Below are 57,177 nucleotides of genomic sequence, written 5' to 3'. Positions count from 1 at the left end.
CAAATTGACTAAATGCTTGAAACACAGTCATCATAAGTCGCCCTTGGGGAGTGACCGTATCAAAATTCTCTTTTAAGCTGATCAACTTTACATTATGTTCTTCAAAGTAATTTACAAGATCAATTAAATCTTTTGTGCTGCGCCCCAAACGAGAGAAGCTTTCCACGATAACTGTATCATCTGGACGCAATTTATCTTTCAGCCGATTTAATTGCGGACGGTTAGCTTTGGTTCCCGTCATTTTTTCGGTCAGTATTTCGTTGCAGTTATGTTCATTGAGCAAATCCAACTGACGAGACAATTCTTGTGATCGTGTACTTACCCTTGCATACCCATATATATACCCACTCATAATCCTCTTCCTTCTCTATTTTGATTTTCTCAATTGTATCATAAAGGGTGGGTAAAGATACGTAGATAAAGAGCAAAGTTTTGGCACTAAAAAACCCTTCTTCTAGTCTATAAAAGTTGTTATTTAAAATCGTCCCATAATCGATTGTTTTTGAGACAAAGTAATTTATAAAAAATATGCCTCTAACGTTTTTAGAACGTTAAAGGCATATTAACTTCAGACAGTTATTACTATACCCTAGATTTATGGGTTTTGATAGAATTAATTAGATTTTAATAAACGAAGTCCATTCAGAATAACGACCAACGTACTTCCTTCATGAATAGTGACACTGATTGCTATATCTGTTAGACCTAATAAACTCACTACAACTAAAAAGGCTACGACTGCCATTGAAAAAAGGATGTTTTGCCATATGACACGATTCATTTTAGAAGAAATTCCATGAGCTTTAACCAATTTAGATAAGTCATTCTGCATTAAAACTAAATCAGACACCTCTACTGCTACATCGGTTCCGTCTCCCATGGCAATCCCTACATTTGCATTCACAAGGGCTGGGGCATCATTTACACCATCACCCACCATTGCTGTTACGCCGTATTTCTCTTTTTGCTCGTCTATAATTCGAGATTTATCTTCTGGCATGACATTCGCGATTACTTCATCTATTCCTAATTGTTCAGCAACTGCTTTTCCTGTCATTTCTGAGTCGCCAGTGATTAGAGTGGTGTGTATGCCTTGTTCTTTAAAGTATTTAATAGTTTCTTTTGCATGTTCACTTGGAACGTCCATGAGAGCTATAAGTCCAATGACATTCTCATCTTCTGCTACATATACGACTGTCTTACCTTCTGATGCCCACTCATTATTTAAACGAATATATTCATTTGCAACCTCGTCAAATGAAGTTGGTTTTCCGATCCGATAATTTTTGCCGTTGTAATCTCCTGTCAACCCTTTACCAATCTGATTTTCTACTTCAATAGTCAGTTGATTTTTTTGTTCAAACTTTCTTAGAATGGCATCTGCTAAGGGGTGATTGGATTCTTTTTCAAGAGCTACCACGATATCAATCATATTTTCTTCGTTCACGGAATCAGCAAAATAATAATTGGTTACTTCAGGTTTTCCTTTGGTCAAAGTTCCGGTCTTATCAAATGCAATGGCTTGAGTATCGGCTAATTGAGACAGGTAAGAACTACCTTTTGAAAGGACGCCTTTTTTGGCCAAGTTAGAAGTCGTCGATAAAGTTACCGATACAGTAGCTGCTGCTAAAGCACAGGGGGAAGCTGCCACTAAAAGGATCAATCCTCTATAGATACTTTGTGACCATGTCCAGTCTAGGAGAAAAGGAGCCAATAACATGAATAACGGAATGGCAATTAAAACAACTGTAACGTATTTCGGTTCAAATTTTTGGATTATACTCGCAGCTTTTGTTTGGTTGTCTTGGTTCTGGTTTACTAACTGTAAAATTTTTGAAAATACTGTATCTTTATTTTCTTTAGTGACTTCCATTGTGAAAGTACCTGTTCCATTGATTGTACTTCCGAAAACGTAGTCTCCTTTGGACTTCTCTTTTGGGATACTTTCTCCATTAATAGACGACTCATCAATGGACGTAGAGCCTGACAAAATGACGCCATCAATGGGGACTTGATCGCCATTCAATACTTGAAGTTGATCTCCCACTTTTAATTCACTGACATCAACAATCTTTGTATTCCCATCAGGCAAAATTAACCGAGCAGTCGTTGGATTCATTTCGAGTAATTTCGTGATTTCTCGTTTACTTCTTCCTTCAGCGTAATCTTCCAGGAAATGTGCGCCTGAAAAAATGAGAATCAACAACGTTCCTTCCCAAAAATTCCCTATTGCTGAAGCTCCTATAGCCGCTAATCCCATTAAAATATGAGAATTAGGCGTGAACTTATTATTTGCTTTTGTGTTCTCAATTGTTTCCCCAAGGCCTTCAAGAATAATGACATGATACCCCGCACTGATGGTAGCGATTGAAAATAAAATGTTTTGTAGCAACTGATAATCTTCATTCAAAAATAGAGCGATCACTGCTAATACTAAACCAATAAAGTATAAAACGATTGGCATTTTCCCGTGATCATGGTCATGGTCGTGGTTGTGATTATGTTTTTCTTGAGATTGTTGTTCTTCGATAGTTTCCATTTTTATCACCTTCCTATATAATTCCTTTGATTTCCATTCATTTACTTATTAAATCACACAAATTCCCACTAAAAGAAGAGAAGTATTCATGTAATTTCCATTGTCTCTGACTCCTTTCAGTTGTCCCATATGTAAATCGAAATCTTTACGTTTTACATATGAATAACAAATCATATGTTTACAAAATCATATTAACTCACTGTATGAGCTTTGTCAAGACAAGATGCTTCTTGTTCAAATGGACTACTATTATGAATACAAAAGTCTTAATTTAGTCTATAAACTAAAAACTTGCATCGTTTTACCCATGTGGTATTATATATGAACGGAAAATCATATGAGAGGAATAAGAGCATATGGATACATCAACATCTTCGCCAATCAATAAAGAGAAGATTCAATCAATAAGCAAATTATTCAAAGTGATTAGTGACCCTACACGCTTGTCGATTCTCTTTCTCTTACAGAAAAAAGAACTCAGTGTTGGAAACATTGTGCTTGCATTGGATATGGAACAGTCCGCGATTTCACACCAACTAAAAATATTGAAAGATTCGCGTTTAGTGAAGGCAAGGAGAGAAGGGAAAAGCATGGTTTACAGTCTTGATGATCTTCATGTTTTCAGTATTCTCGAACAAGTCTTAACTCATATCAACGAACTAGAACAATAAAAGCTAATAAGGTATAAAACCAAATGGAGGTTTTTAAAATTTCAAAGTCAGAGAAACAAGAAAATCACTCGCACCAAAATCAACCGAATAAGAATATTAAAATTGCTTTTTTCACCAACTTTATTTTTTTTCCATGATTGAATTTTTCTTTGGGTCTCTTTTCAATAGTGTGTCAATTATGTCCGACGCCGTTCATGATTTAGGAGATTCCATTTCTATTGGATTCGCTTGGTTTTTCCAGGGGTACTCAGAAAAGCAGCAAGATGAACAGTTCACTTTTGGTTATAACCGCTTTTCATTATTAGGGGCGTTGATAACTGGAGTAGTACTGATCGGCGGCTCATTTTTTATGATTTACCGAAGTATCCCACGTTTGATTGATCCGCAACCGGTTAATTACAGTGGCATGTTTTGGCTTTCACTCGTGGCTATTGGATTGAATGGATATGCGGCTTGGATTCTAAGCAAAGGGTCATCTAAAAACGAAGGCATGTTGAACCTGCATATGCTAGAAGATGTATTAGGGTGGATTGGGGTCTTGGTTGTGAGTATCGTAATGAACTTTACCGAGGCTTATCGATTGGATCCAATCTTATCGATTTTGATAGCACTCTATATCCTCTATAAAACTGTACCTGAATTTTTCAGTACAATGAAAATTTTATTGAACGGTTCGCCGGAAAATGTAAACGTAGAGAACCTGGCGAACTCCATTAACAATATTCCTGCTGTAAAGGACCTCTCTCATTTTCACATTTGGTCACTGGACGGAGAAGAAAATGCCCTTATCGTTACGGTTCTTATAGACTCTTCCGATATAAACAAGACTAGGGAAATCAAAGAAGAAATTGCAGAGCTTGCCCATACATCGGGTGTAAAGGATCATATCACAATAGAAATAACTACAAGTAAAGACGAACTGGAAAAAGGGTATGCTTATGGCAGTTAAAGTATTTATATATTGAAAAAAGGACTATTTTAAATCGAGTAGGAGACTAGTCAATTAATGGCTAGTCTCCTACTCGATTTATTAGTGCAAAGCACCCCTTAAATTTAATGCAAAATAAAATTACAATTTACACCCCTCTTTTTGATTGAAATACTTTAGAACTGGCTAGTTATGTCCCAGCCTCTTTTCATTTTAATGTGTATTAACTATCAATTATGTCTTTTTAACGTTCGTTTAAAATACATGATTAATCAGTGTTTTCTTCAAAGACTTTAATTAAAAACGTAATATTCGATCCGGCAAGATTTAGAGCATATTGTGTTAAATAGTCAGGTATATGAATCAAATCCATTCCTTGACCATGAGCAGTGTTTTTATTTCGTATTGTAGCTAGACCTTCAAGCGTTGTCTTTAAAGAATTTAATTGGGTCATATAGTACGAGGGCAAGAGGCCATTATCAAACAATGTCTTAATTAGAGGTGCAGCAGTCTGCTTTTCCATTTTCCAACCTTTAAGTATACAAATTGTTTTCATTGTACTTTCAAAAGATTTAGCAACGGAAGTAATAGCTTCATCATTATTTCCGTTTTTATAATGTTCGTGTGCTTCTAAATACTCGTCTAATGCTCCCTCGAAACGTGGATCATGAAGCAATAACAGCGCAGGTTTAACTGCTTCATGATGCAAAATCATAGAATCAACTTTAATAATTTGATTGTTAATAAACTCTAGACCTATTCCATTTTCTCTAAATCTTCTATTCAATGTTTCTACATAGCAATTTTTAGATGCATCGTTAATTCTAGGATAGTTGTAATAATATGAATTCATCATATCGATGAAAATCAATTCAATCATATCCACTACCCAATCGTCCTCTGTACACTCTACTATGAAATGGAGACATAGAGCGACAGGATCCGCGGGACGAGAGGTACATCCAGGTGCAGAAGTTAATGAATAAATGCCATGTTCTTCGCAGATGGTCGAAACAAATTTTCTGAAATAATCACGAGATTGAGGTGTAGAGCCATTGCTCACTGAATACATTTTTTTAATCAAGTGAAAAACTTGGAGCCTGAATTTTTTAGGGAGATTTTCATATGGATAGATGCTTTGGACTTCAGTTTTTTGTTTTTGAGAAAACAACATCATCGTCACCTCTAACTCTTAAGATTAAGGATTAACAATACTTAAGACTTTTTTTCCTTTAAGATTGCTTAATTGCAATTTAGGTGTTGCCTCAACTGAATCGTATTCTATGCCAGCAAAGGTCTTCAAAATCGCCTCGAAAACAATTTGAGCTCCTGCAGGGGGAACGGCCATGCCGATTTGTTTGCGTACCTGTTCTTTGCTCCCAATAAATACGAAATCATCCGGGAATGTTTGGAGGCGGGCCCGCTCACGGTTTGTCAAAGCGCGTTCTTCTTCCCAGTGATACATATGCGTACCGCCACCACCGCTACCTGTCACGGTATATGCTGGACGGTTTGGATCCAATCGTTTATAAATCGAACTCAGACGTGCACCCTTAACGTTTAAACGTAAGTGTTCTGGAATTCCTAAGTACCAAGCGTTTTCGCCAGGAGGAATGTGTCTGAGCATTTCTACCACTTTACTAGAATGCTTAGTCAGTTCGTTGTTCATTGCATCTTCTGGAATCGGAGGATTCAAGATTGCCTCACTTGCTGTTTTGACATTGTCGAGTGTGTTAAGTGGCGCCGGAACTTTAAATTCGATTCCTTGCTCTGCCAAATCTTTGCGAATCCCAACGATGATGATCCGGTGACGAGCCTGAGGGACGCCATAAAGTTCAAATTTATAGAGGTGAGGCGTCAATACATAGCCGCACTCTTCAAGCTCAGTCAAAATCTGAATGAACGCTTTACCTTCGTTGGCACTTTGAAGACCACCGACGTTCTCTGCGACGAAAAATTTTGGTTGATACTCGTTCAGTACTTTAACTCCATAAGAATAGAGAGGACCGAATGTACCGTTCAATCCATGCTTCTCACCTACTTGGCTGTAGTCATTACATGGGAATCCGAATGCGAAGCAATCGATGTCACCCAGGACAGACTTGTCTCCGATTGGAAGTTGTTCGACGGGTCCGTGATGGACGGAATTATCATCAATATCATCACAGATGTTGAAACGGAATGTTTTACAAGCTTGCTCATCGTAGTCGTTCGACCATTCATGTACGATCCGATATTCCTCGTTTGTCTCTGGATGAATCACGCGTGCATTTTTCGCACCAAGAGAAAGGCCACCTGGACCATTAAATAGTTCACCTTTTTTAAATATCATAATAAAACTCCTCACTGTTAATGCTAATAAAAACGAAAGTATGTTCTTGCTTACTCATAAGCCTATTCTACATCTCTTTTTAACAAATAGCAGCCCTTAAGCTCAAATTACAAAAACTAAAATACAGAAGGCTATCAAAGTAAAATCATTCAATGTCGAATGATTTCACTTTGATAGCCTGTTGTAATCTAAACTTAGCAACAGATACCTAAGAGGGGGAGGAACAATTGAAAGATAAGCGCCTTAGAAACTTAAGAGAGTTATGTGAAATGTACCTCTGTTCGAGTTTCATCACGGAAGAAATCATAAGTGCGTTCAAGGAACATTTGGCACAAAAGGATATCAGAAGGATCCTATCGGAAAAGACAGGACGAGAAGTCAACTCAATTTATCGAGACGAACGTGCCGGAAACGTCTTCAATGCGATCACGTTGATTCGATACTGGAAAGCCTCACTTGAGATGAAAGAAGAGCTGATGAATGGGACGATATCTTCTTTTACAAAAAACAGTGATCCATCAAATATCTCGATTCTCGAAATCCAAGAAATCATTAGAAAGTATGCAGAGACTATCGAATCGGTATCTGAACTCGATGGTGAAATTGAGTTTGATGAGGCAGTCGAAAATCATTTTGATGTCATCTATCGAGTCGTCGAATATTATGACAAAAATCCATTGCCGGGAAACCGAATGGTCAAAAAACAATTATTGATTGAATTGAATGAACGACCAGACATACGAGAACGTAAAAATAAAATGAGAAGCGAAAGGATGAAACGATATGGCTGAACGTAAAGTATGGTTTATCACACGACCGGAGAGAGATCCTCAATTCCACGCGGAGGCCGTCACTGCATTGAAAGAGGCGACAGATAATTTCACAAAGAAATGGGAAGGGAATCGAGAACTGCACAAGCACTATGAATCGGTCCTCGCGGCACATGGATTAAAGCGTAACAACGTAAGCAACGATGGATCAGGTGGACGTACGTGGTGTGCGATGTTAAAGACGTTCTCGTATTGTTACATCGACAAAGAAGGATTTGTAAAACCGACTAAGGTAGGGAAAGCTTTAGTAGACGGGGTCCAACCGTATGAAAATGTGAAGAAACAAATTCTTACGCTTCAAATTCCGAATGCCTATTTCATGGAAAAAGGATTCCGTCCGAAATTCGAAGAGGGATTCCGTATTCGCCCTGCGCGCTTTTTAATCAAACTCGTACAACGTGCAGATCTTGAGTATCGTCTATCTAAAGAAGAAATCACGTATTTTGTTTTAACCGCACAAAAAGACTCACAGGAACAAGAGGTTGTCTCAAAAATCCTATCGTTCCGAAGTGCGTCTCCAGAACAAAAAGAAGCAATGAAGCAAGAGGTCGCGGTTCACTACGATCATCGAGCCCGAAACGATAAGGCCGCTCGCGATTACTATCAGGCTCATTCAGACGTTGCACACACATTCATGTTGCTATGTGAGTATACAGGACTAGTTGAATATGAGAGAGGAACGTCGATTCTGAAAACAAATCTGTCTTTGGTCGAGGCGGCGATGAAGAGTATCGCTTACTATGATACGCGTTACCCGTTTAACACTCGTTACCTCATATCAGTGGAACGGATGGCCCAGAGCAGCGGCCTAGACATTGACAGCTACAAATCAAATGAGTTTGGTGACATCAAACCTGCCAATAACTCGGCTAAAATGGCCAAAAAAATTGAAGTCGCTTTAAGTAAAATCCCTACTCCCACAGAATGGACAGATGAAGAGCTTCTATCTTATCTCGAACCTATCTTCGGGAAACGCGATGCACTAAAAGCTGTGAGTGCGGTTCGAGCCGGACAAGGAACGATGAACCACCTTTCTGAAGATTTTGTAGAGAGATATCTAGGGGACATGACGCACAATGAATTTGAACGAACGACCACTGACATCTTGAAGGCAATCGGTTTCGAGACAATCTATCAGCCTAAAATTCAGGGTAAGCAAACAGAAATCGAAATTCTAATTCGTTCAGGTTCCATTCATGGCATCATCGACACCAAACATTACCCGAATGGATTTGGCTTAACGCAACAGCTCGCGAATTACATGGCATCAGAGTACATTCAAAACTATATGACATATGACGATAGCAAGCTTGAGTTTTATGGATATGTCACCTCTGGAGGCTTCACGGGTGAGAAAAAATTAAAGTCAATCACGTCTCTTGCGGAAAAATTAACAGGTGAAACGATCGAAGGATTAATGATCACGCGTGAGGTGTTGATTGGTTTTCTAGATTATTGTTTGGAGAATCAAATCCCTCGAGAAGAACGGGTCCGTTTATTTATTGAGAATGCTAAAAACAAAGGATTCAATGATTTAAAGCAATTCGTATAAATCAAAATACAAATCCAGTTATATAAGTGAATCGTGCCGCGAAGGGAAGAACAATTGTGTTCTTCCCTTCTATTTTTGGAAAGTCGAGGAGCGACACTTCGTTTCGTGACGCAGACTTCGAACAACCGCCAGGGCGTTAGTCTATCGATTGTTCGACGTGAATGATTGCCTCGAACGGCACATGGATGATCCCGTCCCTTTGATTGGCCAGCTCGACGGTCCGCTCCATGTAGTTTGTCCGGTGCACGAATCCTCTGAATCGTTTCATCTCCCGCTCCTCCACATATTTCACCTCCACCAGATTCCCACTGAAGATTGCATCATTCAGCACGTTTTCATAGACCGATAGGACCTGTTCATCGACATCGGGCATCTCGATCTTTTGAATTTCCTTGTAGTATTTCGTCAGTAGGGCCCTATGTTCGGGCATGAGAAATGGGATCCATTTCAGTTCGCCCCGATCGCGATACATCGTCATCATGATTCTCCTTCCATAAAAAACGAACATTAGTTCTTATTTTATACCCGGTTTATCTCATTTGAACAGCCTTTTTCGTGATTGGTGATCCGTGCGTCCTGTTTCCGTACTCTAGCTCGCTGGTCGTCGGTGCAAGGGACGTCAAAAAAATGACGCGCCCTCCGGTCCGTCTTCCTTCGCTTTTGGCTCAAAGCAAGGCTTTTCGCTCGTTGGCTACGGAAGCCTGGTCCTCCGTTTGCTCTACGCATTTTTTTGAGGCTCTCCCTGCGGTCGCCCTTGCACCGTCTCCCGACGCTCGCTGCGTTCCCGTCAACAGGACGCACAACGGTGTTCGTTCTGAGGACAGCTTATCCGAAAGGGGACAAACCATCATGGAACTATCGTCAATCATCGAGGTCATCCGTATCAAGCAAGAGGTTCGAGAGGAAATGGTCGCCCTCGAGCACGCCGTCATCCAATCACCCGACAATGCTCGGCAAATCGGGGCATCCTTTATCGGGGATGATGACCGTGAGGTGTTCCTCGTCATTATGCTCAACACGAAGAATCGGGTCATCGGCGTCCATCGGGCGCACGTCGGGAGCGTCAATTCGAGCGTCGTTCACCCGAGAGAAATCTTCAAATGCGCGATTTTGAACAATGCCTCGTGCATCATCGCCTGTCACCAACATCCGAGCGGGGACCCGAGCCCGAGCCGGGAGGATATCCTCGTCTCAGAACGGTTGCATGAAGCGGGTGACCTCATCGGCATCCCGGTGCTCGACCATCTCATCCTCGGTGCGGACGAGTCATATGTCAGCATGAAACAGCGGGGCTATATGGGTTGAACGGAATGGAGCGGGGCCGGGGGACCGGCCCTGGTCCGTCCGGTAAGAGCAAGGAGGAAAAACATACGTTTTTCTTTTACAAGATTGGCGACTCGCGTTGCTCTCGCCTGGATCCAGAATTCGAATCCGGGAAAAGGAATGTTTTCGCGTGGCGAAAACAAATGGTTTTGGTGAGAAGTCAAAGGCATAAAGAACTCGCGTTGCTCTGTTTTTTCATGAATGTGTATTTGCGATGTTTGGATTAATGAAAAATGAGTGCTTGTTTGGTGAAAATGGTCATTTTTCCTACGTAAGCCCTGGGCTTGTTTCAAACAAGCCCAGGGCTTATATGAAACAAGCCGAGATGTCGAGTGGTCAGATTCAAGGTATCGTTGAGCTATCAACAGGAGAGGATGATTCAAATGAGTCACACATTGGACCAACAAACGATCAAAGAGATGAAAGAGGTATTGCTTAGAAGACTTCCTGAACGGATGGACATCGATCCTGAGGCATTTGAGTTGGTAAGCATGGATATCCTTTGTGAGGTGAAAGAAGGGGAACGATTGAAACAGATGACGGTCTTCTTTAATACGAACACGCTTCAAGTACATAACTGATTGTTTCGAAATGTATACATGTATACTTGTATATTTGTATACACGCATACATTTTTATTTAGTGAGTCTTTGAACGAAGCGTGAATCGCATAAGTATTGGGAATTGGTCTATAAAAACTGAAAGGGGTGAGGCGTGATGGACGAGCGGCTACTTGATGACTATGCGTTCGAAGGGTTGGATCCGTTCGTCCGGTTCGATGAGGGACGGAACTCGCCTTATTTTCGCGTAGTGATCTATCTGGATGCGGAAGAGCATCCGATCAAGAGCGTATATCTATATGGGACCTGGGAGGTGGCGGATGGAGACGTCAGCTTCGTCGTCTCAGAGCTATCCAAGGGTGTATTCGAATATGAAGTGATGCATGTCCATTGGCTCATCAAGTATCGCTTCGAGGATTGGGGCGTGTCCGAGGACGGGGCCTGGGAGAAGAAATGGTGATCCGTGCTCATGCGTGAGCGTCTAACGCCTTAGGGCGAAGTCGCTCATCGCACCGCTGCCCCCCTGACGGCCCGATAACAAGAGCTGCTTTAAAACGCATCTCTATGTTCCTGGTCCTTTCTAACGGGAGGCACGGAGCGTAAGGGCAACGTCAAAAGCAAAAGCGTGGGCGCGTCTAACGCCACGCAAGGAACACCATTCGGCCGAATGGTGTTTTTTGAAATCTTAGGTTTATAAAAACAAAATTATACCAAAAATAAAATTAAGATAATATAAAATTGTAAATGTATTGAAATGTAATTTTTTTTACATTATTGTGGTAAATGAAGTGAAAAAAAAACAGGAGGTATACTTATGAAGAAAATTGTAGGGGGATTAATGATACCTGTGTTAACGCTCTCATTAACAACGGGGATTGGATCTGTTCAAGCAAGTGAAAATCAATCAAGCGTAGAAAAAGCGACAGAGGTTAAGGGTAATATTAATATTCCAGCAGAAGAAATCGTTTCTCTTAAAGAGTTTTTAGCTACATACAATGTAGACGTGGTGACTCAAGAGAAATTAATAAACAAGCTTGAAAATGGAGAGATTTGGGATTCTCTAAAACCGAACGTTGAGCCAATTGATTTTATTCAGAACAGTGATAAAGCGGGGAATATTGAACAGATTGAGATTTACGCAGATGGTTCTGTTGCGGCAACAACTATTGAGCCGACTACGGTAGAGACTTTTGAAGCAACACCGTCAGTGCCTGGAATGATTCAGCCTATGACTGTAACGCCAGGAACGGTTACAGGGGGATCGGGATATAAAGCATATACAAAAGCCCAAGTTCGTAGAGATACTGGTGTGATTGATGCATATTTTTATGCGGATTTCACTTTAGTACAGGGTGGGATGGATTTCATTCAAAGAGTATACGGTCATAAACTAATTGGAAGAGGTGGAACCACTACTTTTACTGGTCTGAAAATAACTAGAGCAAAAGAGACTCAGGATTATAAATCATCTGCGACATTAGATTTTAAATTTACTCCATATAGAGCAGGAGCAGTATCTTGCTGGTTGAAATTGTATGTAGGTAAAGATGGTTATAGCTCGGCGTATAGTTACTAACTTTTTTAACAACGGAATATAACAGATTAAATAAAAGGTCGAAAATTCGCACTTTTATTTAACGGGACGGGCAATTTTCATTGCTCTCGCACGGATTAAGAATTAGGTTCAGAACCGTGTTAAAATTCAAAAAACATAATTATCCTTTAAAATAAATTAAAGGAAATAATTATCATTAATGTATTGAAATGTAATTAAAATTACATTATTGTGGTAAATGAAGTGAAAATAAAAACAGGAGGTATACTTATGAAGAAAATTGTAGGGGGATTAATGATACCTGTGTTAACGCTCTCATTAACAACGGGGATTGGATCTGTTCAAGCAAGTGAAAATCAATCAAGCGTAGAAAAAGCGACAGAGGTTAAGGGTAATATTAATATTCCAGCAGAAGAAATCGTTTCTCTTAAAGAGTTTTTAGCTACATACAATGTAGACGTGGTGACTCAAGAGAAATTAATAAACAAGCTTGAAAATGGAGAGATTTGGGATTCTCTAAAACCGAACGTTGAGCCAATTGATTTTATTCAGAACAGTGATAAAGCGGGGAATATTGAACAGATTGAGATTTACGCAGATGGTTCTGTTGCGGCAACAACTATTGAGCCGACTACGGTAGAGACTTTTGAAGCAACACCGTCAGTGCCTGGAATGATTCAGCCTATGACTGTAACGCCAGGAACGGTTACAGGGGGATCGGGATATAAAGCATATAAAAAAGCCCAAGTTCGTAAAAACATTGGTGTGGCTGATGCATATTTTTATGCGGATTTCACTTTAGTACAGGGTGGGATGGATTTCATTCAAAGAGTGTATGATTACAAACTAGTTGGTAAAGGTGGAACCACTACTTTTACTGGTCTGAAAATAACTAGAGCAAAAGAGACTCAGGATTATAAAGCATCTGCAAAGTTAGACTTTAATTTTGTAGCCTACGATGGACTTGGATCAGTTTCATGCTGGTTGAAGTTGTTTGTGGGTAAAGATAGCTATAGCTCGGCATATAGTTATTAAATATCAGTTTTATTTGTAAAAAGGCTTAATTTCATTTATGGAATTAAGCCTTTTTGCTTAAAACTAGACTAAATTAGTCAATTTGTTTAAGTAATTTTTCTATTTCATTTACTTTGTTAGATATGTAGTCCAACTGTTGCTTTTCTATAGCGGATCTTTCTTCAGATTTTTTCTCATATCTATTAATAAATCTAAATATGAGAATTAATGCTACGATTGATACTATTATTGGAAGAAAAATTTGAACAAATGAGAAAAATGTTAAGTAGATACTAGTCACTAATATTATCTCCTTCAATATCGTTTTTTTCAAACATTGACTTAAGAACTGTTTCGTTTAAAGTGAAATTCAAATCAGTTAAATGGTAAAATTTCAAAGATTTACCAGATTCTGATATTTCAAGATGGCTACTAACTAGATTTACCTCCTCAAGTTTTTTTAAGTGCAAGTAAAGTAACGGTCTACTAATGCCCATTTTTCTAGCTAACTCACTTACATACTCTCGATTTAAAGTAAGTAAATAAAGAATTTGTAGTCTATAAGGGTTAGCTAGCGCCAATAAAGTACTTAAAATATCCTCGTTTACTTGTAAGTCTTTCATATGTAATTATTTTATTACATATGAAATTTGAATGCAAGTGCAAGTTCAAATATATACCATTTTAAGTACATGGGTTTGTCTCAGAATTTCTTTACTACAGTTAAATAGTAGGTTGAGTACCCCCAAGTGTTAGGTTTTATATAGATATGCCCTTGAATGTATTCCTTATTTTGAATCTTAATTTCCTTCAGTGTTGTTTTCTTTACATTAGAATCAGTGGTGAACCGATAGCTGCTCCCCTCATGGATCCAGGTCTCATCAAGGATGATGCCATTCATAATGTGGCGATACGGCATGGCGGTGCATAACGTGTATCCCTTCAGATAGTGTGCAGCTTCCTGAATGGAGACACACTCCATTAATTCTACCCCGTCTTTAAAAATCAGGATCGGTTTATACGTCTTGTTTATTGCGATTGGTTTTCGTAAATCCATTTCTCTCACTCCTCCTATCAATTACACCTTGCCTATTTATGTATACGGTCAACCACAGGAATAAGAAGCTATTTAACAAATACCGGATTATAATAAAGGTGTGTTGGATAATTTTACAATAATTATAAAGTGGAGTGATAGAAGATGAATAAATTGATCAAGATTGGGAGTGCCGTTCTATTTAGTGGAGCGCTATTGGTGTCGCCATACGGGGAAGCATCAGCCGCTGCGAGCATCAAAGTCCATTACATCGATGTCGGGCAGGGAGACGCCATCTATATCAAGATGCCGAGCGGTGAGGACGTCATCATTGACGGGGGGAACAAAGGAAAGGGCGATGCGATCGTCGCCTACCTCAAAAAGCAAAAAGTCGACGACATCGAGGTACTGATCTCGACACATCCGGATGCGGATCATATCGGTGGATTGGACGAAATCTTGGATGCCTATCGTGTCGAGAACGTCTACGCGCCAAAAGTGAAGCACACGACCCAGGCCTACAAAGACTTCCTTCAAGCCGTCAAACGGGAAGGGAAGACCATCAAAACGGCACAGGCCGGCGTGAAACTACCGATCAAAGGTGTCAGTGCGAAGTTTGTGGGTCCGGTCAAAGCCTACTCGAACAGTGACTTGAACAATTGGAGTGCAGTCCTTCATGTCACGTACAAGAAGAACACCTTCTTGTTCACAGGGGACGCGGAACATGTTTCTGAGAAGGACATGATGGCGAAGAAGCAGACGCTCCGGGCGGATGTCTTGAAAGTGGGCCATCACGGTGCCAAGACGTCGACGAGTAGCACGTTCCTGAACACGGTCAAACCGAAGCATGCTATCATCAGTGTCGGGAAGAACAGCTACGGCCATCCGACTTCCGAAGTGGTGACGAACTTGAAGCGTCAAAAAACGAACACGCTTCGCACAGATAAGAATGGCACGATCATCATTACAGGGAACGGTTCAAGTTATGCCGTAAAGAAATCAAGATGAAGCGACGCAGAGGGATCATCGATCGATTTGAAGGGGACTTGGCTGTCGTCGAATTCGGAGAAGTGATGGAGGATATTCCAAAGTCACGACTTCCAGACACGGTTCAACCTGGTGACGTGCTTTGGTTTTATGAAGATGGGAAAGTTGAAGTGGACGCCAAGGAACGCAAACGATTATCGAGTGATATCGATGAGTTGATGGATGAGCTTTGGGAAGATTAAAAACGAGTATCAATTATTCATGATTGTATTTTTAAAACTTACAAATCAGTATTTTTTAATAAAGACAAATCGGCAAATAATTTTTATCTAAATATAAAGCTCGATTGACATTGAATAAAAACTGATATAAAGTCAACAGCATAATATTCACTAGGAGGATTGTTAAGAATGATGCACGCCGGGAGATTACGCCACCACACTTTGAACAATGGCTAATTGAATATGTTCAAAGGCTCTGTTTTCATAAAACAGAGTAAATGGGAGTAGTCTGCACATTTTTATCAATCTTTGACGAAGAAACCACACACTTACAAACATAGCAGATTTACAACTCTTTTTGTCGTGTCCTTTTATTTTTGATAATGGACGCTTCTTGGTTGTAGCTCATTTACTCTTGATCACAGACACCATTTTGTCTGTGATTTTTTTATGACTTCATTTAGTTAAGTCTAATTAGAAAAGATTGAAATGAAAAAGTATTAAAAATGCATACATTTCACTTGCTTATCGCACAACATAAAAATTGGAGGAACAAATCATGAACGAATTTAAACGGCTTGCAAAAAATAAAGGATTAGATGTGTTAGAGAATAGCATTGTGGTAAATGAATCGGGTGTTGATTTTCAAGTTGCTTATGCAAAAGATACGCTTGGTAGCAAGTGGATACTAAGAATTCCTCGAAGATTAGATTCGATGAGGAGCGCCTTGAAAGAAAAGGGGGCACTAGAAATTATGGAAGAACATGTGAGTTTTCAAGTTCCAAATTGGTCAATTTTTGATGATGAACTAATTGCGTATAAGCAATTAGATGGTGTTCCGGTTGCAACAATTGATGTAGAGCAACAAGATTACATCTGGAGTTTTGACAAAGAGAATACACCACAATCTTACTATCAGTCATTAGGTAAAGTGTTGGCAGAACTACACACATTACCACATCGACACTTCAAAGAAATCGGTATCAAAACTCTATATGCTAGAGATTTAAACAGTTCAATGAAGATACGGATGGAGAAGGTGAGACAGAAGTATCATGTGAATTCAGAGCTATGGGAGCGTTGGCAAGAATGGTTGGCGAATGATTCGCTATGGCCATCGCATGTAGGTGTAAGCCACGGGGATTTACACCCTGGCCACATACTAATAAATAAGAATTTTGAGGTCTCTGGTTTGATAGATTGGACAGAAATTAGTATTGCGGACACATCTGTGGATTTTCTATCACATCTATTACTGTTTGGTAAGGATGGTTTGACAAAGTTACTCGATGCTTACGACAATGCAGGCGGAAGAACATGGTCAAGAATGGATGAGCATATAATTGAGTTGTTAACAACCAGCGCAATAACTGTAGCTGAATTCGCAGAGATATCTGACCTACAAGATATGCGTGAAACAGCTGCTCATATGCTTACACAAAATGTATGAGGTAAAAGCAATGGCAGCGCTCTGAAATTGAAAAGGGTATGAATTTTTAAATCATCATACCCACGAATGTCACCAGAGTCTTTCGATGTTAAACAATGAAATTCTTGAAAGGGACTTTTGTTCTTCATCTAACAACACGTCATGCCAGTGATTTTCAAGCGATTTCAGGACCGGTCTCTCCAAACGATTGGTTTTTTCAAGATGGTGTAAAGGATGTACGGCACTTTCCGGGACGAAGTGACCACTGACCAATGGTTGATTCGGTAATGCGATTGTATAAGCCACAAGCTGATCTTCACTGAAGTTATGATTATTGGCGATGCCGAACTGCTGAAACCCGAGACCCCTACCATGAATATACATGAGCGGCTCATCGACGCGATCCACCTTCAGGTTCGTCTCGAGGGCCGCTTTTGCGTTCAGATAGGGCTCTACTTCCTCGGGGAACACATTTTGTACGGCATGCATCTGTTCATAGAGATTGAGATCAGTATTTTTCCACCCCATGCGGTGATTCATCTGGTTGATATACTCGAGTGGACTCTGTTCCTTTTCTTGCTCCAAAGTATTCACCTTCTTGAGATGAGACTCGATATGGTCGAGGAAAGTGGCGGATGTCTGATGGACCTCCTGCAACAATTTTTCCTTGTCGAGGAGTTTCTTGTCTTTCGTCCAACCGGCCAGATAAGAGAGCGAGAAGTCGTCCGTCGGAAACCCGAGCTGGTGTGAGACGACATAGGCGACCATCTCGGCTTGGAACTCCTTCTCGGGTGCCGTGAGTGGTTTGTTCCGCTCATAGTTCCGCTCTTGGTTGTGTAGCTCCGCGTGGGCGAGCTCGTGGATCAGGACATTGACGTCCTCAATCGATGTGTTCCGCGGGTTCAAGGCGATCGCATGCAGCTCCGGGTAGTAACAACCCTTCGCCGTCCCGATCTCATTGAGCGGTTCCTCCAATAGCGTCACATTCCGGGCATCCGCGAGCGTCATCAAGGCGTCACGGATGTCTTGTTCGTTCTCGATCCCGCCGTCCCGGTGATACCGTTTGAAGATGTCGGAGACCTCGATCCCTTTTTCGCGCGCGTCGGTCTGCGTGTACTCGAACACGTGACCGATCTTGAAGTACATCATCTTGCGTGACGGGATGCGTCCTTGTTTCACGCCGTCCTTGATTGGCTTCGGTGCTTTGCTGAGCGGTACCCATTCATCTTTGTGCAGGGCGTACGTCACTGGGTTCGGGACGAACACCTTGATGCCACGCTCACCTTTTTGGACCTGTGCGCCTTGTTTCTCCCAGAACGGATAAGAGCCGACCGCGACCGCGCCGGGGAACTGGGACTCGATCAAGATCGCGTTCCGCATCGAGTATTGATGGAACTTGCCGAGGAACTGCAGATGTTCACGGATTTTCTCTGGACTCTCGAAGTAGCTGTCGATTTGTTTTCCCATCTGTTCGGTCAAGACCTCGAGCTCGGCCTTCCGTTCTTCGTTCGTCTTCATCTTGGCCATCGTGTCAGACTCCTTCCTTCAACAAGTCGGTGACAGATTCATCACTATCCGCAAAATCGTTCAGTTCACGCTCGAGGTGTGGCGACGTTTTCGGGATGTCGAGTAACAGCCGTGTCCGCTCGAAATTGACTGGAAGCAAGACGATCTCGTCTTGCGAGATGGCGGTCAAAAGTTGGTGCTCGGAAACGGATATCGGTATGTCGTACCGTTTTCCATAGATGAGGACCGTGACGGTATCGGGTTGAAGCGTCAACAGTTGCCCCATCGTGAAGGGACAATCAAGTGGTCGCATAAGGTTCATCCTCTCTCGAAAGTTAATGTGTCCTTCTTCTGTTTTTGATGCTCGATGCGTTCCTGGACGACACGTTCCGCCGTCGCGAGGAACGTCGGCTTGAACTGGTCCGTCGTCATGATGTCCTCGATGCCCTCGGTCTGCATGAGTGCCTGCAGGAGCTCTGTCAGGATCTGTCCGTGGCGGTCAGAGCGGTTCGCGGCGAGTCGTATCCGTTCGAGTTCCGTCGATATCTGCTCGTTCACCAAGTCCTCGATATGGTGGGAAACCTGTGTGCTGATCGAGCGGGTGAGGAACTGCATGTCCCACTTCTCGTCGGCCAGATGTTTATGCTCGTCTGCGATATGGTCGATGACCTGACCGAGATGGCCGAAGCGTTTGTCGTCGGCGAACTCCTCTAAATACGCGACCGTCTCCGGCTTCAAACGGAGACGGATCTGTCTCAACTCTTCCATCGTCCTCCCTCACTTTCCATATTCGATGTCCCGCTCCAGCTGTTCGAAAGCCCGTTGATTCTTCAGGTGTTCGAATTCGTCGTTCATGTGCCGCTCGATCCGGTAGAGTGATTCGTTGAATAGCTTTTGTTGGTTGAACGCACGTCTGACCGGATGTTTTGGGGCTCCTTTTTTCTCCAATATCACCTGTTCTTTTGACAAATCGCGCATCTCGGAGAGGATGGCATTCCCCATCCGCGTGTAGAGGTCCTGTCGTTTCGTCGTCCTATAACGCTCGGCCTTCTCCGTGTCGCCGTAGCTCCGACGATGGAACGACACCTCCTGTTCGAGGCGCTCATTGAATGCTTGAAACTCTGATTTGAAATGAATGTCGATATAGCGGTCGGTCAGACGGTCGAGTGACTCACGGAGCGGCTGCATCCCGTTCATGTTGTAGCGCCACTGTCGTTTGTCTTCCGGCAACCGTTCATAGATGTCCTTGAACTGACGGACGAGCTCCGGATGCAGGACACGGTTCGGGAGCGTTTGAATCTTCCGGTTCCGTTTATGGGCGATCAACTCGTCGCGGATGAATGCGTTCAGTTTCTCCTGTTCTTTCGTCCGGTCGGCGAGGGAATGGATGACCTTCGACTTCATCAGCTCGATCGATTTCGGTTTGCGTTTGCCGCGCTCGCGCATGTGACTCGTCTCGACGATGGCGACATGCACGTGGATATTGTCGGTGTTGTAATGCACGGCACCGGTCCAGTAGGCATGGACCATCTTCTCTTTTTGGAGCATCGCCTCGACCGCGTTCCGCGTCGCCTGGATCAATCGTTTCTCGTCGACGAGGTCGTCGTGGAGCACACCGGTCTCGCGTAGCCAGGCGTTGTCGAACGAGATGACGTCCTGCCAGAGGATGCTCCCGTTCTCTTGCGCGTGCTTGAAGATGTCGCGGACGACGCGACGCTTTTCGTCGTTCAACCGGTCGTCCTCGCGTGTAAACAGACCGCTCGACTTCGTCTCGTCTTCCATATAATCGTGATACGTCTCGAACTGTTCGCTGCTGTCTTTTGCGTCCGGACGATTGATGTAGTCGAGGTACGTCGTGTAGCGGCGCGATTTCTTTTTCGTGCCCGGAACCTTGAACTTCGACTTGATGACGACGCCCGGCGTCTCACGCATCCTGCATCACCTCGTTCAACAAGCGAGTCACTTCGGCGAGCTCGTCCGCACTCCGTTTCAAATGGAGCGTGTTCGCCTCGAGCTGTCGTTCGAGCCGTTCGACCTGCGTCGATTGGATGCCGTTCGCGCACCAAGAGGCGAGCAGTTCTTTCAAATATTGTTGCCGAGAGCGGTTGTTTTCCTTCGCCCACTCATCGATCTGCTTCACGATGACAGGGTCGATGTCGCGGAGTAACAGATCCATCTGCTGACCACCTTTCTAGAGAGTGTATATTGCCAACGTTCGAAAAGTTCGTTCAAAGAGCATAAGGGGAAACTGCTATCACTTGTCGTGATAGCCCAGGCAGAGCCTGGGGTTTCCGTGATATCATCAAAAGTCCGAAAACGGCACGAAATGTGCCAGTAAAACCAGCGATTTGGCACGAAATGTGCCACTTAAATCGACAGTTCTCGGAGCCGTACGCGTAGTTTTTCATGCTTTTCTTCGAGTGCCTGGACCGACTGTTCGAGCTTTTCAAGTTCTAGTGTGAGCTCGTCACGCTTCCGGCCGAGGTCGAAAATCTCGTTCTCTTGTTCGACCTGTTCGTCGAGCGAGAGGTAGGGAAGTTCTTCTTCGAGTTCCTCTTTGTCACGGTCGAGTCGCTCGATTTGTTGCCGTTGTGCTACGACTAACTGCTGTGCTGTTTCCAAATGCCGTTCGGTCTCCGCGAGCTCGTCCTCGACGAATAGTCTCGTGAAAGTTGTCTCATCAGATGAACTGTGGTTCGCCTGTTCGATGGTCCGGCGGTCGGCATAGAGGGACGTCAAAAGACTGTTCTCATGTTCCTCGGATGTGAGTGCATCGATTGATTGTGACTCGTCTACCCCATAGATTCGGACGGCGAGCTGGTCGAAGTCTCTCGGCACGTCCTTCAATTCGAGCACGTATTGGTCGTTCCGTTCGTACAGCACCATGACTTCTTTCTCGGAATCCGGACGTGCCTTATAGACATAGCGGAAGAGATGATCGTTCGTGTTACCTGGTGCTTCATCGAGCGAGAGTCGGATGCGTATTGTCTTGGCCTCCGTATCGTAACTGGACGCGTGGAGCGTCACGGTCTCTCCGTTCGAGAGACGGATTGCCTCGTTGATCGGCGTCTCATTGACCGGTGCCTCCTCGGCGAAGAAGAACGACGAGGTACCGAAAAAGAGGAAGCCGACGACAAAGAATACGCCGAGTACGAGGTAGAACCGGGAGACGTTCTGGGTGAGACGCCGTCGTGTTTGTCGTCGCATCTAGATTCCTCCTTCAGGTGTCAGGTCTTCCATTTCGGTGACGACCAAACGTCCTTCGATGGACTCGAACGTCAGGGCCAACAGTTCTTGCGTCGTCTCTTCATAACCCGTCTCGGTGATCCACAGCTCCTGTTCGAACCGTACGAGGCAATCTTCTCCGGAGAGAGAAGGGAACACCTCGATGTCGCGGACGGTCGTCTCGAACGTGCCGACGTCGCTCCCATCAGCGGCGAAGAGTGTGGCCGCGAGTTCCTCCGACATGACGTCCTTCGACTGTCGTTTCTGGGTCGTGTAACTGTCCTTCGTGATTGTGAAGGCGTACTCGACGAAGCGCGTCGCGCGTGTCGTCAGCTCCTCCATTCGTTCCGTCTCCTTTGAAGCGACGACTTGTTCGGTGTCCGCTGACGTATCCTCGGAGGTTGCCGATTCAAGGGAAGTGACGCTCTCATTTTTCGTCTCACTAGGGTCTGAAGTACCCGTGACAGCCGTCGCTTGTTGATAGAAAAAGGCGTTCGCCGCGAGTGAAATAAGAAGCAGTACCCCGAACAGATACGCGAGGTGACGTGCGGTGAAGTTCATTCTTCCTCCTCCTTTCCATACATCCATGACTCAAAATCCGAAGACCGGGGCGGGGTCGATATGACCGGACCATTCGCTCGTCTTGATCTCGAAATGCAGATGGTTCCCGCTCGATCGGCCTGTCGTGCCGCAGTACCCGAGCGCCTGCCCAGCGTCGATCTGTTGCCCGGTCTGGACGCCGAGACGACTCAGGTGCGCGTACGCCGTGATGTAGTTGTCGTGTCGGACTTGGACGAGATTGCCGTACGGTCCGCGGTTCCCGCTATAGATGACGGTGCCGCTCTTGACCGCGTGGATCGTGTCGGACGGGGTGCAACTGAAGTCGATACCGGTGTGGTTGTCCCGTTGTCCGAAGACGACGCGCCACCCGAAACGCGATGTCACGTTGAGCGGGATGGCGAGCGGGGAACGTAACTCCGACAACAGTTCTTTCGTGATGACCCCGTCGGCGACGGCGACCGGCGCGAGGTATTTCAGCACCGCTTCGACATACTCGATATCCCCGTAACAGGCGCCGTACTGGACCGCGCTCGGACGATGACAACGATAGATACCGGTGTGTTTCACGCGCTGGTACATCATCTGCGAGAACGAGATGGCGAGCTCTTTCGAGTATCGTCCGCCGTTCTCCTGGACATAATCGATAAAGCCGCCGCCGAAGTTGTAGCTCTGTAACGTGAGTTGCACGTCGCGGTTCGCCCGTTCGAAGACGGAGGCGAAATGTTCGATGCCGTAGACGATGCTCTCCTCAGGGGAGGTGATGCACCCAATCCGTCCACACTTCGATTCGCTCGCCTGCATCGGGTCGTTCCCACGCCCGCCGCTCTCCTGCATCATGAGCGCGAGCACGAGGTTCGTCTGTTCGGCCAGTCCGTGCTTCGTCAGTTCCGACTCGACCAAGCCTCGATATTGGAGCACCTGGTCGCTCACCTGGAGACCGCCTGTTGTGTCGAACGTGACGTCGGTCGGTTGTTCATTCTGGACACCCGTGAGCGTGTCGAGGATTCCGACGACGAGGATGACCAGGAACAACACGAGTGCCGCGATGCCGAGCAGGATGAGCCGCCACTTGAGCGTCACGAGCTGCCATTTCGCTGTGACGGCGAAGCGGGCCGTCCGTTTCGCGGCCGCCCACATCAGGCACCTCCACCGAACAGGGCGAGCTCCTCGGGCGCGACGTCGACGTCAAAGATGAGGTTCTGCACGCCCGAGATGCTGAGGACGACACGCCCCGTCTCGAGCGAGGGGATGATCCGCATCTCGGAGTTCGAGAGCTGCCCGTCGAACACCGTCTGGATGATCGGGATGCTCTCCGCGTCCTGTTCGCCGATGATCTTGTACTGCGTCAACTGGAAGAGAGACTTGACGTTCTCCGCGTTCTCGGACTTCGACCCGGCCGGCACGAAGTCGGTGATCAGATGCGACACGAAGAAGATACCACCGAAATACTTGCGCGCCTCGCGCATACAGCGTTGCAGATACAGGATGGCCGGTTGGGCGATGTCGCGCGTGTTGATCAAGTGGTGCGCCTCGTCGATGACGATGAGGTACTTGCATGCCTCCTCGGTCCGGAGCACACCCTGGTTATAGGCTTTCAGTTGACTCGAGCCGTTGGCAATCATCCCGTCCCACAGCATGTTCATGAGTGAGAACACCTGCGCCTGGAATACCTCGTCGCGCAGGCTTGTCAGGTTCCGGAGCGGGAACGAGACGATGAGCTCCTCGTCGAACCGGTCGATCGAGGAGTGGCCGTCGAAGATGTTGCCGTAGTTATGGACGAGGTTCGTGACGGCGAGCTCGATGTTCTCGAGACGCCGCACCCGATTCGGGCTGATTGCTTCCTTGATCGACGTGCGCGTGTCGTCCGTGTAGAGCTCACGACGCACGAGATGTAAGAAATCGGAGAACGTCGGGTATCGATTCGCCGGATGCGTCGTGATCGGCAGTTCACCCTGTTCGTCCCAGAGCCCGTGCCGGACGTACAAATCCCGGAGCAGGATCTCGAACTCGTTCGTCTCTTCCTGCGTCGCCGCCGGGTTGATGTAGTGATAGAACACGGCCATCTTCGAGAGATGCTGCATGAACGAGAGCGCCTCGTTGGCGCTGCCATCGTTATTCGTCACCGTCTTATAGACATGGAGCGGGTTGATGAGCCCGGCCGACCCGTCGAGCGCGATTTCTTTCCCGCCGAGCTGGCGTACGAGGTCCGAGAACTCGCCGGTGACGTCGAGGATGCGGATCTTATTGCCCTTGATCGCCTGATCGAGCACGGTCTTCTTGAGGAGCGTCGACTTGCCGGACCCCATCTTGCCGATCATGAGCGCGTTATAGAACTTGCGCTGTTTGTCCTTATGGAACAGGTCGAAGATGACGCTACCGTTCGTGTCGGTCGTCCCGTAATACGTGCCGGTCGCGTCCTGGAGCGACGTGAAGTGGAACGGATAGCCGCCGGCGATGGAGAGGGACGGGATCTCTTTCCCACGGCGCCGGTTCGGGAGCTTTTGTTGCTGATCATAGCTCGTGAACAGGCTCTGCCATTCCCACTCCTGTTCGTTCAGGAAGATTGTCGAGCGGAAATTCCGGGCCTCGAGTTCCTCCATCACTTCCTGCACTTTTACCTCGAGTGCATCGAGCGTTTTCGCCTTCACATAGAGGCGCAGATGCAGATATTTCATCGTCTCGCCCTGGGTGATTTGTTCGTAAAGCTCGTTCAGTTCCTTGTACGTCTCCCGGGCGTCGATGCGGTCGATGTTGTCCTTCGCGTTCTCGAAGCGTGTGTTCTGTTCGGCCATCGACTTGTTGATGGTCTGGATGATCTCGCGCTTGTCGGCCGTCCCGATGTCGAGCGTCGTCAAAACGCCCGGCATGTTCAGGATCGGTTCGAGCCAGTAGTCATAGACAAGCGACTGATATTTATAGACATGGAGGCACGACAGATAGCCGTCACCGAGCCGGACGAAGTTGGCCTCAAACCGGATGCCACCTTGTGGCTGAATCTTGGCGATGACGTCAGGGTTATAGCCTTTCTCAATCTTGACGGTCTCCGGGTCCTGTTGTTTGGATAACTTGGCACGTAGGCGTTGCCACATGCGCGTCACTCCTTTCTTCAGGCGTCGAGTTGCGGTTTCGTGTTCGGGTTGTTCAATTGATAGAGCACATGGATTTTCTGGTCGAGCGTCAGCTCGCGCATCGGGTTCGAGCGGCGAAGCAGTTTATAGAGGTGCGTCTTCCGCTCACGTAGCGTCCGCTCGTCGTCGGCATAAAAAAAGAGGAGATAATCGCGATTGGTGCGATGCTCCTCGAGGTATTCGAGCTCCTGCTTCTTTTTGAGTAAAAAGGGCAGGTAGGCCGGAGTCTGATTTTGTCGAATCTGTCGTTCGATGCTGAGCTTCTGCCGCTCGAGACTGAGCGGTGTGTTCAGTGGCACGACCTTGAGCGGGTTCGTGTACGCTTGCAGAAGATAGGCGAGCGAGAACACGTCATGGTCTTTTTCCTCCTCATTCAAGGAGTAGATGTCCTTTGAGGTGAGCTGGATCATGTCGAGATAGGTCCCGTCGCGCATCTCGAACGCCTCGGTCCCAGTGATGTCGACGACCGGTATCAGTTCGGCGACCGTCGATTTGACGACGACCCTGTCTTTGACTTTCCGTTTCTCGACTACGTCCTGTTCGTCGAGCCAGGTGCCTGTGCGTCTCGGTTCCCTTAGTGTGTCTTCAATGAGAGCCATCTCAATCACGTCCTTTCGCCTGCGCATCGAGCGCGAGATAGGTGTCTTTGCGTTTGATGAGCGCGTAGTAGAGCGCGTGGACCATCCGTTTTTGCGGATTAGTCGCCGGCCGGAGCACCATGAACAGCCCGAAGACGACGAGGAAGACCGTGAACGGGATGTGCAGCACGGACGGGATGAACGGGAGCGTCACGAGCCGGAGCACGATGAGCCCGACAAGGAACAGGAAGTCATGCAGATAGAGCATCTTATTGATCTTCAGTTCGGTCGTGACTTCGTTCGGGATCCGGTATTTACGCATGGGTCATCACTCCTTCTTCTCAATATTGTCAGGACGCGGTGGCGAGGTAGGGTAGATCCGTCGCGTCTCTTCCTGGTGCTGGCTATGACGATGCGTCTGATTCTCACGCACCTGTTCGATGACCTCGGTCTCGACGTCGAGCACGGTGTCCTGATGGATGGTCCGTCGGGCGCGGCCTTGGCGTTTCTCTGTTGACGCATCATTCGAATCCATCGTAGAGGACGAAGACGAGGATGAGTCGCCTGAAGGTGGTACCTCATGAGATGTCGGTGTCGTCACGTCATTTCTGTCTACTGATTCATTGTGACGATGGCCTGGTCCGGATGTAGTATCGGTGGACCCGGTGACCGGTTCGAGAGTCGATGAAGCAGGGACTGGAGAATGACCAGAGCTCGAATAATCGCGAATCGGTTCCGGTCTTGGTGTCTCCGATGACGTGGTTGGATGGTCGGGTCCACGTTCGATATTCGATTCTGGATTCGTCGCATGAATCGATTCAGGAGACATGTGACCCGACGCTTCGTTCACGTGTTGGGAACCGTGCACTTCAAGCTCGGTTTCTTGACCACTGATTGATTGCGCAACGTCTTGCGGACTTGTCCGTTTGTCTTGATCAGGTTGAGTACGACTTGCGGTTTGATTCGTCTGAGCAACACCATCTGGATCGGTTTGTCTATCGGCGTCCGTCCGCTGTGGAGCTTGGGCCGCCACACTAAGCGGTGAACCGTTCTTGGGCACGGCGGTTGGATCCATCCGGGTCGTCGCGGCCTCATGGAGCGATGGCATCTTCGGTGCGCCCTGCGCGGCACGCGCGACCTTTGAGACCGCATGGGCACCGGCCGAGGTCACACCTTTCCCGGTGGCATAGGCGCCGAGCGCGACACCCCAGCCCCGTTTGAGCCCGGCATCGATCCCGAACAGCCGCTCGACCATGTTCGGCCCATCAATCAACGCGACCGAGAAGGCGATGAGGGCGATCAGATAGGCGAACCCGTCCAACGTCTCCGCGAGATAGGCGGTCCCGATCGTGTACAGCTTGATGGAGACGAAGATCAGGATGATCACGAGGAACGTGTTCAAAATGCTCTGGATGACCTTCTTCGTCTTTTGACCACTGTGCAGGTCGGCAGGTGCGACGAGAATCGCCAAAACATAGTTAAAGGCGAGCTCGAACGAGAGGCGCGCCAGTTTATAAGCGATCGAGAACAGCGTGAAGCCCATGATTCCGAGTGTCACGAAGATGGTCAACCAGTTCGGCTGATAGCGGTAGTAATATTGGTTGTTCCATTCGACGCCACCTTGGTCGAGTTTCGAGGTTCCCATCGTTTCACCATTCCAGGTTAGTTTGGACTGAGAGATTTGTTCGCCAGTACTTCCCAAGCGAAATTCATTACTATCGAATACCTCGTTGATATCGATATTTCGTAAATGACTTTGAGGCAGAGAGTTCAAAGCCTCACCTTCCAAACCGGAAAAATCGTTTCGGTCATATTCAATCAAATCATGAATGTTTTCTCGTAAAATCTGATTTGATATCGATTCACCGGAAGAGTTTTCGCCAGAGTTTTGAGTTGTGAAATCAATCGCGGTATCACTGAATTCACTTACTTGCGTCATCGTTGGAGATAATAGTCCGAGAATGAGCAACGTGATAAACAGATTGATTAAAAATCCTTCCCGATCAAATTTCTTTTGAAAAATGATGAGGTAACCCGTGAATAGGAAGCTAGCAGCTAAAAGAACGTACAAAAAAGGTTGAATCGTAGAAACGAATTCAACCACTTGAGAGTTATTAAAAAATGTTTTAGTTAGTAATATGCTGTCAGTCACTTTTTCAAGTCCATCAATCAATGCTGCTAAGCCACGTATTAAAATCCAACCCATTGAGCGGAGGGCATCCAGTACCAGTGTACTGAGACTAAGGATATCAGTGAACTCTTGTAGCTTATTTACGACTTCGTTATCACCCATAGAATCCCTCCATTCAGAGGCTATTTAATGAAGTTAGTAACTTGATCCTTTAATTCATCTTCTGTAAGAGCAGATACATTTAATTCACGACTGATTTCACCATCAATCATCTCATACAATCTGCCACCTTTAAGTTCAGGATGTTCTTGGGTAGAACGTTCTTCAAGATCTTCCCCATTAGGCTGAAACGGATTGAATAAGAGAACGTCTTTCTTTTTTTCCGTGGCGACTTCTCGCACAGTATCAACGTAAGCCCCTTCATTACCTTGACTGTCGCTGTCTACAAGAACGTATGCACTTTCTTGCTCAGTTTTAATATCTGCAATTTCTTCGACAGAAGTCGTAGAAAGATAATTCGAACTTTCGGCACCACACGATGCTAAAAGTAACGAACTTCCGAGTAGGACACCAATCAAGATTTTCCTCATAACGTTTACCCCTCCGTCAGACGATTTTCCCCTTCAATAGATCCGCGATTTTTAAATTGACGCGGAAGTCGAACTTATCTATTAGTGTAACAGTTTTTGGGGTGTCTGAGGTGTCGTCCTGATAGACGGTCAGAAAGCCATCGGTCGTCTGGATATTGAGCACGTCGCCCCGTTCGAGGCGGACGCGTTGCGTCTCGATGATCCTCGCGACGACGCGCAATTCGTTCTGGATTCGCTTCTCTCTCGCACTCTCGGCCATGAATTCGGCCTCCTCTCTACGGTGTGCCTTGCTTCAGTTTCTCGAGTCGTTTCGCGATCATCGTGCTCAAAAAGCTCTTCTGGCTGTCGGTGACGTCGTAAACTCCTAGGTTCAGGTTCGTTTCGAACTCAGGGAGGGGCATCCCACCGATGTCATGTCCTTCGAACATCGAGCGGAGGATGCTGTCCTGCAGCACGTCCCGTACCGTCAGTGGCTTTTCTTCCTGATTCGATGGCGTGTTCGCTTCCGTCTCGTCTTCTTTCTGGGCGAAACGGATACGGATCTGTTCGAAGTCGAGACCGGCGTGACGACAAGGGATGTCGATGTCATGCAGGGAGCGGTCCGTGTCGAAGTCGTCCGCCAGGTATTCGTAGCGGTACTTCATCGCCGTCTTGCCGCTCAGGAAGATCGGATACGACTGGATACGTCGTTTCTTCGTGTCCTGACGCTTGATGACACGGATAATCAGCATCTCGCCTTCTTTTAACCCCATGACTTCGGTCGCCGTCATGAGCCGGCGGCCGTCCACGTTCTCCGTCTTCGATTTCTTGAGCGAGAACGTCTGCCCGGACCGGGATTTCGTGACGATGGTCGCCTCACCGAGCTTCTTCGAGATCAGTTCGGCGGTCGACTCGTCCGCGGTCAACAGATAGTGTGTGTTCCCACAGTTGCCGTCGATCGTCTTCCAGTCCTCCCCGTACAGGTTCTCAAGTTGGGAATAGGCCTGGATGACGAGGTTGAAGCGCATGTTCCGGCCGAGACAGACCGTGATGATGTTGGCCATGCCCTCGATTGGAGGCATGTTCCCGAACTCATCAAGAAGGAAGACGACTTGGCGCTCACATTTGCCTTGTTTCGTCTGCGAGGCGACCCGGGCGAGCGCCGTGTACACCTGTTTGATGTAGAGCGACGCGATGACGTTGAACGTCGGGTCATAGTCCGGGACGATGAGGAACACCGCCACGGGACGGAGCTGGTGCATCACCTCACGAATCTGTATCGTCCCGTCGATGGAGTAGCGGAACCGTCCACTCAACTCGTCATGCGCTTCCAGCTGGATCGTCGAAGTGCTTGAGTCGGTTGAGATCTGAACGAGGTCCCCAATTTGGAGTGGTGACGTATGGTATACGATGAAGCTGCCATCGTCGTCCGTCGTGAGCGCATGGGTCGTCCCATCGGGGAATTTTAACGTGAGTCGTGTTAGTGGCTCCGCCCGTCCGCTGATCCAACGGTTGAATCCGATGCGTCGCATGTCGAGCGAGTTCATCGACGTCAGCTTTCCGGTCCCGTTCAACGTGAAGATCCCGAGTTTCGCATTGGTATTGGCTAAAATACTCGCCCGTGTCTGACCACCAGAGAAGTGGAGCGTCGCGAACTGGAGCCGGGCCGGGTGGTTCTCCGGGAATCGCTGAAAGAATTCGTCGAGCGCGGAGATTTCCTGCCCTTGTCGGGTCACGACCGTCCGCGATCCTAAGTCCGAGAGCATGAGGGCCACGTTGTACATGTTGATCTTCTCCGGCGTGTCTTTCGCCTCCTCACAGAGCCCGAGGATGAGCGCCGTACACAGGTCGATCGACGAGTTGGCCCAGAACGGGTCCCGCGCCTTCGGGTCATGGTACAACATGAACGCGACCGAGCGCGCATACTGTTGGGCGAGCGAGTAGTTCTCTTCTAAAAACGCGTCGATCGTCAGTTGCAACAGGTTGTATGACATCGATTGGAGCGGGTTCATCAGGTTTAACACCTCGACCTGATAGCCGCGTTGCTCGAGTGTTTCCTTCGAGGCGGCGAAGAGCTCACCTTTCGGGTCGTTGATGATCAGACTCGCCTGATCACTCGCCCGGCTGTACAGATCGATCGTCGAGAAGACGAACGTCTCGCCTTTGCCGGATCGGGTCGTCCCGATGACGAGGTTATTGACGGGCGAGTCATCGATGAACAGCTCGTTCTTGACCCGTCCGACGGGGACACCGCCTAATCCGTCATACCGTTTCTTCCGGTCGGGGACGCGACGGTACTGTTGTTTCAATTCATCGAATGAGGTGAAGCGGGCGCTCCCTTTCTGATTTTCTCGCAGATCCCGGAAGTTCAGCCATACCTTGCCGAACACGACCAGTCCGATGAACAGACTGAACACCATCAGCCCGATCAAGACGGTCGAAGAGGGAAGACTCACCTCTAAGAATAAGGAAGGGGAGAGCGTCGGAATCGTCGCCCCGGCCAACAATCCATCTTTTACGATCGGGGTCATGATTTGTCGAATGATGTTGTAGACCCCGTTCAGCAGATAAAAGATCCCGACCGGCACTACCAACAGGCAGAACAGGGCGGGGAAGATCAGACGTATCGGGAATCGTGGTGACAGAGACGGAGTTCTCAATTATTTCACCTACCTTAATCTGAATAAAGAATCGTTTCTAGATTAACTTCTTCTGCAGCGATAGCGGCTTGAATTTTCTCACGGGCCGAAGTGTCCTTGCTAGAAGTTTTCTTAAGTTTTTCGTTCAGTCCGTCGATCGTGGCCGTACTATCTTGATAGTTGTCGATTTTTTCTTGTACGGCAGGGTCGTTCGTCTTGGACGCCCATTCCTTCGCGGACTCGATGTCCCTGAGAAAGAGATAGGCGGTCACTTTCGCCGAGACGCGGGGCGCGGTCCATTCTACATCTTTCGTCATGACCACGGTCTCATGGTCCCGTTCCAGTACGGCGATATCGAACGTGCCCTCATCGGTCGGATGTGACGCTTGGAACTCCTGGAGCCGTTCCAGTTTCTTCTGATTGGATAGATTGAGCCCAGCTAACTTCGTCTCGATTAGGATGGGGTCATCCGTGAGCTCGAGCGCCTTCTGGTCTTCTCCTTCCGCCAGATAGAGGTCGATCAATAGGGCATCCTCTTCCTCTGACCGGTCTTTCCGTTCTAGTAAATCGATTAGTGAGGATTCCTCACCTTGGAGCGCCTGTTCATAGGCATCCAACCACGTCTGTTCGACGCCGGTCACCTGTTCAGCGTGCGCCTCCTTGTCGATGAACCATTGTGCGGCAGTGAACAACGATGTGAAGAGAACTCCAACCGTGGCCGCCCCATAGATGAGGCGGCGCTGCAGGCGGGTCAGCCGTGACTGATAGGTCGACGACACGGTCGGGTTTGATTTGACGGACTGGCGTTTGTAATCGTCCGGTGTCTCGGCCTCGATCTCGTCGAGGAGCCATAGTTTCTTCGCGTTATCTTCTTTCTTCGTCCGGATCCGTTGTACCCGGTCCTTGACCTGATGGTACAGGTTCGGATAGGTGCCTTCGGACCCGAATGTGAACGTCCCCCGATAGAGCAACTCATCTTTCTGGTCGAAGAGCCGGAAGTCACCGGAGCAGCTCGTCCCTTCCTCGCTACGTACCTGGTGCAGCTCATGGGTCAAGATGACCGCATCGGCGAAGGTGAGCCGTTCATAGTTCTGGATCCGTGTGTCCGGCACGTCGGTGAATCGTACAAACAGCATCTCGTTCCTCCTCTCGTTTCAAACAACAAAAAAAGCCTTCCGATTGGAACGCTGCGTAGGTGTGCATTAGAATTTGATGTTCTGGTCGACCATCTCGGCGAGCGTGAACGCGCCCATGACGATGATCAGACCGACGGCGCCCCCGACGAGCCAGCCGACGGCCTTCGAGCGACCACGATCCCCGCCGAAGATGAAGTAGAAGCCCCCAATCGCGAAAGCGATGGCCGCGGCGATGACAGCGAGTCCCTGAAAGAACTGAAGCAAGCTGAGCCCTGTCTCATTGAGTCCCATGTCGTTCCCTCCTTAGTCCTGGTGCGCCGGCGACTTGAAGCTGAGCTTCGCCTCGAGCGCCTCCAAAATGAGTTCCTGGTTGTCCTGGATAACCTGTTGATGCTGTTCGTCGAGCCACTCCTCGTAGTCCTTCCCACGGATGCGTAAGAGTTTCTCGGCGAAGCTACGGTTCTGTTTCTGTTCTTTTGATGCCACCATAAACACTTCCTTCCCTTGATCTCGTGATGTGCAACAGCACATCATTAAGGACAGTCGGATTCGGTGTGGTGGGTTTCTAGCCGTTCCCCCACGAACTCCGCTCCTCATGAATCGAAGGAGCTGTACAGGGTTTTTCGATGACCCGGAACGATGCGGTGACCTTGTGGCGAGTTTTAGGCGACTCTCGCCGAACCATCTGTGCGTAGATCCCGCTCACCCGGTCACTGATGAGGGACACGCCGGTATGTGATTGGAGGAGACCATCCTTAAGGATGTGCTGGTGCGCCGGTGTCGGTTATTGTCGAACGTTTTTCCGTTTCTTGACGTGGACGAGCTCGTCGTTCGGGTTCTTCCGTTTGGCGAGCACGTGGGCATCGCTGACGACGGTACGGATCCGGTAATAGAGTTGTGTCAGTTCTACCGCCTCTCCGCTTCCTTTTTCGATGCCGATGAAGCCATGTAACTCGTACGTCTTCCCGTCGAACGTGCGGACCGAGTCGGCCTGTGGCAGTTCCTTCAGGTCGAACCGGCGTCGCTCGAGCTTGGTGACGGAACGTTTCGCCCCGTATCCGAAGTCGATGGCGTCCCACGGGACCGTCGCGAGCGTATGCCCGAACGCGCGGGCCAGATGGTCGATGTCCGCGATCGATGGCACCGAGCGGTTCTGTTCATACTGGCTGATGGCGGGCTGTGAAATCTCTCCGAATGTCTTCTCCGATAGTTCGACCTGTGACCAGCCCGAGAGCCGGCGGTTCTCCTTCAACCACTCCCCGAATCGATACATAAGCCTTCCCCTTTCTGTAAACCAGAGCGGCGACCAAACAGATGTTTCCTTTTGTTGCTTAGAATATAACAGGAAAAATCTATTTAGTCATCAGTTTTCTGATATGTCAGAATTTTATAATTTGCCACGTTTTGTCGAATCTGCTTGAGACAAAGGGTTTTGAACATCAGTAACTCAATAATTCCTGTTTATAGATAACTATAAATTGAGGATTCGATCATAGAAAATAATGACAATTGTTTCGAATTCAAGAGATTATGTTAGAGTAAAGGGATAGAAGAGTTCGCAAAGAATAAGGATGAAGCAAGTACTTTGAACGTGGGGTGAGCAAGTGGAATTGAACGAGGCAATCATCGAGCGCATGAAGGAGCTCGCAGCGGAACGAAACATGACGATCCATCAAGTGATTCAAAAAGGCGGTTTGAATCAGGCGACGATTTCCGAATTAATGAATGGACGGACAAAACATCCAAAAGTGAGTACGATTCAAAAATTTTGTGATGGTCTACAAATCTCATTGAATGACTTTTTTAATGACAAAAAATTTAATTAACTTAATAAAAAATATATCTATTATTAGTCAAAATCTTAGAACAGCAAAAGTTCTATACTTAACATTATTTTAAATTTCAATCTCAAAAATTGTTAAATAACTTTTATCAAACTATTAATAAACCTCTAATAATTTTTGAAACAAAGGTACTATGAAGTAATTGGGAGAATACTAATTAAGTATCAGAGAAAAAGTTTAAATGTACTAAATAATTATGGATAAATAATACGAATCAACAGATTAAACTAGTTTTAATTTTTAATATGCACTATGATTAACTATTGACATAAGTTTTTAAATACTAAGTCTGGGGAAATTACATAATAAACGAAATTTAAGATTATAAAAACAAAATATAGGAGGGTAGAAAAACTAATGAGTTTATTTATTAAGCCTAATGTTGCTTTTCGTCAAAATGATATAGGGATCGAACTCTCACATTATTTTAAAGAAGTTGAAGATAATTTAATTTCTTTATTCATTAAAACTAAGCAATTAAATAAAAAAACTGAAAATGATGATAAATTTATACATCTATATAAAAATTATATAAGAGTAGCTTCACCTGCTGCACAGGATAACAAAAACATTTTCATTCTATCTAACCTTAACGAAAAAACTATAAAAAGTGATCATGCTATCGATTTAGAAATATTAGTAGACAGATTAAAATATATGAAAGATGAGCCAGTTTCCACATCAGAAGCTGGTGTTGTCGATGTTACACGTCTATCAGAAGTTTCGAATGAATTAATGACCCTCATTGATGAGCGAAAGCTTTATGCGTATAAGTTATATACAGAGAGTGATTATTCTAGAACTAAAAAATATGTACAGAAGTTAAATATGGACTCTGAGAAGGTAATCAAATGAATAATAATGCTGATAATTTAATACTCGAAAATGTAAAATATGAACTTACCGATGCTGCCTATAATTTTCATTTAGAACCGAATGAAGATACGCAACATATTGAATTGGCTATTGAGTTTTCATTCGCAGATGTCGATCAAGTTTTAGATGAATCTAATATGCAAGATTTCAACAAGGGAAAGAACAGTTTAATTTTACCGGCTCGTACAGTAATATATTTTATTGAAGAAAGGGGAGCAGATGAATACTCTCCTTTTTGTGAGGCGCAATTTATTGGATTGCTTGTTTTCTCGAATAATAATAAAATCAATACATCCTTAGTGGAATTTCAAAATTTCATTTTACGCAATAACCATGAGTTAAGTTTATTGATTTGGAAACAGGTCAGAGAAATTTTTAAACTTTACATTAAAGATAAACATTTCCCTGACCCTCCAGAAACATTTGAAAAACAGGAGAACTAAGAAATGGTATCCATTGATAATAATAAATTATTTTTTGAGCCAAAAATCATTAAAAGCTCTCTGAAAGAAATACAGATCAATGAATTATTAACAGAACTTTTGGACCATAAAAAATTTTTGAATCCTTTAATTAATATATTTAATGCTTTGCCAGAGCCATGCGATAGCGAAGTAGGATTAATTGAAACACAAAAACGGCTTGAAAACAATTTTAAACTAGACTCATATAAGGCATATAAAATTAGCGGGCGAATACCGGGCAAGAGAGAAGAGTTTTTAAATCAATATCAATCAATATTTAATAAAGTCTTTAAATTACTAAAGGATTCACTAGTTGTTAGGACATACCCCAAAAATATAAATGAACGACATCAATTTCGAGGACTATTTCTTGAACGCTTAGTTGCGACTTTTAAATCAGAGGTAACTACATTTTTAACTTTAATAGACTTCAAAATTTGTACTACACACTTTGTAGAAGAACCTAAGTTCTATGAAACTGCAAATCCAAAAAAGCTATTAGTTCCTCATATAAATAATGATAACCCTAATGTGCCAGACTTTTTTGTTTATCAAACGATAAATGAAAAAGTTCAAAATTCAAGTTACATCCTTGAGTGTAAGTCTTCAATTAAGATTTTAAAAAATACCAAAAAATTTAAACAGTATAAATATTTAAAAAAAATCCGTGAAAAAATAACGATTTTGACTAGTATGAATAATTCTTTAGCGTATTTAACTTACGAAACAGATAGAATCCATTTTCAGAGCATTGTAGATGAACATAAACAAAAAAGTACTCGGTCATGCAAATGTAATCTATGTAAAGCTAATCGTTCAATTAAAGTATTTTCTACAAAGAATTTCAACTTCTAAAAACCGATTCAATTTTTGAGTCGGTTTTCTATTCTTTATTAACTTGTGATAATATAGGATTATCACAAGTTATAATAATTTAGATGCATTTGAATCTATAAATGTAATACATATCCATCTAATTAATTAATCTAATTACAAACGTATTTTAAGCAAGATACATATGTAATACTGAATTTCAATCGCGTATTTTAATGTTCGCGGAAATTTTATTAAAAATATTGAGCGAAAAGAGGTAGAAGCATGGAGATTGAGAGAAAGCAGCAGGCGTTCGAGGTAGCATTGCGAAAACTGACCGGGGCGAATCCGAAACTGGCCGAAGCATTGAGGAAGGACCATATTGATCTCGAGACCTTGAATGATGTCGAGATCATCGAATTGTTCTGGGCGACGGAATTGTTCCCAATCTATGCGGACAAGAGCCCGCACACACGAAGAGCATATAAACTGGACCTCGAGTTCATCCTTAATTTTGTGATGACGAAGACAGACGGGTTAAAAGACCTGACCGTTCTCGACATCCATCGCTTCCTATTCGAGGTGAACGAACAGTATGCCCCACGCACGGCGCAGCGGAAGAACCACATGCTAAAGCGTCTCCTGACCTACCTCCACGTCAACCAGTATCATCAACATAATCTGGCCTTCCATGTGAAGAACCAGCAGCGCCCTGAGTTGCTTCGGCGTGAAATCGATTTCGACGAGATCGAGCGGATCGCCGAGTCATTCCGATATACCGTCAAGCGGGCACAAAAAAAAGAGCTCATGGAGCTCCGGAACGAGACGATCGGGTATTTGTTGTTGACGACAGGTATGCGGGCGGCGGAACTGTTGTCAATCAAGTTCACCGATGTGAAGCGAAATCAGCGTACATCTTATCTCGAGGTGAAAGGGAAACGCGACAAGTGGCGTCGAATCCCCCTTACCGAGAAGGCGACCCATCTCGTAAATCGGCTGCAGACATTGATGATGATTGAGGAGGTCTCGTCCCCTTTTATCGCCTTCAGCACGAAAAAAGCCAACAAGGCCATCACATATGAAGCGCTTCGCTTGATGACCCATCAGGCGGTCGACCATGTCGCGAATGAAGAAAAGATCCCGCCCCACTGGTTCCGCCGGGCCTATATCACAAAGCTCTTGGCGAACGGAAGTTCGTTGATCGGGGTCATGCAATTGGTCGGTCATGAATCAATCAGCACAACTAACCATTATTTACAGACCCTAAATCAACTTTCCAATTCGGATTTACCCTTTGAGTAAACTCCAAAGAAAATAAAAGATAACCTAGCTCAATCTTATCAAAAACATTCACCATGTTTGCTTTTGCTGGATTCAGCATTAAAAATTAATTGTCTAAAGTTTCATCAGTACAGTTTGTTTATGACGGTTTGTCAAATTAAGCGCAACACTTCCTCGGTGAAGGCCTCGTGTGCGGTTTTCCAGTTCAGGAATTTTCTCGGCCGCCCGTTGATCTTGGCCAGCGCGTCCGCGAGTTCGTCATGCGCCACCTGCGCGAAATCCGTTCCTTTCGGGAAGAACTCGCGGAGGAGCCCGTTGGCGTTCTCGTTGCTCCCCCGTTGCCACGATGAGTACGGGTCGGCGAAATACATCGGCACGCCGAGCGACGCCTGGATGCGCTCGTGACCGCTGAACTCCTTGCCACGGTCCGTCGTCACCGTCTCGAACGTGCCGTCCGGGAAGGCGCCGTGCACCGCATGGATCGCCCCCTCCATCGAGGCCGCGGTGCGGTCCGCGATCGGCAGGGCGAGATAGAACCGGCTCTTCCGCTCGATGAACGTCACGACGCACGCCCTCGACTTCCCTCGTCCGGAGACGACGGTGTCGAGCTCCCAGTGCCCGAACGTCCGGCGCCCCCTGACCTCTGGCGGTCGTTGCGAGATGGGGAGTCCGATGTTGATGCGCCCGCGCGTCTCGGTCGGCTTTTGACGTTTCCCCTTCTGGCGGAGCACGGTCAGGGGCACGTCGATCCGTCCCGCGTAGATCCAACGGTAGATGGTGGAGAAGGAAATTTTTCCTGCGTAGAGGCGGCCGACGATCTGTTCCGGGGACCAGGTCGCACGCAGCTTCTCGACGATCGTCCGGCGCATCGTGTCATCGAGTTTCGTCTTGGCACCGCAGTTGGTCTTCGCCTTCTCGTAGCGTTGGGGTTCCGTCTGATCTCCCGCGAGACGGTCGAGGGCTGTCGCCCGAGCCGTCTCGCGATGGACCGGATGGACATCCCGAGCTCCAGATAGGTCTCTATTTTCACGCGTTCAGCTGTGGTAAGATGGGTGTAGCTCATAGCGATTCCTCCGTCTGAATGTTTGTGTCGTAACTTCATTCTACACGAGGCCGTCGCTATGGGCTTTTTGTGCGTTCACTTTTAGGTGTTGCACTTAATTTTATAATTCATCAATTAAAAACATTACATCTAACTAATTTTAAATCGTTCTCGATTATTTTATTAAGTAAAGTTCCTGATAATTAATTCGGAATTTAAACTCGGTTGCCCTTGACGAGCATAGTAAGATGTAAATCTAGAAGATATATCCTTAGCAAACTGACTAGTTACAGTTGCAATTTTTATTAGCTCTATTTTATCATAATCAATTGTTTGAACGTCTTGGAAATCAATCAATCCTCCAGGAAAGTCAGAGTAAGAAGGCAAGAAATGGTATCCTAAACCATCTGAATGACCATTTCTAAACCATTGTTCTAGCACTTGCTTCTTCTTACTACTTTCTGTATTTCCTAAATATCTTTCTTTAGAACTCATAAATTTCTCCACATTATCGTATTCATTGATTCTGGCCAAAAGAACTTTTTTACATTTGCCTTGAGCCATTTCGCATGCAGGAGTTAAAATAATGAAATGTCTTTCTCCTTCATCTTTTAATATATCACCAAAGAATAAAGATTCTTTTACTGGTGGCTTGATGTATACTTCAGCTGGGTGAAAATGTTCATATCCGCCGGATTCAGTATCAATTTCTAAGTACTCTTGGAGAACATTTAAAGTATACCTTATCAGAGATCGTTCTTGAGACGCCGAATCAATTTCGTTTTGTTCCCATTCAGTGAGATTTTTAGAAATCTGAACCCAAAATAACTCATTTAAATAATACTCAAAAACACCCTTTGCTCCTAGAGTGTGAGACACACCATTTTTCTGCCACCGAATTATGTCCTTAATAATATTATCTGTCGAATCATCTTTTGTGTAGATAGTTAAAAAGTCGTTTGTTTCATCAATTAAATCACTATGAAATTGCGTGGGATATCCTGTACGTATAATTATGGGAAGTCTTAACTTATCTCTAATAATATCAACAATTTTATTTCCCTCTAATTCTTCAGGCTTAGTTGTTGATTGTTTAAGATTAAGATCGACAATTACTGCATCAAAATTTTCGATAAGTAACAATTCTAAACTTTCTTTATAGCTAGTTACTGCCCGACTTAAGATTTTAAGATGCGGGGTTTCCTCGTTAAAATCGTCAAATGCATCTTGAAGAACTTGAATATGAACGGCTTCATCTTCAATGATTAAAACCGAAATTTCCTCTATTTCACTCATTTATAGTTCCACCATCTTTCTTTAAATCAATTCTAAAATGCGCCCCTTCTGGACTATATATTGCTTTTAGTTCACCATTATTTCTAGCTATTGCTTCTCCAGCAATAGCCAAACCTAAACCAGTTCCAGAACCTTCACTTTTCCCACTGAATCCAGGCACGAATATAGACTTATCTATAATGTAATCTTGTTCAATACCTGGCCCGTTATCCATAATATCAATTACAAGAAGTTTCGACTCGTCTTTTATATTTATAGTGATAGAGCGTTCATTGCTTGGCATTTTTTTTAACCAATATATACTATTTTCAATCAAATTAGTCATGCACATCATAAAGTCTTCTTCAATCCCATAAACTTTAGTATTATCTTGTGATGTAAAATCAAATTTTATATTTGCAGTGCTTAATTCACCTTCATAAATTTCAAATACATGGTTTATAACGTTTTTCATATCAACATTTTTCTTACGACTTCTTCGCGTAGTCGTTAAAGGGTCTAATTTGTTAAACAACCTTGTAAGTGCTACAGATTCTTTTTCAGTTGTTTTAAGCCTATCAAGAATCTTATTAAATAACGGAGTATCAATCTTTTCTTCTTTACCGAGTCTATTCAACCATTTTATTGTTCTAGGGATTTGATTACTAAACCACCCTAAAGATTTTCTACCTTCATGTAAAATAACAGCCACTATTTTCCCCAAAGTAGCCTGACCTTGATAGATTGCGATTATTTCTTTAACTTTTTCATATTCTATGTTTTTTTGTTTCTCCAATGCTTGAACATTTATTGAAACACTTTTCTTTATTTCTTGAGTTAACTCTTCAGCATTTTCAGGGTTATTTATAATTTTAGCTAGTCCTTCTTCTAAACTTGAGTTGAGCGTACTGTTGAATTCCGTGAAGTCGAATAAAGAATCAATCTGGTTCTGCGGAGACAAACTATGAGTATTTTTCAATTTTGTCTGTCTAAACGTAAATCTTCTCTTCTCGAGCTCAGAAAGAACCTCTTTAAGCATGGTTCTTAATCCTTCATAATAGCGCGATTCCTTCAATCCATCCCGTGCACTCTTCTCTTCCAAATGTGATAGTTCCTCTGGCTCAATCATAATAAATCCAGCTGTTTGATCAGAACCGATTTTTAAAGAGGGGTTTTGTATCCGCCGATTATCTAAATTCAACCAATCGAATCCTAGATCGCCATGCGGTCTTATTCTAAAACCATTACGATAAATCCCTACACCCGGTAAATCTTTTAGTAACTGCCTAGCGAAACGACTACCTATTGTTTCTCCAGGTTTATCTTTACCTAATCTATTTAACAAGAAATTTATTCCTTCAACATCTTTATCATAGACCCTAAAATCCAGTTGTATATTTCCACAGTAATATTCATGCTCTTCTAAAACTATTTGCTTTTCGATTTTTTGTATATCAACCGGGGTTTTATATGCATTTTCGAAAAGCAAATTGGCTCTTCCTTTAGAATCAATAGTACCTGAGAGTCTGTAATTATACATTTCCAGAATAGGAAAAGGCTCAATTTCGATTTTTATATTTTTGTCAGCTTCTTTGTAAAAATCTTTAAATTCTAAATAGATATCAAAGACATCGATGGTTTCATCTTCTAAAGGTGATTTTAATTTCCTCAATTCTTTAATAATATTATTCACTTCTTTTTCGTTTAATAATTCTATATATTCTTTACCACCGGTAATAAGCAGTCTTGTGCCTTGCTGCAATTTTGTCTGTTCAGTATGTAAAAAGATTTCTACATCTTTTAAATATTTCTTTTTCTCAAATTCAGTCCAGTCTATTCTAGCAATGGTCTTATTTGAACCTTGGATTGATTCTAATTCAAGTTGACTACCTAGCACAGCAGCTGCGTACCTTCCAATCCCCTTTCTACCTTGATACGCTCGTTTTTTAGGACTTTTCTTTCTTTGTAATTTATAATCGGTCCCCGGCACCAACCAACTACTTACTATTGTTTCCTCACTCATTCCATGGCCATCGTCTCTTATCTCAATTTGTAATTCTTCATTTTTTATCGAGAAAATTAATTCAACGAAACTTGCGTCTGCATCGTACGAATTTTTCACCAATTCTACGACAGATGCCGGTACATCTTTAATCAAGTCTTTACCAATCGCATTTATAATTCTTGCTGCAGGTTCAAGTATATGTTGAGACATCTTTTATCCTCCCTAAAAAATCATATTTTATTTTTTAACAATATTTTTTTACTTACTTATTTCCAAATCATAATTTAATAAAGTCATTAAAATCCCTTGAGCAATAGCTTCTGACATCAGGGGCGGAACAGCATTTCCAATTTGTCGATACTGAGAGTTAGCTCCACCGCAAAAATCATAATTTTTGGGGAAAGATTGAATCAGAGCAGCTTCATATGGTGTAAATGTTCGCGGTTGATTTGGATGAATGAATTTTAGACCATCCTTTTGCATGTGAGCAAGAATCGTGTTTGAAGGCTTATCCCACGAATGTTTTACATAAGTGTCTGTATGTTTGTTTTTATCGTACGGGTATAGTTGATCTAATAACAAGTCGAAATCTTGAGAATTTTGATTCATGAAACCTGACGATGTGCTCCCTTGTTTCATCATCGAGAAAATTACAACATCTCTAAAATTATGTTTTCTTGATTGATGTAAAGTCATATTACAAGGTATCTCACTACTGCTATTAAATTGTTTAGCTAATTTATTGTAATCTTCACAAAATCCCTTTAAGAATTCCAACCCATTATGCTTTCTATTTTTAGTAACTAAATAACTATCATTTAAATAGTTTTTAAGTAAGCGAAATTGTTCGTTATTAATTTCAGGACGATTTTTATAAATCCTGTCTAATTCATTAATGTTATTTAAAAAAGAGAGTATGCATTTATCTAAATTCTTTAAGACTACATCTATTTTTTTTAGTTTTTCCATACCATTCGTATTGATTTGTGGAAGTAAGACCGGAAGTTCTCCAATTGTAGACAGTAATGTAGGAACTTCTTTCGTTAAATCCTTTTTTAATGGGATTGGGTTATAGATTCCATGACGATTAGCAATAATAATAACTCTTCGTCTTTTTTGAGAAACTCCATAGTCTAAGCTGTTTAATGTTTTGAATCCACTTCCTTGGCCATCAATAGTTCGCGTGAAATATCCTAAGTCTTCGAGTTGCTCGCTGATAACCTCAATTGCCATTTTTTCTTTTTCAGTTAATCCATCTTCAAATCTTTTAGATAAAAGCCCCTCAACATTTTCAAATACAACAAATCGCGGTTTGATTTCGGAAACTAAATCAAAGAAATGACGGTATAACGTGTTTCGAGAATCATTTTTCAATGAGTCTTGAACTTCTCTTTTTCCAGAGCGAGCTGGTCCGATTAAAGAAAACGTTTGACAGGGTGGGCCTCCTATAATCACATCTACTTCTTTACATTCAGCAACAATTTCTTTTTTTATTAGAGGGCAAGTAATATCGCCTTTTAAAACTTTATCTTCACCTAAATGACTTATTAAAGTATTGCAAGCATCATCATCAATTTCTACAGCTTTTGTTACTTCGAATTTAGCATGAGAGTGGCTTGCATTCAAAAAACCGGTGGAAAAGCCACCGCCACCGGCAAATAAATCTAATATTTTGTAAGTTCGCATCTACAATCAATCCTTTAATTTTGCTTTTCTGAATTATATCATTGAACAAATTCTTTGCCCAGGAGACATTGTTATTACTAGAGATATTTACACTACAATCTTTATAAAAAGTGTGCGCCGGCGCACACTTTCCTAAATGCTTTCATGTTTCATGAACAAACAAATTCGAGTATCCTAAAAAAAGTCTAAACATTTGTACGTCTCAAACACATACTAAGCCCACTTTTGATTTAAACCCAATCATTTTTTAAAATATTCCTAAAATATTTCAAGAGCGCTGACGTGTCATGATGCTTTGTTGTTCGCAAAGCATATTAATTCTCTATGAATGTCGAAGATAGCGTGAAAGAATAAGGGGTCGCCTTGTCTACAATATTTATATTCAAAAGTGTGCGCCGGCGCACACTTTTGAATAGACTTAAGGTATTTGAAATAAATCAAATTGAATAAAATAGTATGCCTAAATTTGTGCTATATTTATCTTTAGAAGAGGTGATCAATATGGAGACTCAATCAACCTCCAATGGCCGCTCGCAACAACTCATCATTTCTCAAGCGGTCACGGCTATTCAAAGGCATCGTATGGAGGAGATTCTCCACAGCGTGTCTATTTTTGATATCCAGGAATTCGTCACGACACTTTATCAAGAGCACTATCAATTCGAAAATTTAGAGGCTTCTTATAAGAAGATACGTTATCATTCGTTCAACAAGCTAAAGAAGCGATGGGTGCAGGCTGCCATCCGAAACTACGAGGAAGGGCGTGGCCCGAAGAAAGAATTGCGTGCCCGGTTCGAGATGATTACCGCTTATCATCATTTGGTCGGCCCTGAAGCCTTCTTAAAAGAGTTTCACGTGAAAACCATCGAAGGTTATATGCAACAATGTATCTTAGAATTGAAGGAATGGGCTGAGAATCCGAATCTGTTAATCCATACGTACCCTTACTGGTCCCAAAAGACCGTGAATCAGAAGAAGACATCACTCAAGACGGACGTTTTGATGATTCTTTGGGAGGTCGCCAAAGAGGTCGATTTCAACCAACCGACGGCGCACCACTCTCCGACGCTCGCCGTTGATATCCCATTCTTCGGCATGTCTGACCGCATCAAGAACCAGACAGACCTGTTGGATGAGAAACTGAATGAAGTGTCGCAGTTGAATCTCGAGCTTCAGAACTATGACACGGTGATCCCGAAATATAAGAAAGGTATTCCCGACCACCTTTCGGTCCTTGTCAGCAAAGAATTCATTCAAGAATTGAACGGGAAAGTGCCGGACCTTGACTCGAAAGACTTCGAGGCCTTCACAGAGATTCTGGCGTATCGGGACATGACGTTCCAGACTAGCCGGAAAATCATCTTCCCGCTCTCGCAGCTCGTCAAGAAGCTGTATGCGAACGATAGTGGGAAAAGCTACGATTTGACGACGCAACGTCTCATGAAGCTCGGTTATTATCGTGTCGCAGGCCACAACGAAGACGGGGACTTCTTCATACGAGGCCTTTTCTCCTCGGTGACCATTAAAAATGCGACGACATTAGCCGAGAGCCAGGTCATCGTCACGGTCAGTGAGGAGATTTACGACGACCTGTTGAAACAACAGATTGTCAGCATCTACGGGGAACAGATCGAACAACTGAAAGGCAGCTTCGCCTATCACCTGGCCTTCGTCCTACAAAAAGAGCGGATAAGCTCCATCCAGACAGGGGAGCAACAACCGGTGCGAAGGCACTGGCGTCAGTTCACCTATTCGATTCGATTCAACAAGGTCCGAAAGGCCGATAACCTGAAAGAGCTTGAGTTGAATCTAGATCGGATCAAGGAACATGATTTCATCCTGAAGGATTGGCACCGTTCCGGCGATTATTACTTCTTCACCTTCTATCCGTTGGAGTCTTGGGAATTGCCAGGTCATGCGGACACGTTACTGTTATAACTGTTATCGCGCACATTTCAGTTCGTCTGAAACGTGACTTTGTCTACAATCTGAGAACCCAGTCTATCTGGGTTCTTTTTTAATTTACCTACTTCATTGTTTCACATGAATCACGACGATTCGAATTTAACAATGAAGTTGGAACCAACACGTCCAATGATGTCGAGTATCGTCGAACATTCTGAATTATATCTTTGCTTATACCGTACCAAACTTACACTTTTCTCTCATTCTTCTTAAAATATGGCGCTGGTTTGAATCTACCTTCCCTAAATTTTTTATCTTAAAATTCGATACATATTCAATCAAATCTCCATTCTTGGTGAATATGGCTTTCCTTTATATCAGATTTCAACGTTTTTGGTAACAGATGACCGTACCAAACTTGCACTTTTTGTTTTTTGGTAACAGATGACCGTACTGAAATTGCATTTTCTCATTTTGGTAACGAAACACCGTACCGAAACTACTTTTTTATGGAATCATCGCCCTTGAGAAAATAAATTTTTGAGACTCTTATTGCCTTTTTGGTAACAGATGACCGTACTGAAACTACATTTCCTTCTTTTTTGGTAACAAACGACCGTACCAAACTTACACTTTTGCTTTTTTGGTAACAAAACACCGTACCGAAACTACACTTTTCTTCCTTCCATCTAAAAAAATCTACTCCATTCTCTAAAGGAATGGCACTATAGAGCGGATGAATCAATTTTGGTAACAAATGACCGTACTGAAAACGCATATTTATCTCGGTTCAAAATGGCTTCATACCAACGTTTTTTTCATTTTGGTAACAAAATGCCGTACTGAAAACGCACTTTGACACTATCTTGAAAGAGCTGGATACTGAAACTAGCATATTTTAGGATAGGGAGGTGTAGGAGAGATGATGGAGACGAATCGACATATTTTGGTCGCCAATAAACTATTGGTCGCGATGAGCGGATTGACACGTTGGACAAAACGAGCCGATCATTATCGTTATGAGCAGCATCATTATAACATCCCGGCCTGTTTCACGGCCTTCAAATGGACCAAGTCTCGGATCCGCCATATCCTCTCCATTCTCGCCTACGCTGACGACCAAGGGAAAATAGAATTCATCGAAGACCACATGGTCGCGGATTTTGCATGCACGTCGATCCGCTCCCTACATAACAACTTAAAGACCTTCGAACAAAATGGTCTTATGACGGTCGTCCGTCACTTCCCAGGTGTGATTTCAATCCAATTGACGGATTACCTTGAAAACTATCGTGATTTGTTTGTAGACGGTGCCACAGTCGATTCGAAGACCGGGTATACGTCTGTTTGGCACGGTCTATTGTCCGAGCTAATCGCACTCGATAACGTAAATACGTTACGACTCGCGCTACGGACAATCGTTCAAGTTGAAAAAGATGTTCATGTCCAGTCAAATAAACAGGCCATCCTGACCTACGATGAGATCAAAGGATTTCTCCCTAAATACTGTGGCCATAAACTCGCCATCCAAAAGATGATGTCTGGTCTTACATTCCTTCAGGTCTCGCTTGTCGAGGACAGTAAGCGTTTCTTGAACATGGTGAAACAAAATGTCTCGCTCAAGAAACGGGTTCAAGACGTGACACGACCGCTCTTACTTGAAGTCCAGCTATCGGCTGCGCAAGACAGTAAGCAGATCAAAGAAAAAGACCGCACTGAAGTTCAGCTCCTCTGGTTTGAGCTGCGTAAGCGAGTAGGGGAGTTCTTCGACTTTGACGCACTCAAGGTCACCCGTGACTCACTCTTCTCGATGAGTGATACATTCGGGACCGAAACGTTTAAACAGGTCGTCGAAGAGTTAAAACAAGTATTCCTACACCATCGTGAGGACTTGGTCCACTCGAGCACCCATAAGCTGTTCTTTGAGGAACCGATTTTCTATCTTCATCAACAACTTAAAAAGGCCCAGGCAAAAATGGCTATCGCATGATGGTTTTTTAGTCGTGCACTTTTTTGAAAATTTATAAGAAAATGACTCATTTTTGCAGGTGGTTTCTGTCTGTGTGTTATTTGCAACTGTACCCTTAGACAGTCAATGGGTATCGACTGTCCTATTTTTACTTTTAGGAAAAAAATCAAAACGACTAACCACTTAATCAAGTATTCATCGAAGTAAATCATCTTTTGTTTCTTAAATCTCAAATCTTTATTGAAAGAAAAAAAGCCTTGATGAAAGAAACAGTACTCCCATTGAAGTTTCTCTTTTCACATAAACTGTCAGAGTGACTGGTATGACTAGGTTTGGAAGTGCTCTACCTTTTCTAATTCTATTAATCTTTATTTAACTCTCTATAATCTATTTATATTTCTTAAACTCAGAAGAATACGGTTTGTATATCTTCTTCTATTATTTAAAGTCAGATCCAACTATATAATGTATTTCTTCTTTAAGAGATTTAGGAATCCAATCTGTTCTTGTTCAATCAATTTCTGACAAGGCTACTCATAGACAAATGTATACAATTCGACGTCGAAACGTATACATGATCTATCGGCTAGTAAACATCGTATACAACGACTTATTTTTAGTGTATACAAATTAAATTGATATTTATTCGGTTTATACTCGTTTTTATGTTGTAAGGAAAATAAGATTGTGACATGATATGAGATAGAAAGGGGAGAGAAGATGAACATACTCACGTTTTACATATCGAAAGGTGGGTCAGGGAAAACGACCTGTTCTTTAAATATGGCTTACGCATTGGGTGAGCTAGGACAGCGGGTCTTGATCATTGATTTAGATCCCCAAGGCTCGCTCAGTAAGTTGATGTTAAAAGAATCCGACACGATCAAGTACATGACGATGTTTGATGTACATACACGGAATCTCGATATCCGAGAAGTTCTCTTTGATGATGAAACGTATCACGTGAGTCTTCTCCCCTCGAATGAACGAAATGCCAGATTGATCAATTTGATCTCCGAGCAAGACAAGCTCTTCCTATTAAAGGACATGATTGCACCACTCGAGGATGAGTTTGATTGGATCATCTTAGACTCGGTCCCATCAATCAATGAACTCTCGAAAGTCGTGCTTTCGACGTCAAACATGACGGTCATCCCATTCATGCCGAAGAAGCTCGTGTTCGATCAACTCGCGAGTACGGTACGGACGGTACAAAAAGTGAAAAAGTTCTATAATCCGGACCTCGTCATCACGGGTATTCTTCCCGTCGCCATGGATGCTTCGTTAAAGGCAGATAAAGAATACTATGAAGCAATGGAAGCCATAGCGAAGGAAGAGGCAATAGAGATCCTTCCGATGATCAAACGATCCACCTTCATCGAGAAAGCTGCGGATAGTGGGAAAAGTGTCATCCAGTACCGCTCTAAGGAATCGAAGGTACTCTCTGAACCGTTTCGACTATTGGCCAAGCAAGTCATCGAACAGGCAGGTGGAACGTCATGAAGGCACGGAACCGTAACATTCATAAAATCAAACCTAGTGAGCAGCATCCGTATCAAAGCGGTTTAACGAATATCAGTACACTCGTTCAAAAACTTCCGGTGTCGAAAGAAATCGAAGATCTCGTCCATGAGATCAACGAACTCTCAAAAGTTCAAACGATTTCTGTATTCGAGATCGGGAAGCGGCTGGTCATCGCCCGTGCTGAGATGCATGACAAAAAAGAATGGATCGGTTTCCTCGAGGCCGTTTCGATGTCGAGTTCTCTTGCATCCCGGTATATCAAAGCCTATGAGACGTTACATCCACTTGAAGCATCACTTGCGAGCTTACCGGCTTCCAAGCTGTTTGAACTGATGTATCTCGATAATGTCGAGGAAGTTGTCGAACAGGGACTCTATATTGACGGAGAGTCGCGAAGCGTCGACGAGTTGACGGTCAAACAAATTCGTGAGGCCCGTAAGACTCGTGAGCCTGTGCAACAGGTCAAAGTCAGTCCGTTTCAAAAAACAAAGAAACCATCTGCGGTTCTTTCGGCACGAATTCCGTCCGACCTGTCCGATCAATTCCAACAGTATGCACATGCCCAAAATCGAAGCGTGAGTGAACTTCTAACGGAAATTATCCACCGGACCGTGAACGACAATATCATCGACGTCACAGACGAGAAGCGAGGAGACGAATCATGAAGAAAATCGCATTGTACAATCGAAAGGGCGGTGTCGGGAAATCGACGACAACCATCAACTTGGCGCATGTCTATGCACGCGACGGATTACGTGTCCTCGTCATCGACGCGGACGACCAGGCCTCTTCGACGAATGGACTCGGTCTCACGAACGATTACGAAGGAAAAGTCTTACTCGATTGTCTACTAGAAGAGAATGACCCATTCTACACACCAATCGAACAGGTCATTGTGACATGCGAGTATGAGACAGGTACCGTCTATCTTGTGCCAACTAGACGTTCGGCCTCACCGAGTGACTTAACGAGTCAAATCGGATATGAATATCGTCTCAGTGAAGAGCTCGCCAAGATTGATGAGCTGTTTGACATCTGTCTCATCGATTGCCCAGGATCGACTTCAGCGCTTAACCCGTATGCTCGCTGCGCACTCGTCGCCCAAGACCGAATCGTGATGCCTGTCCAAATGCAGAAATTCTCGATGGACGCCGTCTACTCGGCTCCAGAAGAGCTTGAAGAGATGAAGCGGTTCCGGGAAGACATCCATATCGCAGCGTTCATCCCGACAATGGTGAGCGCCCGCTCAAAAGGGGATGTCACGACAGTCGAAGAACTTGAAGAGCTTGGAAAAGAAGTCGGTATTCCGGTTTTGACGACGGTACCTTACGCGGTGAAGGTTCAGACACTACAACGGGAGTCTCGGCCGGTCATTGATCACAAGAGCCCAGCAACCGATGCCTATCTACAACTTGCTCAGGAGGTCCTTTCGTTATGACACGCAACCGAAAGAAACATACACCGAAAATTTCTACATTTAGTGCCAACCTTCCGGTGAATCAGAATCAACAAGCGACGGATAGCCGTACGGAACAAGTCGAGGCTGTGAAAGAATTCTCCGCGACGACGACCGTGTCGAACCCTTATCAGGCCCTCCCAGCGACGGGATTGTCACGTATCATTACGAAGAAGCTGCCCGAGGACATGGATGGAATCGTTCAGTATTATAACCACATCGATGCGATTCAAGCGACGAGTTTTGTCGAAAAATGTCGTATTCTTGCACACGCAAATAGTTTATTCCGTGACCCTGAAACGAAGAAGGAGTTCAAACAAGAAGAAGGCAATTGGAAAGACTTCTTAGCCAAAATTGGTATGTCACATTCTCAAGTGAATCGATTTGTCTCGTTTTGGAATACGTTTGGTCCGAACATTTTAGAGAAAACGCTCGAGCAAGATTTCAGTGCGACGAAACTTGCTGAATTGTTGTCGTGGCCAGAAGATCCAAAGCTCGCGCTACTCGAGAATAAGAAGTACTACACAGCTTCAGGAGACAAGACGGTGTACGAGATGACACGTGAAGAACTTCGTGAAGTGAAACGGATGTTGATCGAACGCCAGGAACAACGCGTGCTTGAAGTTGAAGCTAAACCTGTGAAACCGATGCGTGTGCAGATTCGCTTTGCTGATTTGACAGATCCTTTATACGTTGGATTAACGCAAGCCGCGCAAAAAGAACACGTGTCAGAAGATGAGATTATCCGGCGGGCTCTCAGTGCCTATTTAAATACGAAGTAAATTGAGAGATGTGAAATACATCATGGCCCACGAAGACTCCTAACATACCGGATCAGAGTGGGTCATTTTCATTAGGAGGGACATACATGACTTACTCCAATCAATACAAAGATGTGGAGAGTATTATTGACACCTTGCTTGTCCTCGATACATTTTGTGCCTCAAGGGGCATAGAAGTCGAGTTTGTCGTAGTTGGTGCTTCAGGGATTCTTCTCTTCATTGAAATGATGAATAAAGATGCCGAGTATCGTCCGACGCGAGATATTGATATTCGCGTGACGGAGGGTGTTGTGACACCTGAACTGAAAGAGGCGCTTCATGAATATGAAATTGAAATTGTCGAAGGGGTGATTCAGTTCCCACCTCGTGAAGACTTTAGAGAAAATGAATTCCGGCATAAGATTGAAGGTCTGTTCGAGGCGATTGATGTGTATATCCCCGACATTGAACTTTTAGCATGTACCAAGATCTTCTCCTCTCGCCAAAAGGACCTAGAGGATCTCGAAAAGACGAATCTATTGGAACTTTGCGATAAAGAGAAACTACTCGATCTTGTTGAGGAATATAAAGCGAACATGACGTGGGACGATCCATTTTGTAACGTGCACGACTTAAGTCGAATTTTTCAGGAAAAGGGTATATAATAAATCAAAAGAAGAGTAGAGGAGGGTGACCGATGACAGACAGCAATCATGTACGTCTGCAAAGCGAGCTAGCGGATGAACTGAATCGTATGCAGGCAGGCGGGACAAGCTATCGCTTAGAGACGGCTCAATTGGCCCTGGCGTTAAGTCGTCATGTATCGGTCCCTGAATCGCTACGTGACCGAGAAATGGCTCGCCAGTATGTTCGATCTTCACTGCATGATTTACAGGACGACCGGGCAGAGGATGTGGCAAAAATGCTTAGTATGGCAGCACGGCGTGCCTACAACACTCCTGAAAGTACGTTCTCGGTAGATATGAAAGTGAAATTAGAAGAAAAGCGTAATCGATTCAAGATGCGTGGATTGCGGGTAAAATCTTAATTGGACCAAATGGAGTCATTTTTATACTCTCATGAGGTTATGGTTCTACGTGCGTAGGAAGCATCTTTGGTCAAGTCATTGAACATGTATCATACGATTTCTGCGAACCGTTAAATCCTTACTTTGTAATAAATATAAGGGTACTAGATTTAGTCACTGGTTGACTCAATCTAGTACCCTTTTCGTATCATTGTTTATTTTGTTGGGTGTTCCGCTCCCGCAAGACCGCGAGCTCGACCTGTTCCTGTAACCGGTTCTCGAACGCCTCTTTTTCACGACGGAGAAGCTGCACTTCCAAATGAAGTTTTTGGTTCTCCTCTTCGAGTTGGTCGCTTCGTCGCGTTCGTGCCTTCAACTCGTCAAGCGTGTCCATCAGGTTCTGGTTTTGACGATTGAGCTGGCTGCGCTCTAGCTCGAGCTTCTTGACGTCTTCTTCTAAATTAAAGACCAACTTCTTCTGAGCCTTCAGTTCCTCTTTGAAAGAAGCACGTTCGGTCTCGAGGGCGTCCTGAGCGTTTTGTTTCTCGGCGAACAGGAGCTCCACTTGATGTTGAAGTGGAATTAATTCCTGGTCGTGGGCCGCGACTTGACGCTCATAGTCCTCTTTGAGCTGTTCCGACTCTATGATGATGCTTTGCTCAAGGTCATGAATCGTCTTTTGATAGCGCGAACAGATCCGTTCGTGTTCCTTTGATTGAAGCTCGAGCCGCGTGGCTCGTTCATTGAAAAGGGCCAGCACTTGATTCAATGCAGCCTGGAGAGCATCGTTCTCCTCACTAATCAACGGGTCTGGCACCTGTTTATCAGCCAAGGTGATCAGTTCTTCAAACAATTGATTCGTCGACAGCTGCCGCTGTTCCGACAACCGCTGGATGTGTTCTTTTACCTCTTGTGAGACTCGAAAAGAGGTCACTTTGGTTTCATTAGACTGCACAGCATTCACCACTTTACCATTTGATAGATTTCTCATTTGAACGCATGTTGACTCGCATTTATCTCACTTCCATTTTCGCGTATTTACTACGTAAACACAAGACGAGGCATTGCTGACAAGCCTAATACATTTCGACGTCGAAATGTATACATTTTAAAGTGTTCTCGTCACTTTTGATTAGATATGACCATATGTCAAGGACTCTGTATACACAAAATCCGGATTGATGAGGAGGCATTAATACCGAGACTAGACGGTTCGAGATCGAGGTTACGAAGGGCTCGATGAACGCCTCAAGGAATCTTCCAACAACCGGGACTCTTCTAACAGTTCTTTCAACCTATCGCTATATGGATTCAATGAGATTTGAGTATGTCCGATGCTTCCAAAACTGAACGAACGCTGCATCAACACACCCAGAAACGTCAGCTTGTCTGTACTCGTGTAAAATGATATGAATTCCGGGTCATCGCTTAGCCTCGCCAAGAGAGCAGCCTCACGTTTTTTAGGGGGGAAGTTGTTAAAAGACTGGATCACCGATCGATTGATAATAGGCGTCACAAGCGTAAAGTGGAGTAAATCTATGTTCGAGAGCAGCCGCATGGTCATAGATGAGTTCAAAATGGCGAAGGTCGTTGTCATTCACTTGTGACAGAAGATGCAAGAAGAAAGCGGACTCACTGCTTGTGGCGAGTTCTGGCCGGGCAAACACTTTCGCAGAGTAGATGGCCAATAGAATGGTCGCCTGATAAGAGTGATTGGTCTCCGAAATCTCTTTGGCACGGGCGATGAACAGTTTGACGACATCATCGCGTGTCTTGAACTCATCCATGAGCCAGGACATGTTCTTGAGGGTCATATCGCCTTCCGAATACAGTTTCCATGCGAGATAGTCCATGAAGCGGCGCCGGTATTTCACATAGGGAGACTTTGCGAGCTCATCGGAAGATTGACCGAGAGAAGTTTGATTGGATTTGTTACTATTTCAAAAGCAAGGGCTCCGTAATGACCGAGTGACGCGGCAGACTCTAAAACAAGTTTAGGGGCATATTTGACGACTTTGCGGATTGGTTTTCGTTTCTTTCCCATGTGGTATCCTCACACCTTCCTGTGGGGCTGGTCAACAAACGATTGGACGTCAATAGTGGCCGAACAATTTTTTGAGGGACCTCCACTTCGGCGGGTAAGCATTGCTGCCGCTATAGGAACGAGTCTCCTCCCCCGTCTTACAGACCTCCAACTTCCACTGCGTCCCATCGTGAGTGATTGTTTCTGTTTCTACGAACAGCTCCGGCCAGAGATGCGTCTTAAAAGAATTGAATTTCTTTAGGACTTTTGCAGAGTCATCCTGGTTGTACCAACCGGATTCTATCCGTTGTTCCTCGCCAAACGTTTGAAGGATCAAGAGTTCTCGTTTAACGAAACCGTTCGAATGAAAAGTCAAAATGGACTCGTTATAAACGCCAAAACTCCCGATCCATAGCGTCACTTTCATGATAGGGTCTGTTAGTGTTAATTCACTAAGCGGAATGGTTGGCTCTAAAGCTAAAGACTGACGACGTTTGTTCTTTAACTCTGATTCCTCAAATTTCTTCTTGTCGAGAGAATTATCTTTTTTGTGCATCCTAATTCCTCCTAATTACGTAAGTTTAAAATCTTGAGAAAATCAGTTGAAATTGCGAGTTATATATTTTTGTAGAACAGAGGAGGTAGCGACCCAGAATGACTAATTCATGAGTATTCTCTATTATAAGTTGGATTAAACGAAATGGTGTGTAAAATATTGGGTAAGGCTCTGCTTTCGGAAGTCTAACAGAAACGTTATAATTCTTAGTGTGGAATAATTTTTTATTACTAAACTTCGAATATCAGATAGGAGACAGAAACATGTCAGCTTTGAACCAAAAACTGTTCAGTGCAGCGGACAACCTTCGCAGCAAAATGGACGCCTCGGAATATAAGAACTACCTGCTAGGCCTCATCTTCTATAAGTATCTCTCAGACAAGCTCTTGGAGAAGGTGGTCGTGAGCGCGGACGCCTCGCTAGAGGAATATGGCACGCAGAAGAAACAGACGGAACTTTACATAGAGCTGATGTCGGATGATGAGATCAAGGATGACTTGATTGAGACATTGGTCGACACGCTCGGTTACGACATTGCGCCGGAATACCTTTTCAATGTCTTGGCTGACCATGCACAACAAAACATCTTCCAGTTGAACGACCTCAACAAGGCGTTCGTCGAATTGGCCTCAAAATATGTGCAGTTCAACGGCCTGTTCGATGACGTCGATTTGAAGTCGAAGAAGCTTGGATCAGATGATCAGCAGCGGAACATCACCATCACGGAAGTATTGAAGAAACTGGCGCATGTCGACCTCGTCGGTCATGGTGGGGATGTCATCGGGGACGCATATGAGTTCTTGATCAGCCAATTCGCTTCAGAGGCAGGGAAGAAGGCGGGCGAGTTCTATACTCCGCATGAAGTCTCGGATATGATGGCACGCATCGTCACAATCGACCAGGAGGATAAAAAACTCTTCAGTGTCTTCGACCCGACGATGGGTTCCGGCTCGCTCATGTTGAACGTCCGGAACTATCTCAACTACCCGGACAGCGTGAAGTATCACGGACAAGAGTTGAACACGACAACATTCAACTTGGCGAAGATGAACTTGATCCTGCACGGTGTCGACAGTGAAGATATGCGTCTACGTAACGGCGACACGTTGAACAAGGACTGGCCGACTGATGAACCGTATACGTTCGACTCCGTCCTCATGAACCCACCATACTCGGCAAAATGGTCGGCGGATGACACGTTCCTCGATGATTCACGTTTTAACCGATACGGCAAGCTGGCACCGAAGACGAAAGCAGACTTTGCGTTTCTCCTTCATGGTTTTTATCATTTGAAGGATTCAGGAACGATGGCAATCGTCTTGCCTCACGGAATCTTGTTCCGAGGAGCAGCCGAGGGCGTCATTCGGAGGAAGTTGTTGGAGGATGGCAGTATTGATGCGGTCATCGGCTTGCCTGGAAACATGTTTTTCGGAACATCAATCCCGACGACGGTCGTCATTTTGAAGAAGAATCGTGAGACACGCGATGTAATCTTCATCGATGCGAGTAAAGATTTTATCAAAGGCAAGAACCAGAACAAACTTTCGACTGAACATATCGATCGCATTGTTGAAACGTATAAAATGCGAGAGACTGTTGAGAAATATGCTTATGTCGCAAGTTTTGATGAAATCAAAGAAAATGATTTTAACTTAAATATTCCACGGTATGTCGACATGTTTGAAGAGGAAGAACAAATCGATTTGGCAACAATCGGGAGTGAGTTAAAAGCAGTCCGTGAGAAGAAAACAGAGCTGGAAGCGAGTCTATTTGAGATGATTTCTTCGCTTCAATATGATGAGGAGAATGAAAAATGGATTCAAGGGGCATTAGAGGTATTTAAAAATGAAGATTAACCTACAACCTGAAATCCGATTTGCATCATTTTATGATTCTTGGACAATGAATAAATTAAAAGATTTTGGTAAAGCTACAGCTGGCACGGCCATTGAGTCTGTGTTTACCCATGATGGATGTTATAAAGTCGTAAGCATAGGTTCTTATTCTGAAGACAGTAAGTACGTTGATCAAGGTATTAGAGCAAATAAAAACGACAAAACAAAATCAAGAATATTAAATAAAGATGATCTGACTATGGTATTAAATGATAAGACCTCTTCGGGTCGTATAATGATATGCTCCCCAATAGGTAGACAGATGAAATAACAAATCTGTTTATCTGATTGGGGAGTGTTTTTTTATGGCGAGAAGTCAGCATAC

General features: G+C 44.4%; 59 protein-coding genes and 1 pseudogene (1 of these 60 only partly in view). 27 read left to right on the top strand and 33 right to left on the bottom strand.

What is annotated here, in order from left to right:
• Together KNP79_RS13725 and KNP79_RS13720 are read right to left on the bottom strand one after the other, a co-directional pair.
• On the bottom strand, nucleotides 1–352 hold the 5' portion of the coding sequence (locus KNP79_RS13725) for a recombinase family protein (RefSeq protein WP_211779434.1). The gene continues 203 nt to the left of window position 1, outside the view; 352 of the gene's 555 nt are visible here — the first part of the coding sequence; its start codon is at nucleotides 350–352; the stop codon falls past the left edge of the window.
• Nucleotides 353–613: 261 nt separating this feature from the next.
• Entirely contained in the window at nucleotides 614–2,539 is a 1,926-nt protein-coding gene (locus KNP79_RS13720) for a heavy metal translocating P-type ATPase (protein ID WP_214844997.1), read from the bottom strand.
• Nucleotides 2,540–2,895: 356 nt separating this feature from the next.
• On the opposite strand from KNP79_RS13720, the gene KNP79_RS13715 reads away from it, so the two are divergent.
• Together KNP79_RS13715 and KNP79_RS13710 are read left to right on the top strand one after the other, a co-directional pair.
• On the top strand, nucleotides 2,896–3,210 hold the full coding sequence (locus KNP79_RS13715; RefSeq protein WP_168413572.1) for an ArsR/SmtB family transcription factor: 315 nt from the start codon (nucleotides 2,896–2,898) through the stop codon (nucleotides 3,208–3,210).
• Nucleotides 3,211–3,343: 133 nt separating this feature from the next.
• Complete coding sequence (locus KNP79_RS13710) at nucleotides 3,344–4,159, top strand: cation diffusion facilitator family transporter (protein ID WP_215192819.1); 816 nt, start codon at nucleotides 3,344–3,346, stop codon at nucleotides 4,157–4,159.
• Between the two features lie 247 nt (nucleotides 4,160–4,406).
• Here KNP79_RS13710 and KNP79_RS13705 read toward each other — a convergent pair whose 3' ends face one another.
• Both KNP79_RS13705 and KNP79_RS13700 read right to left on the bottom strand, forming a co-directional pair.
• Complete coding sequence (locus KNP79_RS13705) at nucleotides 4,407–5,315, bottom strand: STM4504/CBY_0614 family protein (protein WP_176705764.1); 909 nt, start codon at nucleotides 5,313–5,315, stop codon at nucleotides 4,407–4,409.
• A 21-nt stretch (nucleotides 5,316–5,336) separates the two neighbouring features.
• Nucleotides 5,337–6,470 (bottom strand): DNA cytosine methyltransferase, encoded by a 1,134-nt coding sequence (locus tag KNP79_RS13700; protein WP_012390455.1) that lies wholly within the window; start codon nucleotides 6,468–6,470, stop codon nucleotides 5,337–5,339.
• Nucleotides 6,471–6,697: 227 nt separating this feature from the next.
• Here KNP79_RS13700 and KNP79_RS13695 point away from each other — a divergent pair, with 227 nt between their 5' ends.
• Nucleotides 6,698–7,261, top strand: coding sequence for a DUF5057 domain-containing protein (locus KNP79_RS13695; RefSeq protein ID WP_215192818.1), 564 nt, complete (start codon nucleotides 6,698–6,700; stop codon nucleotides 7,259–7,261).
• Nucleotides 7,254–8,852, top strand: a complete 1,599-nt coding sequence (locus KNP79_RS13690; RefSeq protein WP_012390453.1) for an AlwI family type II restriction endonuclease — start codon at nucleotides 7,254–7,256, stop codon at nucleotides 8,850–8,852. The genes KNP79_RS13695 and KNP79_RS13690 overlap by 8 nt, the downstream gene beginning before the upstream one ends.
• A 136-nt stretch (nucleotides 8,853–8,988) precedes the next feature.
• Here KNP79_RS13690 and KNP79_RS13685 read toward each other — a convergent pair whose 3' ends face one another.
• Entirely contained in the window at nucleotides 8,989–9,330 is a 342-nt protein-coding gene (locus tag KNP79_RS13685) for a YolD-like family protein (protein ID WP_251132980.1), read from the bottom strand.
• Between the two features lie 371 nt (nucleotides 9,331–9,701).
• Between KNP79_RS13685 and KNP79_RS13680 the strand changes: the two genes are divergently transcribed.
• The 5 genes from KNP79_RS13680 (at nucleotide 9,702) to KNP79_RS13660 (ending at nucleotide 13,325) form a co-directional block, all read left to right on the top strand.
• Nucleotides 9,702–10,157 (top strand): JAB domain-containing protein, encoded by a 456-nt coding sequence (locus KNP79_RS13680; RefSeq protein WP_131486123.1) that lies wholly within the window; start codon nucleotides 9,702–9,704, stop codon nucleotides 10,155–10,157.
• A 401-nt stretch (nucleotides 10,158–10,558) separates the two neighbouring features.
• Nucleotides 10,559–10,756: a hypothetical protein gene (locus KNP79_RS13675; protein WP_214686153.1), complete on the top strand. Its 198-nt coding sequence runs from the start codon at nucleotides 10,559–10,561 to the stop codon at nucleotides 10,754–10,756.
• A gap of 136 nt (nucleotides 10,757–10,892) precedes the next feature.
• Nucleotides 10,893–11,195 carry a hypothetical protein gene (locus KNP79_RS13670; RefSeq protein WP_176705762.1) on the top strand — a complete coding sequence of 101 codons (303 nt, stop codon included), beginning with the start codon at nucleotides 10,893–10,895 and terminating at the stop codon, nucleotides 11,193–11,195.
• 354 nt (nucleotides 11,196–11,549) lie between these two features.
• Entirely contained in the window at nucleotides 11,550–12,311 is a 762-nt protein-coding gene (locus KNP79_RS13665; protein WP_215192817.1) for a hypothetical protein, read from the top strand.
• Nucleotides 12,312–12,560: 249 nt separating this feature from the next.
• Nucleotides 12,561–13,325 (top strand): DUF5626 family protein, encoded by a 765-nt coding sequence (locus tag KNP79_RS13660; protein ID WP_214686151.1) that lies wholly within the window; start codon nucleotides 12,561–12,563, stop codon nucleotides 13,323–13,325.
• Between the two features lie 272 nt (nucleotides 13,326–13,597).
• Here KNP79_RS13660 and KNP79_RS13655 read toward each other — a convergent pair whose 3' ends face one another.
• Nucleotides 13,598–13,927, bottom strand: coding sequence for an ArsR/SmtB family transcription factor (locus KNP79_RS13655; protein WP_215192816.1), 330 nt, complete (start codon nucleotides 13,925–13,927; stop codon nucleotides 13,598–13,600).
• 80 nt (nucleotides 13,928–14,007) lie between these two features.
• Nucleotides 14,008–14,361, bottom strand: a complete 354-nt coding sequence (locus KNP79_RS13650; protein ID WP_215192815.1) for a hypothetical protein — start codon at nucleotides 14,359–14,361, stop codon at nucleotides 14,008–14,010.
• Between the two features lie 144 nt (nucleotides 14,362–14,505).
• Here KNP79_RS13650 and KNP79_RS13645 point away from each other — a divergent pair, with 144 nt between their 5' ends.
• The 3 genes from KNP79_RS13645 to mphN all read left to right on the top strand — a co-directional run bounded on the left by KNP79_RS13645 (nucleotide 14,506) and on the right by mphN (nucleotide 16,998).
• Entirely contained in the window at nucleotides 14,506–15,348 is an 843-nt protein-coding gene (locus tag KNP79_RS13645; RefSeq protein ID WP_215192814.1) for a ComEC/Rec2 family competence protein, read from the top strand.
• Nucleotides 15,345–15,569, top strand: a complete 225-nt coding sequence (locus tag KNP79_RS13640; protein ID WP_024127775.1) for a DUF3006 domain-containing protein — start codon at nucleotides 15,345–15,347, stop codon at nucleotides 15,567–15,569. Before KNP79_RS13645 ends, KNP79_RS13640 begins: the two co-directional genes overlap by 4 nt.
• A 538-nt stretch (nucleotides 15,570–16,107) precedes the next feature.
• Nucleotides 16,108–16,998, top strand: a complete 891-nt coding sequence (mphN, locus tag KNP79_RS13635; RefSeq protein WP_029596482.1) for a macrolide 2'-phosphotransferase MphN — start codon at nucleotides 16,108–16,110, stop codon at nucleotides 16,996–16,998.
• Between the two features lie 69 nt (nucleotides 16,999–17,067).
• Here the strand turns inward: mphN and KNP79_RS13630 are convergent, their stop codons facing one another.
• From KNP79_RS13630 to KNP79_RS13540, 19 genes are all read right to left on the bottom strand, one after another.
• On the bottom strand, nucleotides 17,068–18,504 hold the full coding sequence (locus KNP79_RS13630) for an ImmA/IrrE family metallo-endopeptidase (protein WP_215192813.1): 1,437 nt from the start codon (nucleotides 18,502–18,504) through the stop codon (nucleotides 17,068–17,070).
• A 4-nt stretch (nucleotides 18,505–18,508) separates the two neighbouring features.
• A complete protein-coding gene (locus KNP79_RS13625) occupies nucleotides 18,509–18,796 on the bottom strand; it encodes a hypothetical protein (RefSeq protein WP_215192812.1) in 288 nt (95 codons plus the stop codon).
• A gap of 5 nt (nucleotides 18,797–18,801) precedes the next feature.
• Nucleotides 18,802–19,251, bottom strand: a complete 450-nt coding sequence (locus KNP79_RS13620) for a hypothetical protein (RefSeq protein WP_215192811.1) — start codon at nucleotides 19,249–19,251, stop codon at nucleotides 18,802–18,804.
• Between the two features lie 9 nt (nucleotides 19,252–19,260).
• Entirely contained in the window at nucleotides 19,261–20,415 is a 1,155-nt protein-coding gene (gene mobP2, locus KNP79_RS13615) for a MobP2 family relaxase (RefSeq protein WP_215192810.1), read from the bottom strand.
• The gene (locus KNP79_RS13610; protein ID WP_215192809.1) at nucleotides 20,408–20,659 is read right to left on the bottom strand and encodes a hypothetical protein; all 252 of its coding nucleotides are present in this window, start codon (nucleotides 20,657–20,659) and stop codon (nucleotides 20,408–20,410) included. The genes mobP2 and KNP79_RS13610 overlap by 8 nt, the downstream gene beginning before the upstream one ends.
• Nucleotides 20,660–20,850: 191 nt before the next feature.
• Nucleotides 20,851–21,690 (bottom strand): hypothetical protein, encoded by an 840-nt coding sequence (locus KNP79_RS13605; protein ID WP_215192808.1) that lies wholly within the window; start codon nucleotides 21,688–21,690, stop codon nucleotides 20,851–20,853.
• Nucleotides 21,691–22,269, bottom strand: coding sequence for a hypothetical protein (locus tag KNP79_RS13600; protein WP_215192807.1), 579 nt, complete (start codon nucleotides 22,267–22,269; stop codon nucleotides 21,691–21,693). It lies immediately after the preceding gene.
• Between the two features lie 30 nt (nucleotides 22,270–22,299).
• Entirely contained in the window at nucleotides 22,300–23,406 is a 1,107-nt protein-coding gene (locus tag KNP79_RS13595) for a lysozyme family protein (RefSeq protein ID WP_215192806.1), read from the bottom strand.
• A complete protein-coding gene (locus KNP79_RS13590; RefSeq protein ID WP_214803695.1) occupies nucleotides 23,406–25,358 on the bottom strand; it encodes a VirB4 family type IV secretion system protein in 1,953 nt (650 codons plus the stop codon). The genes KNP79_RS13595 and KNP79_RS13590 overlap by 1 nt, the downstream gene beginning before the upstream one ends.
• 17 nt (nucleotides 25,359–25,375) lie before the next feature.
• Complete coding sequence (locus tag KNP79_RS13585) at nucleotides 25,376–25,996, bottom strand: hypothetical protein (RefSeq protein WP_214803698.1); 621 nt, start codon at nucleotides 25,994–25,996, stop codon at nucleotides 25,376–25,378.
• 1 nt (nucleotide 25,997) lies between these two features.
• A complete protein-coding gene (locus KNP79_RS13580) occupies nucleotides 25,998–26,297 on the bottom strand; it encodes a DUF5592 family protein (RefSeq protein ID WP_214803701.1) in 300 nt (99 codons plus the stop codon).
• 6 nt (nucleotides 26,298–26,303) lie between these two features.
• Nucleotides 26,304–28,268, bottom strand: a complete 1,965-nt coding sequence (locus tag KNP79_RS13575) for a pLS20_p028 family conjugation system transmembrane protein (RefSeq protein ID WP_371743436.1) — start codon at nucleotides 28,266–28,268, stop codon at nucleotides 26,304–26,306.
• 20 nt (nucleotides 28,269–28,288) lie between these two features.
• Nucleotides 28,289–28,696 carry a hypothetical protein gene (locus KNP79_RS13570; protein ID WP_024127789.1) on the bottom strand — a complete coding sequence of 136 codons (408 nt, stop codon included), beginning with the start codon at nucleotides 28,694–28,696 and terminating at the stop codon, nucleotides 28,289–28,291.
• Nucleotides 28,697–28,712: 16 nt separating this feature from the next.
• On the bottom strand, nucleotides 28,713–28,955 hold the full coding sequence (locus KNP79_RS13565; RefSeq protein WP_024127790.1) for a hypothetical protein: 243 nt from the start codon (nucleotides 28,953–28,955) through the stop codon (nucleotides 28,713–28,715).
• A 16-nt stretch (nucleotides 28,956–28,971) separates the two neighbouring features.
• Nucleotides 28,972–31,263 carry a VirD4-like conjugal transfer protein, CD1115 family gene (locus KNP79_RS13560; RefSeq protein WP_215192804.1) on the bottom strand — a complete coding sequence of 764 codons (2,292 nt, stop codon included), beginning with the start codon at nucleotides 31,261–31,263 and terminating at the stop codon, nucleotides 28,972–28,974.
• 86 nt (nucleotides 31,264–31,349) lie between these two features.
• Nucleotides 31,350–32,450 (bottom strand): hypothetical protein, encoded by a 1,101-nt coding sequence (locus KNP79_RS13555; protein ID WP_215192803.1) that lies wholly within the window; start codon nucleotides 32,448–32,450, stop codon nucleotides 31,350–31,352.
• Nucleotides 32,451–32,516: 66 nt separating this feature from the next.
• Nucleotides 32,517–32,741: a hypothetical protein gene (locus KNP79_RS13550; protein WP_012390467.1), complete on the bottom strand. Its 225-nt coding sequence runs from the start codon at nucleotides 32,739–32,741 to the stop codon at nucleotides 32,517–32,519.
• 12 nt (nucleotides 32,742–32,753) lie between these two features.
• A complete protein-coding gene (locus tag KNP79_RS13545; protein ID WP_215192802.1) occupies nucleotides 32,754–32,939 on the bottom strand; it encodes a hypothetical protein in 186 nt (61 codons plus the stop codon).
• Nucleotides 32,940–33,234: 295 nt separating this feature from the next.
• Nucleotides 33,235–33,723: a helix-turn-helix domain-containing protein gene (locus KNP79_RS13540; RefSeq protein ID WP_215192801.1), complete on the bottom strand. Its 489-nt coding sequence runs from the start codon at nucleotides 33,721–33,723 to the stop codon at nucleotides 33,235–33,237.
• A gap of 331 nt (nucleotides 33,724–34,054) precedes the next feature.
• Between KNP79_RS13540 and KNP79_RS13535 the strand changes: the two genes are divergently transcribed.
• The 5 genes from KNP79_RS13535 to KNP79_RS13515 all read left to right on the top strand — a co-directional run bounded on the left by KNP79_RS13535 (nucleotide 34,055) and on the right by KNP79_RS13515 (nucleotide 37,749).
• On the top strand, nucleotides 34,055–34,276 hold the full coding sequence (locus KNP79_RS13535) for a helix-turn-helix domain-containing protein (RefSeq protein ID WP_215192800.1): 222 nt from the start codon (nucleotides 34,055–34,057) through the stop codon (nucleotides 34,274–34,276).
• A 375-nt stretch (nucleotides 34,277–34,651) separates the two neighbouring features.
• Nucleotides 34,652–35,149, top strand: a complete 498-nt coding sequence (locus KNP79_RS13530; RefSeq protein WP_215192799.1) for a hypothetical protein — start codon at nucleotides 34,652–34,654, stop codon at nucleotides 35,147–35,149.
• The gene (locus tag KNP79_RS13525) at nucleotides 35,146–35,613 is read left to right on the top strand and encodes a hypothetical protein (RefSeq protein WP_215192798.1); all 468 of its coding nucleotides are present in this window, start codon (nucleotides 35,146–35,148) and stop codon (nucleotides 35,611–35,613) included. Before KNP79_RS13530 ends, KNP79_RS13525 begins: the two co-directional genes overlap by 4 nt.
• A gap of 3 nt (nucleotides 35,614–35,616) precedes the next feature.
• Complete coding sequence (locus tag KNP79_RS13520; RefSeq protein ID WP_215192797.1) at nucleotides 35,617–36,489, top strand: hypothetical protein; 873 nt, start codon at nucleotides 35,617–35,619, stop codon at nucleotides 36,487–36,489.
• 243 nt (nucleotides 36,490–36,732) lie between these two features.
• Complete coding sequence (locus KNP79_RS13515; RefSeq protein ID WP_215192796.1) at nucleotides 36,733–37,749, top strand: tyrosine-type recombinase/integrase; 1,017 nt, start codon at nucleotides 36,733–36,735, stop codon at nucleotides 37,747–37,749.
• Between the two features lie 131 nt (nucleotides 37,750–37,880).
• On the opposite strand, the pseudogene KNP79_RS13510 reads toward KNP79_RS13515, so the two are convergent.
• From KNP79_RS13510 to KNP79_RS13495, 4 genes and pseudogenes are all read right to left on the bottom strand, one after another.
• Nucleotides 37,881–38,791: pseudogene (locus KNP79_RS13510) on the bottom strand (IS30 family transposase).
• A gap of 162 nt (nucleotides 38,792–38,953) precedes the next feature.
• Nucleotides 38,954–40,066: a response regulator gene (locus KNP79_RS13505; RefSeq protein ID WP_215192795.1), complete on the bottom strand. Its 1,113-nt coding sequence runs from the start codon at nucleotides 40,064–40,066 to the stop codon at nucleotides 38,954–38,956.
• Nucleotides 40,059–42,260 carry a sensor histidine kinase gene (locus tag KNP79_RS13500; protein ID WP_215192794.1) on the bottom strand — a complete coding sequence of 734 codons (2,202 nt, stop codon included), beginning with the start codon at nucleotides 42,258–42,260 and terminating at the stop codon, nucleotides 40,059–40,061. The genes KNP79_RS13505 and KNP79_RS13500 overlap by 8 nt, the downstream gene beginning before the upstream one ends.
• Before the next feature lie 48 nt (nucleotides 42,261–42,308).
• The gene (locus tag KNP79_RS13495; RefSeq protein ID WP_215192793.1) at nucleotides 42,309–43,736 is read right to left on the bottom strand and encodes a DNA cytosine methyltransferase; all 1,428 of its coding nucleotides are present in this window, start codon (nucleotides 43,734–43,736) and stop codon (nucleotides 42,309–42,311) included.
• Between the two features lie 603 nt (nucleotides 43,737–44,339).
• Between KNP79_RS13495 and KNP79_RS13490 the strand changes: the two genes are divergently transcribed.
• The 8 genes from KNP79_RS13490 (at nucleotide 44,340) to KNP79_RS13455 (ending at nucleotide 52,399) form a co-directional block, all read left to right on the top strand.
• A complete protein-coding gene (locus KNP79_RS13490) occupies nucleotides 44,340–45,674 on the top strand; it encodes a hypothetical protein (protein ID WP_215192792.1) in 1,335 nt (444 codons plus the stop codon).
• A gap of 889 nt (nucleotides 45,675–46,563) precedes the next feature.
• Nucleotides 46,564–47,631, top strand: a complete 1,068-nt coding sequence (locus tag KNP79_RS13485) for a hypothetical protein (RefSeq protein ID WP_215192791.1) — start codon at nucleotides 46,564–46,566, stop codon at nucleotides 47,629–47,631.
• Between the two features lie 699 nt (nucleotides 47,632–48,330).
• On the top strand, nucleotides 48,331–49,113 hold the full coding sequence (locus tag KNP79_RS13480; RefSeq protein WP_215192790.1) for a ParA family protein: 783 nt from the start codon (nucleotides 48,331–48,333) through the stop codon (nucleotides 49,111–49,113).
• Nucleotides 49,110–49,799 carry a DUF3102 domain-containing protein gene (locus KNP79_RS13475; protein ID WP_215192789.1) on the top strand — a complete coding sequence of 230 codons (690 nt, stop codon included), beginning with the start codon at nucleotides 49,110–49,112 and terminating at the stop codon, nucleotides 49,797–49,799. The genes KNP79_RS13480 and KNP79_RS13475 overlap by 4 nt, the downstream gene beginning before the upstream one ends.
• A complete protein-coding gene (locus tag KNP79_RS13470; protein WP_215192788.1) occupies nucleotides 49,796–50,572 on the top strand; it encodes a ParA family protein in 777 nt (258 codons plus the stop codon). The genes KNP79_RS13475 and KNP79_RS13470 overlap by 4 nt, the downstream gene beginning before the upstream one ends.
• Complete coding sequence (locus tag KNP79_RS13465) at nucleotides 50,569–51,372, top strand: hypothetical protein (protein WP_215192787.1); 804 nt, start codon at nucleotides 50,569–50,571, stop codon at nucleotides 51,370–51,372. Before KNP79_RS13470 ends, KNP79_RS13465 begins: the two co-directional genes overlap by 4 nt.
• Nucleotides 51,373–51,458: 86 nt before the next feature.
• Nucleotides 51,459–52,016 carry a DUF6036 family nucleotidyltransferase gene (locus KNP79_RS13460; protein ID WP_215192786.1) on the top strand — a complete coding sequence of 186 codons (558 nt, stop codon included), beginning with the start codon at nucleotides 51,459–51,461 and terminating at the stop codon, nucleotides 52,014–52,016.
• Between the two features lie 32 nt (nucleotides 52,017–52,048).
• A complete protein-coding gene (locus KNP79_RS13455) occupies nucleotides 52,049–52,399 on the top strand; it encodes a hypothetical protein (protein WP_214834331.1) in 351 nt (116 codons plus the stop codon).
• A gap of 187 nt (nucleotides 52,400–52,586) precedes the next feature.
• Here the strand turns inward: KNP79_RS13455 and KNP79_RS13450 are convergent, their stop codons facing one another.
• The 3 genes from KNP79_RS13450 to KNP79_RS13440 form a co-directional block, all read right to left on the bottom strand.
• A complete protein-coding gene (locus KNP79_RS13450) occupies nucleotides 52,587–53,312 on the bottom strand; it encodes a hypothetical protein (protein ID WP_215192785.1) in 726 nt (241 codons plus the stop codon).
• A gap of 541 nt (nucleotides 53,313–53,853) precedes the next feature.
• Nucleotides 53,854–54,231, bottom strand: a complete 378-nt coding sequence (locus KNP79_RS13445; RefSeq protein WP_215192784.1) for a hypothetical protein — start codon at nucleotides 54,229–54,231, stop codon at nucleotides 53,854–53,856.
• Between the two features lie 240 nt (nucleotides 54,232–54,471).
• The gene (locus tag KNP79_RS13440; RefSeq protein ID WP_215192783.1) at nucleotides 54,472–54,957 is read right to left on the bottom strand and encodes a hypothetical protein; all 486 of its coding nucleotides are present in this window, start codon (nucleotides 54,955–54,957) and stop codon (nucleotides 54,472–54,474) included.
• Nucleotides 54,958–55,220: 263 nt separating this feature from the next.
• Between KNP79_RS13440 and KNP79_RS13435 the strand changes: the two genes are divergently transcribed.
• Both KNP79_RS13435 and KNP79_RS13430 read left to right on the top strand, forming a co-directional pair.
• The gene (locus KNP79_RS13435) at nucleotides 55,221–56,813 is read left to right on the top strand and encodes a type I restriction-modification system subunit M (RefSeq protein ID WP_215192782.1); all 1,593 of its coding nucleotides are present in this window, start codon (nucleotides 55,221–55,223) and stop codon (nucleotides 56,811–56,813) included.
• Nucleotides 56,803–57,123 (top strand): hypothetical protein, encoded by a 321-nt coding sequence (locus KNP79_RS13430; RefSeq protein ID WP_215192781.1) that lies wholly within the window; start codon nucleotides 56,803–56,805, stop codon nucleotides 57,121–57,123. Before KNP79_RS13435 ends, KNP79_RS13430 begins: the two co-directional genes overlap by 11 nt.
• Nucleotides 57,124–57,177 lie beyond the last annotated feature (54 nt).

This window comes from Exiguobacterium sp. s7, assembly GCF_018618195.1.
Lineage (GTDB): Bacteria > Bacillota > Bacilli > Exiguobacteriales > Exiguobacteriaceae > Exiguobacterium > Exiguobacterium mexicanum_A.
The sequence above is the reverse complement of the archived record's forward strand: the minus strand, read 5'-3'. Positions and strand labels throughout refer to the sequence as shown.

Coding starts and splice junctions, on each gene's coding strand:
- KNP79_RS13720 (WP_214844997.1), bottom strand. CDS start 2,539: ATGGAAACTATCGAAGAACAACAATCTCAAGAAAAACATAATCACAAC.
- KNP79_RS13715 (WP_168413572.1), top strand. CDS start 2,896: ATGGATACATCAACATCTTCGCCAATCAATAAAGAGAAGATTCAATCA.
- KNP79_RS13710 (WP_215192819.1), top strand. CDS start 3,344: ATGATTGAATTTTTCTTTGGGTCTCTTTTCAATAGTGTGTCAATTATG.
- KNP79_RS13705 (WP_176705764.1), bottom strand. CDS start 5,315: ATGATGTTGTTTTCTCAAAAACAAAAAACTGAAGTCCAAAGCATCTAT.
- KNP79_RS13700 (WP_012390455.1), bottom strand. CDS start 6,470: ATGATATTTAAAAAAGGTGAACTATTTAATGGTCCAGGTGGCCTTTCT.
- KNP79_RS13690 (WP_012390453.1), top strand. CDS start 7,254: ATGGCTGAACGTAAAGTATGGTTTATCACACGACCGGAGAGAGATCCT.
- KNP79_RS13685 (WP_251132980.1), bottom strand. CDS start 9,330: ATGACGATGTATCGCGATCGGGGCGAACTGAAATGGATCCCATTTCTC.
- KNP79_RS13680 (WP_131486123.1), top strand. CDS start 9,702: ATGGAACTATCGTCAATCATCGAGGTCATCCGTATCAAGCAAGAGGTT.
- KNP79_RS13675 (WP_214686153.1), top strand. CDS start 10,559: ATGAGTCACACATTGGACCAACAAACGATCAAAGAGATGAAAGAGGTA.
- KNP79_RS13670 (WP_176705762.1), top strand. CDS start 10,893: ATGGACGAGCGGCTACTTGATGACTATGCGTTCGAAGGGTTGGATCCG.
- KNP79_RS13665 (WP_215192817.1), top strand. CDS start 11,550: ATGAAGAAAATTGTAGGGGGATTAATGATACCTGTGTTAACGCTCTCA.
- KNP79_RS13660 (WP_214686151.1), top strand. CDS start 12,561: ATGAAGAAAATTGTAGGGGGATTAATGATACCTGTGTTAACGCTCTCA.
- KNP79_RS13655 (WP_215192816.1), bottom strand. CDS start 13,927: ATGAAAGACTTACAAGTAAACGAGGATATTTTAAGTACTTTATTGGCG.
- KNP79_RS13650 (WP_215192815.1), bottom strand. CDS start 14,361: ATGGATTTACGAAAACCAATCGCAATAAACAAGACGTATAAACCGATC.
- KNP79_RS13645 (WP_215192814.1), top strand. CDS start 14,506: ATGAATAAATTGATCAAGATTGGGAGTGCCGTTCTATTTAGTGGAGCG.
- KNP79_RS13640 (WP_024127775.1), top strand. CDS start 15,345: ATGAAGCGACGCAGAGGGATCATCGATCGATTTGAAGGGGACTTGGCT.
- mphN (WP_029596482.1), top strand. CDS start 16,108: ATGAACGAATTTAAACGGCTTGCAAAAAATAAAGGATTAGATGTGTTA.
- KNP79_RS13630 (WP_215192813.1), bottom strand. CDS start 18,504: ATGGCCAAGATGAAGACGAACGAAGAACGGAAGGCCGAGCTCGAGGTC.
- KNP79_RS13625 (WP_215192812.1), bottom strand. CDS start 18,796: ATGCGACCACTTGATTGTCCCTTCACGATGGGGCAACTGTTGACGCTT.
- KNP79_RS13620 (WP_215192811.1), bottom strand. CDS start 19,251: ATGGAAGAGTTGAGACAGATCCGTCTCCGTTTGAAGCCGGAGACGGTC.
- mobP2 (WP_215192810.1), bottom strand. CDS start 20,415: ATGCGTGAGACGCCGGGCGTCGTCATCAAGTCGAAGTTCAAGGTTCCG.
- KNP79_RS13610 (WP_215192809.1), bottom strand. CDS start 20,659: ATGGATCTGTTACTCCGCGACATCGACCCTGTCATCGTGAAGCAGATC.
- KNP79_RS13605 (WP_215192808.1), bottom strand. CDS start 21,690: ATGCGACGACAAACACGACGGCGTCTCACCCAGAACGTCTCCCGGTTC.
- KNP79_RS13600 (WP_215192807.1), bottom strand. CDS start 22,269: ATGAACTTCACCGCACGTCACCTCGCGTATCTGTTCGGGGTACTGCTT.
- KNP79_RS13595 (WP_215192806.1), bottom strand. CDS start 23,406: ATGTGGGCGGCCGCGAAACGGACGGCCCGCTTCGCCGTCACAGCGAAA.
- KNP79_RS13590 (WP_214803695.1), bottom strand. CDS start 25,358: ATGTGGCAACGCCTACGTGCCAAGTTATCCAAACAACAGGACCCGGAG.
- KNP79_RS13585 (WP_214803698.1), bottom strand. CDS start 25,996: ATGGCTCTCATTGAAGACACACTAAGGGAACCGAGACGCACAGGCACC.
- KNP79_RS13580 (WP_214803701.1), bottom strand. CDS start 26,297: ATGCGTAAATACCGGATCCCGAACGAAGTCACGACCGAACTGAAGATC.
- KNP79_RS13575 (WP_371743436.1), bottom strand. CDS start 28,268: ATGGGTGATAACGAAGTCGTAAATAAGCTACAAGAGTTCACTGATATC.
- KNP79_RS13570 (WP_024127789.1), bottom strand. CDS start 28,696: ATGAGGAAAATCTTGATTGGTGTCCTACTCGGAAGTTCGTTACTTTTA.
- KNP79_RS13565 (WP_024127790.1), bottom strand. CDS start 28,955: ATGGCCGAGAGTGCGAGAGAGAAGCGAATCCAGAACGAATTGCGCGTC.
- KNP79_RS13555 (WP_215192803.1), bottom strand. CDS start 32,450: ATGCTGTTTGTACGATTCACCGACGTGCCGGACACACGGATCCAGAAC.
- KNP79_RS13550 (WP_012390467.1), bottom strand. CDS start 32,741: ATGGGACTCAATGAGACAGGGCTCAGCTTGCTTCAGTTCTTTCAGGGA.
- KNP79_RS13545 (WP_215192802.1), bottom strand. CDS start 32,939: ATGGTGGCATCAAAAGAACAGAAACAGAACCGTAGCTTCGCCGAGAAA.
- KNP79_RS13540 (WP_215192801.1), bottom strand. CDS start 33,723: ATGTATCGATTCGGGGAGTGGTTGAAGGAGAACCGCCGGCTCTCGGGC.
- KNP79_RS13530 (WP_215192799.1), top strand. CDS start 34,652: ATGAGTTTATTTATTAAGCCTAATGTTGCTTTTCGTCAAAATGATATA.
- KNP79_RS13525 (WP_215192798.1), top strand. CDS start 35,146: ATGAATAATAATGCTGATAATTTAATACTCGAAAATGTAAAATATGAA.
- KNP79_RS13520 (WP_215192797.1), top strand. CDS start 35,617: ATGGTATCCATTGATAATAATAAATTATTTTTTGAGCCAAAAATCATT.
- KNP79_RS13515 (WP_215192796.1), top strand. CDS start 36,733: ATGGAGATTGAGAGAAAGCAGCAGGCGTTCGAGGTAGCATTGCGAAAA.
- KNP79_RS13505 (WP_215192795.1), bottom strand. CDS start 40,066: ATGAGTGAAATAGAGGAAATTTCGGTTTTAATCATTGAAGATGAAGCC.
- KNP79_RS13500 (WP_215192794.1), bottom strand. CDS start 42,260: ATGTCTCAACATATACTTGAACCTGCAGCAAGAATTATAAATGCGATT.
- KNP79_RS13495 (WP_215192793.1), bottom strand. CDS start 43,736: ATGCGAACTTACAAAATATTAGATTTATTTGCCGGTGGCGGTGGCTTT.
- KNP79_RS13485 (WP_215192791.1), top strand. CDS start 46,564: ATGATGGAGACGAATCGACATATTTTGGTCGCCAATAAACTATTGGTC.
- KNP79_RS13480 (WP_215192790.1), top strand. CDS start 48,331: ATGAACATACTCACGTTTTACATATCGAAAGGTGGGTCAGGGAAAACG.
- KNP79_RS13475 (WP_215192789.1), top strand. CDS start 49,110: ATGAAGGCACGGAACCGTAACATTCATAAAATCAAACCTAGTGAGCAG.
- KNP79_RS13470 (WP_215192788.1), top strand. CDS start 49,796: ATGAAGAAAATCGCATTGTACAATCGAAAGGGCGGTGTCGGGAAATCG.
- KNP79_RS13465 (WP_215192787.1), top strand. CDS start 50,569: ATGACACGCAACCGAAAGAAACATACACCGAAAATTTCTACATTTAGT.
- KNP79_RS13460 (WP_215192786.1), top strand. CDS start 51,459: ATGACTTACTCCAATCAATACAAAGATGTGGAGAGTATTATTGACACC.
- KNP79_RS13455 (WP_214834331.1), top strand. CDS start 52,049: ATGACAGACAGCAATCATGTACGTCTGCAAAGCGAGCTAGCGGATGAA.
- KNP79_RS13445 (WP_215192784.1), bottom strand. CDS start 54,231: ATGGACTATCTCGCATGGAAACTGTATTCGGAAGGCGATATGACCCTC.
- KNP79_RS13440 (WP_215192783.1), bottom strand. CDS start 54,957: ATGCACAAAAAAGATAATTCTCTCGACAAGAAGAAATTTGAGGAATCA.
- KNP79_RS13435 (WP_215192782.1), top strand. CDS start 55,221: ATGTCAGCTTTGAACCAAAAACTGTTCAGTGCAGCGGACAACCTTCGC.
- KNP79_RS13430 (WP_215192781.1), top strand. CDS start 56,803: ATGAAGATTAACCTACAACCTGAAATCCGATTTGCATCATTTTATGAT.